Raw genomic sequence first — 57671 nt, 5'->3', positions numbered from 1 at the left:
GCATCTTGTTTCGTTAAATCTTTATTAAAGTCTAGTGGAAATAAAGCTTGTAACGCCATTTTCCGTATTTCATGCCGTGATAATTCTTTACTCATTTTCTTCCTCGTCGTTTCCAAATAATTCTTCGATGTCTGGTAAATCTACTTTTTCTGGCACGACTGCCACAACATGAACATTTACTTCAGCCAGTTGTACATCTGTCATAAATAAGACTTGCTGTTTGACCCGTTCTTGGATCTCCATTGCCACTTTAGGCACTGACATCCCATAAGTGATATAGCAGTAGATGTCCACTTTGATCCCTGTTTCATCGATCGTTAAGTAGACCCCTTTGCCATGAGCTGCGCGACCTAATAATTCAGTGACACTGTTTGCCAGTGTTCCTCGCATCCCATAGACACCTTCCACTTTAGAAGCAGCGATCCCAATAATGATCTCGATCACTTCTGGTGCGATGACGATCTCGCCTAATTCAGGACTTGCATTTAATACAAGGTTTTTATCTTCATTCATACGTTTTTGCCTCCATTCTAAACAGCTGTACCGTATTGTTTGTAAAAAAACCGCTCGTTTTTTCCGTTTGAAGCAAACCAACGCTTGATTCAATCAATAACATCCATGGCACAGTGTTTCTTCTCGCTCTAAGTTTATCATTTTCTGCACTGAGAATCTATAATAACCCACTATTCTCAATGAATTTTCTGAAAAACAAGGTCGATGAATCAGAGAATGATCAATTCTTTCGGTGAATGTGTCAACACTTTATTACCAGTTTCGGTGATCAAAAGATCATCTTCGATACGAACGCCGCCAATTCCTGGAAAATAGATCCCTGGTTCATCTGTAATGACGTTTCCGACAACAAATGCTTTATCAGCGCGGAAGGATACATTTGGTCCTTCGTGGATCTCCAAACCAATCCCATGACCTGTTGAATGACCAAAGGCATCTCCGTAGCCAAAGGAAGCAATGTGATCCCGAGCGATCGCATCTAGTTCAATTCCGGTCATTCCAGGTTTTGCTGCGGCCAAGACTTTTTCTTGCGCTTCAAGTACGATTTGATAGATTTCCTTCAATTTATCGCCAGGATCTCCTACTGCAAAGGTTCTAGTCATATCAGACACATAGCCTTGATAGTAACAGCCAAAGTCTAACGTGATCAGATCGCCTTGTTCGATCACTTTTTCACTGGCAACCCCATGGGGCATTGCTGAACGCAACCCACTAGCAACGATCGTTTCAAAAGATACGCTTGTGGCACCTAATGAACGCATAAAGAAATCTAACTGATTCGCCACTTCGATTTCTGTCATTCCTGGGCGGACCATTTTCAAAATATGTTCGAATCCTTGATCGGCGATATGGCAAGCTTGTTGGATCAATGCGATCTCTTCCTCATCTTTGACTTCCCGCAAAGCCTCGATCATCCCCGATACAGGGGCAAGGGATGATTCCTCGATCAAGTCTTCTAAGACGGAGTATTCAGCAAAGCTGACGAAACTTTCTTCAAATGCTAAGACATTGATTTCTTCCTTTTGGCAGATGGTTGCAACTTCTTCAAAAATCGGTCCGCTATTTTTTACGATCTCAAAACCTTGAGCTTGGGCAGCTGCTTGCTCTGTATATCGGAAATCTGTTACAAAAAAAGCTTTGTCCAACGTAATGACTGCTAAACCAGTTGTCCCAGTAAAGTTTGTCAAGTAACGCAAATTGTATGGGCTGGTGATCAAGAACCCATCAATCGAATCTTTTCTCATTGCTTCACGTAATTTTTCAACTCTTAACATGTATCGTTCCCTACTTTCTTGTTCTATACGATAGTATTATAACAAACTTCCAGAAAAAGCGGAAAGCAAGCGAAAAGTTTTCTAAAAAATCAAACAATATGAATAAACGATAGAGCACTTTAAAAAAACTGCCGTGTGATCTTTCGTTGTTCTCTTCTAAATGATGGCTTCCGTGCACAAAAAAAAGCAATTCAATAAATGAATTGCTTTTTTGATAATTATCTTTTACGTCCCAAAAAGAACGATACGACTGCCACGAAAATGACCGCACCGATAATCGCTGGCACGATGGCCATTCCTGCTACTTGCGGTCCCCAAGTGCCAAAAAGGCCTTGACCAATCGATGCGCCTACAAGTCCCGCAACGATATCAAAAATACAACCGCGTTTTTCGCCTGCAATGGCACCACCGATTGAACCGATGACCGCTCCTACGATCAATGTCCATAAAAAGTGCATACTAACCCCTCCTAAACTTTCTTATAAAAAGGGTACCATATTGAGAATCAATTGGAAAAATATATGCTCTTTTGTTATTTTCTGCGAGTGAAGGCTCGTTTCAATACATCAAAAAAGCCTAATGAATGCACCATATGGTCTGGATCGACGTATTCACGAATCGCTCGCAAGACTTTTTTTGGTTCTTTTGAGGAGAAGGTATACGTGCCATTCTTTTTGGTGCGGATCGCATAGCGTGGTATCCAACGGCCTTTGAACATGACCGAAGCGATCACATAGTCGACATCTTCCCATGGGATCTGAATAAACTTGCGTTTGTCACGGTCATTGTAAAACTCAAAGGCTTTATCGCCGATCATGATTTTGCCGTACTCATTGATCCCTAAAAAAGACGTAGCATCGATCGTCAAATCCACTTTTGTATTAAGAGATTGTACCATTTGCGCTTACTCCATTCTATATCGTCTTATTATCTTATTATACGTGTTTGCAGCAGGTTTGGCGAATAAATAAAAAGGTACTTGGGTTGCCCCAAGCACCTTTCATTGAAAAGATTATAACAATCCGATCAAGTGTCCACCGATACCGACTAAGAATAGACCGATAATAATGATGATTGGAGAAACTTTTTTCTTCAATAACCACATACATAATAAAGTAAGCAATAGTGCAGCTAGACCAGGAATCAATTGATCCAAGTTGTTTTGCAATGTTGTTACTTTTGTATCAGTCAACGCACGGCCTTCAGCAACTTGTTGGAAGGCTTGTTGCAAACCAGCAGAGCCAGAAGGCAAGTTCGCCCAATCGACATAAGCACCTTCATCAAGCGGTACGCTTGAGACAACTGGCGCAAATGAGATCGATACCCAACGCTGAACGAGTGAACCTAATACGAACATCCCTAAAATTGAAGCACCTTTTGTTACATCTTGCAACAATCCGCCTGAAAGGTCATCAGTGATTTTTGAACCAGCACGATAGCCGAATTCTTGTGTGTACCACATAAATGCCCAACGGATGATGTTCCATGCAACGAAGAAGATGATTGGACCTAAGATGTTTCCAGCTAAAGCAAGAGAAGCACCTAGAGCACCTAACATCGGACGTACAGTAAACCAGAACACAGGGTCACCGACACCGGCTAAAGGACCCATCATCCCAACTTTTACCCCTTGGATCGCTACGTCATCGACAGGCGCGCCATTGGCACGTTCTTCTTCTAAGGCTAATGTTACCCCTAAGATTGGCGATGCGATATATGGGTGAGTGTTAAAGAATTCTAAGTGACGCTTCAATGCAGCGGCACGGTCTTCTTTTGTTTTGTATAATTTTTTGATTGCTGGAATCATTGAGAATGCCCAACCACCATTTTGCATACGTTCATAGTTCCATGAACCTTGAATGAAGGTAGAGCGCCATGCTACGGCTAAACGATCTTTTTTATTTAATTGAATTTTTTCTGCCATTTTTTTCTCCTCCTTCGATTCTAATAGTCATTCAAGATATCGCCTAGAGGGTCGCCAGTGTTGCTGCCGCCGCCTCCATTTGATGATCCGCCCATTTTAGTTAGGTTCAAGTAGATCAATGCGATTGCTACTGCCAAAGCACCGATAGCGATCAATGTCAATTGAGAAATAGCTGCGATAACGAAACCGATAATGAAGAATGGCCATACTTCACGAGTTGCCATCATGTTGATAACCATTGCATAACCAACGGCAACAACCATACCACCACCGATAGCCATACCATCAGTTAACCATGCAGGCATTGATTCTAAGAAGTTTTGAACAGTTGCAGCAGGAATTGCCAACAATGCAGCTGCAGGAATCGCAATACGAACCCCTTGCATACATACAGCGATCACATGCCACATTTCGATTTTACGAATGTTGCCTTCTTCAGCAGCAGCATCCATAAAGTGAACGATTGGCACAGCCAATGTACGAACGATCATTGTCAAGAACAAACCAGCAACAGCTAGAGGGATCGCAACGGCAATCGCTGTATCAACACCAGCAGTTCCTTGTCCACCTAAAACTAAAATAATTGCAGATGCAACAGACGCCAATGCAGCATCAGGTGCAACAGCGGCACCGATATTTGCCCATCCAAGTGCGATCATTTGTAATGATCCGCCCAAAATGATACATGCTTCCAAATTACCGGTCACTAAACCGATCAAAGTACACGCGACTAGCGGTTGATGGAATTGGAATTCATCCAAGATTCCTTCCATACCAGCTAAAAAGGCAACGAGTACTACTAATACCATAGATATAATAGTCATGATAGACCTCCTATTTAGTTGAATACGTTTCTATTTATTCGCCAATTCATTTTTGGCTTTGCGTAAGATTTCGTCCATGTTGTCTCGAGAGTCATTTGGCACTTTACGTACATCAAATTTGATGCCGCGTCCTTTTAGATCTTCAAATGTCTTCACATCGTCCGTACCCATCGACAATACTTTACTTACAACAACTTTCCCAACAGAGTGAGCCATTGAACCAACGTTCACTTCAGTGATGTCAACGCCGCCTTCAACTGCACGCAACACATCTTGTGGGTTTTCAAATAATAGTAAAGCTTTCGTATTCCCGAAACGAGGGTCTTTAGAAACTTCGATCATTTTATCCACTGGAATGACGTTCGCTTTTACTCCTGGAGGAGCTGCTTGTTCGATCAGTTTTTTACGCAAATCATCTTTTGCCACTGCATCAGAAACAACGATGATCCGAGATGGATTAACTGATTTTGTCCAAGCTGTAGCGACTTGACCATGTAGCAAACGAGAATCCACACGCGCAAGCACGATTTTGATCTTGCCATCGCCTAGAACAGTTCCCGGAGGAAGTGATCCTTTAGGTTGATCGTCTTGCACAGCTTTTGGTGCTGTCGCTTCTTCTGGTTCAAGCTCTTCTGGTTTGACCTTAACCCCTTCTTTAGCTGTTTCAACGATGTGCGCAGCGATTTCATGCGCAGTGTTCATTGAAAAACGTGAAGCATAGGCTTCGATCACCATTGGTAAATTCATACCAGCAACGATTGCCCATTTGTCTTTGTGATCTTCAAACAAGCTGTTTGCTTGGTTGAAAGGAGTACCACCCCAAAGATCAACTAAGAATAATACTTCTTCTTGATCGTCAAATGTAGCAATTGCTTCTTGCATTTTTGCCTTGATGTCATCTGGACCTTCACTTGGCATCAATGTAACAGCTTTAACATTTTCTTGTTCGCCGAAGATCATTGAACCAGATTGCAAAATGCCGTTAGCAAATTCTCCATGACTTGCTAGGATAATTCCTACCATCTTTTTACCTCCTATATCAAAATTGAAAAATGTGACACGAATACGAAAGAAAAAACAACATCGAAAAAATTAAGGGTGACTACCTTCTTTTTCCAAAATATCCTTCAAAAAGATTTTACGATCAGCTGGAACTTTGCGTATCTCTACTTCTATGCCTTGATTTTGCAAATAAAGCAGCGAAGCAAGATCTTGATCATTGACTGACACGAAATTAGTGATCATCCGTTTTCCCATTGAAAAGCTCATGCCGCCGATATTGACGGAACGAATGTCAATGCCTCCTTTGACCAGAGTCACGACATCTTGAGGGTTGGTAAATAATAACATGACTTTTTGCGTATTAAATAATGTGTTATGCGCCACCTCAAGCATTTTTGCTACTGTCACCACATTGGATTTGATTCCTGGTGGAGCAGCTTCTTTCAAGAGAAACTTCCGTAATTGGTCATTTGCGACCTCATCACTGACCACGATGATTCGATTGATACCAGTCATTTTCGACCAAGCTGTGGCGACCTGACCATGAATCAACCGATCGTCGATTCGGGCAAGACGTATATCCATTCCCATTGTGCAAGCCTCCTACATCCATCGATCCGCTTTTCATATTGAGGATCTGTTCTTTTTTCAATCACCTCCTGTATCCACTTATATAGAAGCAAGAAGCGTGCCAAGTTTTTTCGATACACTATTCTTGAAAAAACCTTAAGAATCAGCATTCGGACAATACACTAAAAAAGATACACTAAAAAATACTGTATCTTTTTTAGTGTATCTGTATTATTTGCAGGATTTAAAAATACATTTCTTTTTCGTGATGGTTTTTGATCAACTCCAGCAGGTAATACTCTTCTGTCTTCGGCACTTCGATATTCATCAAGCGCGAAAATGATTGGACATGCACATGCAATTGGCCGTAAAGAGGATTCTCCTCCATCGCTGCTAAATCAATTTCAGAAACAGTCAATGGTTGACGCAATAAGATCCGCTCCAGCATACCTGCGCCATGCATCACAAAATTGATCTGAAAGCCTTGCTGCGCCCCTACCAAATCCAAATCGTGAATGATCTCTTCGCCAAATTTCCACAACGGCTCTACCACTTTTTTCGCATTGATATAGGTAAAGTTTTCCTCTAAATACCGAACACAGATTTCCTTTGCCTGCCGATCATCTAGCTGCACTTCATCTTCAAAACTCAAATCGTTTTCCAATAGGATATCATCCAACAAAAGATCAACATCTTGGTCGATAAAACGTTCTAATGAAATAAACGGTGCATCGATATGCGGATCAATGATCCCCGTTGCGGCAATCAGCCGGTAGCGCTGTTGAATCTGATCCAAGTCCGTTCTCAGATCCGCCACCGATAAGGTCACTACGTCAACATTTTGATTTTGGCGTTTCGACAATGAGCTTTGGATCAATTCTTTGATGCGCTGCGCTGTCCCTTTTCCCGAAGCGCAGACCGCTAGAATCGCTTTAGGGTGGTGGTTTTGTGTCACTGGTTCTTCCACAGTGACCGCTCCGTATCCGCGGAACTTCCGTAATGAATCATAGAGCTGATCGAGGTCCGTGCCGATCACTGATGCTTTACGGACCGTCTCAAGGACGATGGAGGTAGTCACCATATCGACTGTTCGAACAGCCACACCCGTTTCTCGCTGGATTTCATTATTAAAGGTCGCTAAGGACCCCATATCGACTAAGAGGATCACCCCACTGCCGTCATTGACTGCTCGTACACTATCCACGATTTTTTTCAACGCCACAGCCGGTGGCATATCTAATGGCATGTCCACCGCTGTCACTTGATCGACTTCCAACAGCTGCTTGACGACTTGTACCATACTACTAGCCGTACTGTTGCCGTGAGCTGCCACAACGACACCAATTTTCCCAGAGGAATGTGTCGTACGCAGTGAAACCAATAGAACTGCCAAGTAATAGGATTCACTTTCAGGAATCGCCACGTGAAAGCTGTCGCCGATGAAGTCGCGGACTTCTTTGGCAACTTCGAATTCTTGGGGGTAATCCGCCACCATTTGACGAATGTTGTCGTTGGTTTGCCGTTCTTCTCCCAGATGGATCTTTTTCAAAAAAGAACTGATGTGCAGACTCATCGCGTAAATAAAGTTTTGCTGGAAATCGTAATTTAAGCGTTTCCGAACCATCTCATAAATTTGATTTGTTACACTGATCACTTTCTGATCGACAAATTCACTTAGTTTATTGACAGAATTAAAAGAGAAGCCGTGATCTTTATAAAAAGATTTCAAATGAACATTGATATCGGTTGAGATAAAATGATTGATTGCTTCTTGATCCAAACCATCTGCTTTTAATAAGGCTGCTTTATCCCCGATGATATCGTAGAGATTGTAAGGCAATTCATAGGAATCTGATTGAATATTGTTTAAGTTTTGATTCGGTTGAATGCTGATCTTCGGTTCAAGGATTTTAGAAAGCTCCGCCAGCTCATTGCGGCGATTCCCCAAAACGATCAATCCTGAACGAATCCCTTCTGGCAAATCGATCAAATCGATCTCAATCTCATCTTGTTGCATATGATTCAAAAAGCCCCGTGCACAGACGAGTTGGACATTGGATTTCAATTGACCGATATTCCCAAAACTGACACTGCCGATCAACGCTTTGACTACATCTTCTGTCAAGGTGATCGTCCGCTGAATACGGGACGCCTCTTGCCCGACTAACACCCGAACGAGATCGACTTTTTCTGATGCGGGTCGTTTCTCAAAGAAGGGCAGTTGAATATTGATAGGAATGCGTCGGGTAAAGGTATCTAATAGCGTTGAGTTGGGGTCTTCGGTAGTCGCTCCAACGATTCGGACATTCGCTTGATGATTTTTGCCCGTTTCCCCTAAACGACTAAACGTTCCATGGTCCATAAAGTAAAAAATCATTTCTTGCCCTTCTGGCGGTAATCGATGGATCTCATCGAGAAACAACATACTCTCATCCGCTTGATCAATAATACCGATCTTCTCTTGATCGGCACCCGTAAAGGCCCCCCGTACATAACCAAACAAATGGCTCATCAAAAGCTCTGGGTTATTTGCATAGTCGGCACAGTTAAAGACGATCAATTCTTTGTCATCGGCAATTACTTGATTGCTTTTGGCAAACTGAAACATTGCATGGGCAAAGTAGGTTTTCCCAGAACCAGTAGGCCCTGTGATCAAGCAGTTTAGCCCTTTTGGCGGATACAAGATCGCTGCTTTCGCCTGCTCAACGGCATTTTTCATACTTCCGTTGGCACCGATGATCGTCGCAAAAATATCTCGGTCAGAGGGTTTTCCTTGTACCCGTTGAGGGAAGGCTTTTTCTCTTTGCGGGCGACTTTCTTTGTAGCTTGGCACATACTTTTCCCTACTGCTGGGATCGACCCCTGCCGCCCAGTAGCGAACAGGCCGCGAGTCGCTTTTTTCGACGCGCCCTTCTTTGACAAGCTTATTTAAATCCTTACTGGCATTACTGCGCTGAATGGCTAAATGATCGGCAACTTCTGAAGTAGACAACCCTTTCTTTTCCCCTAAGCCGCTCATCGTATTTTCGACGATATATTGATAAATCCGTTCGATTCGCTTGCCCAACAGCTTCGCCTCCTTGTTTTTTCCACTTGAATACTTTACTCATTTTTCTATAAAAAAGCAACTTTTTTTCCGCACAGAAAAAGCAAAATACTTTGTTCGAAAGAGCAATAGAACGTCCTATCACATGCTACTCTCAGCATAAAGCATTTTGCCAAAAAAAGATATTCAAAAGTCAGGATGCGTTAGGCTTTTTCATTGGGAATGAACGCTGGTACCTTCTCAGGAAACCATTGCAGTTTTTTTTGCATCCAAATCACATCGTGCCATTGTTTGAACTTATAGCCGACATGCGCAAAATCAGCAACTTTCCGATACCCAAGCTTCTCATGAAAAGCCTCGCTTTGTTGATTGCCTCCTGTAATGCATGCAGTCAGATTGACCACGTTTTGCGCTTTTAATTTTTCTTCAAGCGCTTGATAAAGAGCGGTGCCGAGCCCTTTTGCTTTGGCATCCGGTGCTAAATAAACGGTTACTTCAACGGTCCAATCGTACGCAGCCCGTTCTTTATAGGCTGACGCATAGGCATAACCGACGATTTCACCAGCCTCTTCTGCAACGAGATATGGGTAGCGTTTCAAGGTCTTGGCGATGCGTTCCGCGAATTCTTGAACCGATGGCACCTCCGTTTCAAAGGTAATCGGTGTATTTTCTACATAATAAGCATAGATTGCTGTCAAGGCTTGGGCATCTGCAATCGTGGCAGAACGTATCGTCATAGAATCCCTTCTTTCAGTAAATTTTTTCCCAGTATACTCTTTCTGAACAAAAAAAACAATCCGCTGTTGACGGATCGTTTCCTAGTTATAAATGATTTAGCGGGCTTTTTCAGCTCCGCAATACACGGTAAGATGTTGTGGCAGTACCGCTACTGTGATTGGCAATTCAGGTCCTGGATCACCATCGACATTTGTTTCGATCGTTGCCCCATCCGCCAAACGAATCGCAGCTTTATCAAAGGTTTGATAGCCAAGAACATCATTTGATTCTGTCACCCCTTTGAGAAGCTCTGGGACACTTTTGACGGTCTCCCAAAGATTCGTATCCTTCAAGTAGATCAGATGCAATTTGCCGTCATCGGTACTCGCTTTAGGCAAAAGAGATTCGAAACCGCCGATCGTATTGGATGACCCAACGATCATCGTACTGCTTTCCACAGCGATCGTCGTTTTTTCGCCATTATTTTCGGCGGTCACTTCAAACGGATGACTTTCATTTTTCCTCACTTCCCGTAGACCAGAAACAAAATAGGCCATTTTTCCCAGCTTGGTTTTTTCTTCGACCTCTACGTTGTTGATCGCTGCTGGAATCATACCGATCGCCACCACATTGGTAAAATAGTCTTGATTGACCTGACCAATATCGATTTTGCGGGTGTGATCCACTGCAAATGATTCGATGGCTTCCTTAGGATCTAGTGGAATCGCTAATGCTCTGGCTAAATCATTTACTGTTCCCAGCGGGAAGAAACCAAAATTTGGTCGTTTGTCATGAGGGGCTAAGCCATTGACCGCTTCATTGACGGTACCATCACCGCCCATTGCAAAGACACTGTCAAATTCTGCTACCGCTTCAGAGGCAAAACGTGTGGCATCTCCTTCTTTTTCGGTATGTTTGACCACGACTTCTGAAAAAGCTTCCCGCAGCTTTTCTTCTGCCAGCTGCTCATATTCTTGGGCCTGTTCCCCACCAGAGCTTGGATTGACGATCAATAATACTTTCATAAAACAGCCTCCTTGTTTGGGTTCATTTTCTATGAATCCAGTATAACAAGTTTCACGAAACCTGTCTTAAACGACCTCCGCCTATCCGCTACAAAAAAACACAGCCTAATCAGACTGTGTTTTTTCGAGTACTCACTTCATTTTATTAAACCAATCGTTTACGCAAACGCCCAGAAATAAAATCAATGATCGTGACCGTCACCACGATCCCTAATAAAATGATCCCTACACGGCTCCATGAACGCGCATTGATGGCAAAGATCATTGGTGTACCGATCCCACCTGCCCCTACGATCCCTAAGATCGAAGCTGAACGGACAGCCAGTTCAAATCGATACAAGGTAAAAGAAAGAAATTCTGGGATCAGTTGCGGCAATGTCGCAAAGCCTAATACATCCCAGCGGCTTCCTCCCGCACTAATGACGGATTCCGAGGGACCATGGTCCATGTTTTCGATCGCTTCGCTGTAAAGCTTTGCCAGCATCCCAATGGAATGGACACTGACCGCCAAGACACCAGCAAAGGAGCCCGGACCTACCGTTTTGATAAACATGATGGCTAAGACGATTTCTGGAAACGTTCGAATCGCCGTCAGCACGATTTTCCCAAATCCCGATAACCAGCGAGGGCTGTTTTTGCTGCGCGCCGCCCAAAAGGCAAAAGGAATACTTAAAATCGATGACAAAAAGGTCCCAACAAAGGCAATCGCGACGGTTTCGATCATCAGACTGATCAAATCTTCGCCATCACCGGTATAAACATAGCTCCAATCAGGATGGATCAGGCCATAAAAGATCGAGCCGACAATTTGACCGACATTTTCTTTAACGCCAGCAAAAGGCACGCCAGCAAAAGCCCAGATATAAAGGAGGATAACGACTACAGCGATCAGCCAATTCCGTATTTTTTTCTTTTTCGGTTCTGCTGGCAACATCATAATAATCGCTCCCTTAATCTATTACTAATGGTATCAATCACCAAAACAACTGCAAAAATCACTAAGACGATAATCGACGTCTGGTCATAGCGAAATTGGCTTAAAGATCGTTGTAAGAAAACACCGATTCCGCCTGCGCCGATATACCCAAGAATCGTCGATGCCCGCACATTGATCTCAAAGGCATAAAGCAAGTAACTAAGAAAATGACTCATGACTTGCGGTACGACTGCATAGCGGATGATATCAAACTTCGATCCTCCAGAAGCCGTGATCGCTTCGATCGGACCTTCATCAATCGTTTCAATCGATTCATAAAACAATTTGGTGATCATCCCAAAAGAAAACACAGAGATGGAGATCACCCCTGCAACCGGACCAATTCCGACAATGGCAACAAATAAAGCCGCCAGCATCAAATCAGGTACCGTCCGAATGATATTCAAAACAAAACGGAAACAACCACTGATCCAATGATTGGTCATGATATTTCGTGCTGCTAAAAGTGAAAACGGAAAGGCCGCCAGTGCACCAAAGGTTGTGCCGATGATCGCCATTTGGATCGTTTGCAAAATCGGCTCAACAATGATTTTGGCATATGCCCAATCAGGATGAGCCATCTTTTGTAAGATGACATTCATTTGACTGCTATTGCTAAAGAACCGTGCCAAATCAACACCTGAAATAGAGCCGCTAACGAACAATACCACTAAAAAAATGACGAGCCAAAGAACATTTTTCCATAGTCCGCTGCGTTTCGGCAACGTATTTGTCGTCATTGTCCCGCCCCTTCCTGCTCTTCCATGATCTCGCTGCCATAAATCTGTTTTAATCGTTGATCGGTCGCTTCACTGACAGGGCCATCAAAAACCAAGCCTCCGTCTCGCAACCCGATGATCCGCGTGCCATATTCTCTTGCCAATTGGACAGAATGTAAATTGACTACGATGGTGATCCCCAGATCTTGATTGATCCGTTTTAAGTCATTCATGACTTTTTCAGTGGTTAACGGATCCAATGAAGCAACTGGTTCATCCGCTAAAATAATCTTCGGCTCTTGCGTCAACGCACGGGCAATCGAAACCCGCTGCTGCTGACCGCCAGACAATTCATCGGCTCGGGTATAGACTTTTTCTGCTAAATTGACGCGCTGCAGTGATTGATACGCCAACTCTTTGTCCGCTTGCGGAAACAGACCCAGCAGCATTTTGAGCGTGGGATGATAAGCCACCCGCCCCGTTAAGACGTTTCGCAAGACACTCGAACGTTTCACCAAATTGAAGCTTTGGAAAATCATGCCAATGTCTCGACGAATCAAGCGCAGCTCTCTTCCTTTTGCTTTTGTGATCGACTTGTTATCGATTAAAATCTCCCCACTCGTGATCTCGTGCAGTCGATTGATGGAGCGCAGCATCGTCGATTTACCTGCACCGGATAAGCCCACTACGATGACAAATTCCCCTTTTTTGATATCGATGTTCAAGTCCTTCAACCCCAACACCCCATTTGGGTATTGCTTGGTCACATTCTGAAATGAAATAATCGTTTCGTTCTCTAGAGCCATGATTCTCCTACTTTCTTTCCATTAGGTAAAAATTGCTGTCCATTCGAAAAGGGTACCTCAACTACCGGTACCCTCCCGATCTATTCATCTATTAATTATTGTCCGACTTGTTCCGCATACTCTCTTACGATGTCGAAATTGCTGTCTTGTGAAACAACGTATCCTTCATGAGAGTAAATATCAGAGATGATTTGTTTTCCTTCTTCATCTTTTCCGATCGCGATAAAGGCATCTTGGATTTTTTTGTCCCACTCTTCACTCATATCGCTGCGAACACTGATCGTATCGTTCGGAATCGGTTCGGTAAAGTACATTGGTTCTACCTCATCCATGATTTCTGGGTAATCATTTTTGACCGTGTTACGGGCATCTTCAAAAACGAACGCCGCATCAACGTCGCCATTCAAGACAGATAAGACCGCTTGGTCATGGCCTTTGACTTGAACAGTCGTCACATCCGTATTGATATCGATGCCTGCTTTTTTCATTTCTGCTACTGGCCAAACATAACCGGCAGAAGAAGTAACATCTTGCGTGGCAATCGTTTTGCCTTTTAAATCTTCCAACTCTTTGATGTCGCTGCCGCTTTTTACGACGATCATTGAACGATAGCTATCAACCAATTCATCCGTTGATTCGCCACCAGGCTGCTTGATGCCATAACGCTGTGCTTGCAACAGTACTTTAACATTGCTTTGTTCATTTGCTAAAACATAGGCATTCGGCGGTAAAAAGCCGACATCTACTTGTTTCGAAGCCATTGCTTCGACGATTGTATTGTAGTCAGTGGAAACACTTACTGTGACTGGAATCCCCAATTCATCACTTAACAATTGCTCAAGTGGTTTTGCTTTTGCTTCTAATGTTTCTGCTGCTTGTGATGGAACAAATTGAACGGTCAACTTTTCTGGTACATATCCTGCGTCCTCAGCCGCCGAGTCAGTACTTGCTCCACCTGAGCCACATGCCGCCAGCGTAACTGCTGCCACCAAACCTAAACCAAACATTGCCGTTTTCTTCCAAACTTTCATCACTTTTTCTCCTTTTCATTAAAAAAATCGAACTCATGGAATTCCGAACTTTCCTTTTTGATTATAAAAAACCACCGAATTAAAAACAATCTTTTTCGAATTACGAACGTTTTCTTTTTTGAAAATGTTCGTGTTTTGACCGAAATCATTCGTGAGCACATTCTCAATAATCAACGTTTTTCGAAAGTTTCTTTCCATTTGTTCTACTTCCTCAGAGTATCAAATGAATATAAGGTTTGTGTTGTCAACGTGTAAAGATTCTGTTAACAGCAAAAGGAACTTTGTGAACAACAAAGCATGGACATACTCGTCATTCTTACCCCGAGTGCACAAATTTTCTTGAAACGTCTAACCAGAAGATGACCGCACACTTTTTTTTACGAAACAATACAAAAAAAGCAGAGGATTCCCTTAAGAACCTCTGCATTTGACCTCATTCTCTTACTGTAAAAAGAGTCATTTACCCTTGATCCGTTGGCAGCTGCAACAAGAGTACATGCTCGTTTTCAATCATTTCACCCGTCAAAACAAAGCCATTGCGTTCGTAAAGCTTCGTTGCGATCTCGTTGCCATCCACAGCGGAGATCCTTAATTCTTGCGCTTGGATATGGGTTTTGAACCAATCTAACCCAGCAAGAAACGCCTGAGTGCCTAACCCTTGATTTTGGAAATTTTCTGCGATCATAAACCGCTCGATCCACCACGAAGCTTTTGGATAATCCTCATCCGCCTCGTAAAAACTAAATAGGATAAAGCCGACCATTTCCTCACCATTGTATAGGGCAAATGCCTGACGAGGTTCCTCATAGATCGCCTCTAACATTGAGTACCAATTGGGCGCAACAAAGTCTTCTTGCTCCTTCGTTGTCTTCAAATTCATGCACGCACGATAGTTTTCCTTCGTGATTTCTTTTAATTGAATCATTGCTTATCTCCTTATCTAAGCCATTATAAATAACTATTTCGTTAAAACGGTTTCATCGGTGTAAAAAAAAAACACCCAGGTTACTTTTACGTAATCTGGATGTCATTTTCTTATGCTTCTTGCGCTACTGGATAAACAGATACTTGTTTTTTGTCGCGGCCTTTACGTTCGAAACGAACAACGCCATCAACTTTTGCAAACAATGTATCATCTCCACCGATACCTACGTTTACCCCTGGGTAAATTTTAGTACCGCGTTGGCGATAAAGGATTGATCCGCCTGAAACGGTTTGACCGTCAGCACGTTTCGCACCTAAACGTTTTGATTGAGAGTCACGTCCGTTAGAAGTAGAACCCCCACCTTTTTTGTGAGCGAAGAATTGCAAATTCATTTTCATCAACATGAGATGCACCTCCTAGTTTTCTTTAGTAGTTTTGATTTGGATATAATCGTTGTACTCTTCTTGAACTGATTGCAAGCCGATCAACAAATTTTCTAAAAGAATTTGTGCGATATTCGACTGCTCTTGGGTCAAACGAGAAGGCAGTGTGACTAATAAGTACCCACCATTTTCGTTATCTGCTTCAACTTTTGGCGCAACGCCAGCCAAAGCATCGATCCCATTGACTGCACTGATCGCTAAAGCGGATGCTGCAGCACAGACGATGTCTTTGCCGTATTCTCCTGCTTGTGCGTGTCCAGCTAGTTCAAAAGAAACAATCCGACCAGAGTCATTTCGTTTGAATGTCCCTTTGATCATATTCGTTACCCTGCTTTTCGTAAGAATTAAGCGTTGATCGCGTCAATAACAACTTTTGTGTAAGGTTGACGGTGACCTTGTTTACGGTGTGAATGTTTTTTAGGTTTGTATTTGAAAGTTACGACTTTCTTTTGTTTGCCGTGTTTTTCAACAGTCCCTTCAACAGTTGCTCCTGCAACGATTGGGGCACCCACTTTTGTTGATTCGCCACCTACTAAGATAACTTCATCAAAAGTAACCTTTTGTCCAGCTTCAACGTCTAATTTTTCAACGTAGATTGCTTGACCCACTTCAACTTTTACTTGTTTCCCACCAGTTTTGATAATTGCGTACATGCTCTACAGCACCTCCTTATAATATACTTAGACTCGCCATCCCAAGTGACTTTCGTACTTACTACTTGTTCTGTGCGGTTGTAGCTGTGGAGTCCACAATTACAACAGATTAACTTTATCAAAATGTTTTCCTAAAGTCAATCACTAATTAAGGAAAAGACAGAATTCTTTTGCTACTAGTCATTTCCTTTTGTGCATTTTTTGTTTTCTATTACTATAGAAGAAAGAGAACAAGTGAAACAGAATTGGAGGAGTTTTCATGCAATACCCCAAAGAATTAGCCACTGCCGTTCAACAGGCGTCCCGCAGTTATCCGTTGGAAGGATTTGTTCCCGGTCAAGGACCGCTGCAGCCCAAATTGATGATCGTTGGGGAAGCCCCTGGTCGAACCGAAATCGAGAATTTTATTCCTTTTAGCGGACAAGCAGGAAAAGAATTGATGAAATCGTTGGCTTTAGCCGGTTTGACCCGTGAGGATGTCTACATCACCAGCGCTGTCCGCAGCCGCCCATACTCCGTCAAAGAACGAATCAACAAACGCAGCGGTGCCCATGAGATCGTCCATCCCAATCGGACACCTACCAAAAAAGAAGTCTTGCTACACGCACCGCTGCTTGACTACGAGTTGTCCGTTGTAGATCCGCCCGTCATTGCAACTGTTGGCAATATCGGACTGCAGCGATTATTAGGCAACGCCTATTATATCAAAGATCACCATGGCGAAGTGATCCGTTCCAAAATACAAGAAAGCAATCCAACAAAAGATGGCTATCAATGGTCGGAAAAAGAATATTTGATCGTGCCGATGTATCATCCCGCTGCGATCTTTTACAATCGAACGTTGACTCCGCAAATCGAAGCTGATTGGCGAGGGTTAAGAAACATTCTCTCACAAATACCAGCCGACGAATAACGACCAGTCCCCTAGCCCTACTGCCAATACGCTGGAATCGTCTGCTCATAGGCGGTGATTTTCGCCTCTTCCTGCAACGTGATACTGATCTCATCGAGACCGTGGATCAATTTATGTTTCCAGGTAGCATCGATTGCAAAGAAATGCTCCTCCCCAGCAACGATCACACATTGCCTCGGCAAGTCGATGCTGATGTTTTCAGAAGCAGGCAGCGAGGCGATCCTTTGGCGAACATCCAATGGCAGCTCGATGGGCAGCAGCCCGTTTTTGGTGGCATTCATATAGAAAATATCACCGAAGCTGCCAGCAATCACGGCTTTAAAGTCGTAATCCAACAGCGCCCATGCCGCGTGCTCTCGAGAAGAGCCAGAACCAAAATTATCACCAGTGACGAGGACTTGAGCGGTCTGATATGCTGGATCATTCAAGATAAATGCTGGATTAGGCTTGCGTTGCGGCAAATAGCGCCAATCGTCAAATAAAAATTCGCCAAAACCCGTTTTTTCAACGCGCTTCAAATAATTTTTCGGTAGGATTTGATCGGTATCGATATTGTCATTCATCAAAGGTAAAGTCGTACCTTCAAATTGCGTAAAAGCTTCCATTAACCCACACCTCCAACCACTTCTCGTACATCGACAAAGCGCCCATGAATCGCAGCTGCAGCCGCCATCGCTGGACTACAGAGGTGCGTCCGCGCGTTTTTCCCTTGCCGTCCAACAAAATTGCGGTTTGATGTGGAGGCACAATGGACGCCTTCTGGTACTTTATCAGGATTCATTCCTAAGCACATGGAACAGCCAGGCTCCCGCCATTCAAAACCAGCGTCAATAAAGACTTTGTCTAAACCGATCGCTTCCGCTGCTTTACGAACAGGGCGTGAACCAGGAACGATAATACCAGTGACCCCTTCTTTGATAGTTTGCCCTTTCAAAATCGCCGCTGCCTCTTGCAGATCAGACAACCGACCATTGGTACACGATCCAATAAAAATGTATTCAATGGGGATATCAGCAGCTGTCTGTCCAGGTTGCAGCGCCATATATTCATAGGCTTGCTGATCATTGTGATCCCGCACTTCAGGAAACGCTTCGCTGACTGGTACCCCCATTTCTGGATTGGTTCCCCAAGTGATATAGGGTTCTAAGGTTGTTGCGTCTAGGGTGATCAGGGCATCATAGTTGGCATCTTCATCGGTATAAAGGCTTTGCCAATCAGCCACCGCACTGGCAAACGCTTGTGGCGCAAAGCGTCGATCCTTCACATAAGCAAAGGTCGTTTCATCAGGTGCGATCAAGCCCATTTTCGCCCCACCTTCGATCGACATATTGCAAATGGTCATGCGTTCTTCCATCGTCAGGCTACGGATCGTTTCGCCAAAGAATTCTACGGCATAGCCACCACCAAAATCAGTGCCATGCGTCGCGATCAATGCCAAAATAATATCTTTGGCGTACACTCCCGGCTGCAGGTGACCGGTAATCTCAACTCCCATGCGTTTCGGTTTTGTCTGCCAAATCGTCTGTGTCGCAAAGACATGCTCCACTTCACTCGTACCGATCCCAAACGCGATCGCACCGAAAGCACCATGGGTGGCAGTGTGGGAATCCCCGCAAACGATCGTTTTCCCTGGTTGGGTCAAGCCAACTTCTGGGCCAACCATGTGGACGATTCCTTGGTTGGCAGAGCCATTGTCACACAATTCGATCCCAAAATCACGACAGTTTTTACGTAACGTGTCCATTTGCTTTTTTGCAACCAGATCAGTGATGGTAAAAATATCTTTGGTAGGCACGTTGTGATCCATCGTTGCTAAGGTTTTTTCGGGACAACGGACGGTCCGTCCCGCTTGCCGTAATCCTTCGAAGGCTTGCGGTGTCGTCACTTCATGGATCATATGCAGATCGACATAAAGCAACTGCGCTTGTCCTTCTTCTCCTGTGATCACATGCCGATCCCATAGTTTATCAAACAACGTTTTCCCCATAATTGCTCACTCCTAACTGTGCAATAACCGCTTCTGTAAAGGCAGTTGTCGTTGCTGTACCACCTAGATCACGGGTCAAGATCCCCGCATTCATTACCTCGTAACAAGCACTTTCGATGGTATCCGCCAGCTCTTCCTCTTGAAAGGACTCTCTTAGCATCATGACGACAGATAAAATCATGGAAACCGGATTGGCGCAATTTTGCCCAGCGATATCAGGTGCAGAGCCATGAATCGGTTCATATAAAGAAACCCCTTCTGCGCCATGACTTGCGCTGGGCAGCACCCCTAATGACCCTGGCAAAACCGAGGCTTCATCACTTAAAATGTCGCCAAAGAGATTTTCTGTCACGATTACATCAAAGTCTTTGGGATTTTGGATGATTTTCATAGCAGCGGAATCAACATATTGATGAGTCAACTGACAATCTGGGAATTCCTGTGCCGTTTTTTCCGCTAATCGGCGCCAAAGTCGGCTAGTCGCCAACACATTTGCTTTATCGACAGAGAGAACCCGCTTCTTCCGCGTGCGTGCGATCTCAAAGGCTTTACGCAAAATCCGTCGAATCTCTGCTTGATGATAATGATTGATGTCGTAGGCTTCTTCAGTTTTTTCTCCTTTTTCGCCAAAATAAATACCGCCAGTCAACTCACGAACGATGACAAAATCTGTCCCCCGAAGGATCGCTTCTTTAATGGGAGACAAAGCAATCACCGCATCAACTACTTTGATAGGTCGAATATTGACGTATAGCCCTAACGCTTGACGCAAATTCAAAAGTCCTTTCTCGGGTGTTATCGGTGCGTTTTCCCAAACTGGATCACCAATGGCTCCTAAAAGGATCGCATCCGCCTGCTGGCAAGCTTGTAGTGTTTCTTGCGGCAATGGCTCTCCAGTAAGTGCCAGCGCCGCACCACCAAATGGCCGCTTGTCAAAATGAAAGCGTTGGAGATGGTCTGGACAAGCCGCTTTCAATACCGCAAGCGCACTGGCCATAATTTCTGGTCCGATGCCATCTCCTGCTAAAACCACGATCTTTTTCAAACAAGGACACCTCGATTCTTTAGAGCAGCGCTAGCCTGTACATAGGCTTTGGCTGACGCCTGCAAGACATCAAAGTCTAAGCCGATCCCGCTGATTTTTTCATTGGTTTCCTGACATTCAATAACCACGTGCACTTCCGCTTGCGCATCTTCCCCACTGGTCAAGGCAGTGATCTCATAGTTCAACAACTTCGGCTGTTGCTGGAAAATCTGATCGATCGAGTTGTAGATAGCTTGGATACTGCCTGCGCCAATGGCTGATGCCACTTGTTTTTCTTCGTCTTTGATGATAGAAACCACCGCTCCTTGATGGCCATTGGACACGTATTGCAGCTGAACTGACTCCAACTCGCAGCCATCTTCTTGGCTGCGGCCTTGGTCAGCCACCAACGCTAACAAATCTTGTTCGGTCACTTGCTTTTTCTTATCTGCCAACTCTTTGAAGCGTTTAAACAATTCATTGGTTTCTTCTTGGTCAAACTGGTAGCCCAGCTGCTGCATTTTATCGACAAACGCATGGCGGCCAGAAAGTTTGCCAAGAGGCAGTGAGTTGGTTTGTACGCCTACCAATTGCGGGGTAATGATTTCGTAAGTTTCAGGATTTTTCAAGACGCCATCTTGATGAATCCCAGATTCATGAGCATAGGCATTGCCGCCGACGATCGCTTTGTTTTTCGGTACCGTGATCCCAGACAAACGTGCCACCAGATCGCTGGTGCGTTTTGTTTCGTTTAACTTGATGTTGGAGGTAGCCTGATAGAAATCATTGCGAATATGCAACGCCAGCGCCACTTCTTCTAGTGCGGTATTGCCCGCTCGTTCGCCGATCCCGTTGATCGTTCCTTCCACCCGATCAGCACCATTTTCGATAGCTGCCAGCGCATTGGCTGTCGCCATTCCCAAGTCATCATGACAATGGGAAGAAAAAATGATCGGCTGCTCACTCTTGATATTGGCGATCAAATAGGCAAAAAGCGCACCATATTCCGTAGGATTGGTAAACCCTACTGTATCGGGCACATTGATGATCGTCGCGCCGGCATCAATCGCTGTTTGAACCGCCTCAAGCAAGAAGGCCTTATCGGTGCGGGTGGCATCTTCTGGCGAAAATTGAACTTTTTCAAAGCGTTCACGGGCATAAGCCACATGTTCTTTGATGGAAGCGAGTACTTCTGCTTTCGTCATATTCAACTTGTACTGGCGATGCACCTCACTCGTTGCTAAAAAGACATGGATCTGGGGATCGATGGCTTGATGAAGAGCTTCATAGGCACGATCAATGTCTTTTTTCTGACAACGGGCAAGTCCTGCAACGGTCATTTTCGTCACCGCCCCAGCAATCGCTTGGACTGCTTGAAAATCTCCTTCTGATGCAATCGGAAAGCCTGCTTCGATCGTATCGATCCCCCATTTTTCTAATTGCAGCGCCAGTTGAACCTTCTCTTTCGTATTGAAGTTGACTCCCGGCGTCTGTTCACCGTCTCTCAATGTGGTGTCAAAGAACTGGATTTTTCTCATCACTATTTCCTCCTTGGCAGTGGTAGGGGCACGCTTGGCGCGACCTCATTCAAACAAATTGAAAAAATGGTATAAAAAAAGCACTCCATAAAGGGTTTCCTTCATGCAATGCGAATAGGACTCTTCAAATGATACCTTAAAAAGGCGGGTCATAGAAAAAGAGTCCTTACGATAATAATAATAAAAATGCAGCTGTTTGTTTCAATCGTTTATCCATCGTCGTCACCTATCACTTTTTTTATCTTGTTATGAAGATACCAAACAGCGGGTTCCTCTGTCAACACTTTTCCCTGAATTTTCTGAATATTTCGATAAAAAGTTCGTTTTCGCCCTGATGATGGGTTGCTTTTCTTCCTTGATGAAAATTTAAGCAGAACCTGACGAGATCTTCACAGGATTTTAACCAAACCTCCACATAACACCGTTATGATAGAAATATCCCAAAAATATTTTTCACCCCTTTATCCTGCCAGTCGTATGACTGGTTTTTTTGTTGTTCCAAAGACTCGAAAAGATTGAACTTAAGGTGAGTTATTCGTATAATAAGGGGCAGCGATAAATGAGGAGGATGAAGATGCGCAACGAAATGATGCATCGTCCAGTAGTCAAACCAGAACTAGTGGCGTTTATGCGTGAAAAACAAAAACAATTACCCGGCGAACTTGGTGAAATCGAGCAAGCCGCTCATGAAAAAGAAGTGCCAATCATCCCACATGAAACTGTGGTCTTTTTGCAGTTTTTATTGGGACAGCTTCAGCCAAAAGAAATCCTTGAGATCGGCACAGCGATCGGTTTTTCTTCAAGCTTGATGGCACAATGTGTGAAAGAGGGGCATGTCACAACAATCGATCGCTTTGACGTCATGATCCGCAAAGCCAAAGAAACCTATGCTCGCTTAGGAAATGAAGACAAAATCACGCTATTAGAAGGACAAGCGGCAGATGTCCTGCCTACATTGAGTGGTCCTTATGATTTTATCTTCATGGACAGCGCCAAATCGAAATACATTGAATTTTTACCAGAATGTCTGCGTCTATTACGCAAAGGCGGCGTGTTGATGGTGGATGACGTGTTTCAAGCTGGAACGATTCTACAACCCATCGAAGACATCCCTCGCAACCAGCGAGCGATCCATCGCAAATTGAATCTTTTCTTGGATACCGTGATGAACCATCCTCAGCTGACCTCCACCCTCGTCCCTTTAGGAGATGGCGTGATTCTCATTACGAAAGAAGCAGATAGCGTAATCCTTGAGGAACCTGAGAAAGGTTGAGGGCAGCTGCGCTTCCTTTTTTCAAAGAAAAAATAAGAAAAGGGCGAAAAGAGATTGACATTGCTGCGCCCTTTTTCTATAATGTTATTTGTTGCTGATTGATTTCAACAGCTTAGGCGAAGTGAGCATTCGCTGAAATTTATTTGTTCCAGTAGCTCAGCCGGATAGAGCATTCGCCTTCTAAGCGAACGGTCGGGGGTTCGAATCCCTCCTGGAACGTTATATTATCGTGCATAGCGCTAGCAAGTCGTTAGGAATCTTGATTCCTAGCGATTTTTTTTGACAAATTTTTTAAAAGCCACTTTTTTCAAACGTCACTTTTACCACAAATCAGCAGCACGGTGCTTTTCTTTTGCAAACAACCTATTAACTAATTATCTAAAACATCATTAATTATCACGTATAGTTTTAACTGCTAAATAAATATGATATTATCCTCTCAAAGAGCGGCTTAATTGTAAAGCTCGTTTATGGGTTCCCATAATCCAGTAGCTTCACGTTTTTAGATATTATACTTCTCGAACACAACTAACAAAATTTATTCCATAGGAGGAATTTTGATGGAAGAATGTCCTTTTTGCCGTATCGTCTCTGGAAAAATAAAAAGCCATGTAATCTATGAAGATGACAGTGTTTGCGCCTTCCTTGATCATGCCAAAGACGTGGATTATCATATGCTGGTTATTCCTAAAAAACATTACACCAGTATTTTAGACTGCGACCCCGTTCTTCTTGCTCACCTCATTCAAACGGTTCAAAAAATAGCAGATCATTGTGTCACTCGCTTAGGATTTGATGGGATTAATTTGCTAAGCGCAGCAAATCAAGCAGCGGGTCAATCAGTCCCTCACTTTCATCTTCACTTGATTCCGAGAAAAAAATGTGACGGTATCAATGCGTGGCCCACATTCCATGGAGCAGCGCTCTCTTTAGAGGAAGCAGCGGCATTTTTGACCTTTGAAACAGATAGTAAGGGAGTTTAAACAAAACTCAGTAGACTAAATCTTGCTTAAAAGCGCTTCTTAAAATACTTGATAATACTTTACTTGTTCTGCTAGCTGATCAGCTGGTCGAGCACCATCCAGTACATAGTCGGCTGTTTCAGCAATGATCTGTTCGTGTAAAACAAATAGCTCCCTTGCATAGGAAAGATAAGTATCTGCCCAAATCAAAATCGCTTCTTTTGATTCGTTCGTATAATCCCGGTTAATCTGACGAGCAAAAGCAATATCTAGTGGTGTTTTCAAATAAATCACCGTATCGATCAACTGACGCAAATCTTGGTGCTCATATCCGAAGGGAAAGTCTACAAAAATGATTGGTTGAATGCTCATCGCTCTCTTCAGATCTTTTAGTAGCAGACTGATGTCATATTGATTGATCGCTGCGCGGGGATCTTGTAAAAAATAATCAAAAGATGGTGCTGAGGGCAATGCATCGATACTATAATCATCAAAGGAGATCACTATTCCATCTGCCAATCTACTCAATTCACGAACCAATGTCGTTTTGCCCGACGCTGTAACACCACTGACTACAATTACCTTCCCTTTCTTCATAAAGTCCCTCCTCTGTCGTACCTTCAGTATAACACGCTCAACCAATCCGTTTTCTTATCCTCCCCCTGCAAAAATTATGCTATGCTTGACAAGAATAAAGAAAGCAGGTGTCCTATGGAGATAACGGCATATATCGCAAGCGGGTTTAGTAAAAATCAAACAGGTGGCAACAAGGCTGGAGTCGTTTTGCTGGAACAGCCCCTTACACCACAACAAAAGTTAGCCATCGCAAAAGAGTTAGGCTTTTCAGAAACAGCTTTTTTATCGAAATCCCCGCAGGCCGATTTCAGATTTGACTATTTTACGCCAAAAGAAGAAGTTGACTTATGCGGACATGCAACAATTGCCTCCTTTGCTCTATTGTCATATTTGAACAAACTTTCCAAGCCACAGTATCGCATCGACACCAACGCCGGACGTTTGTCGATCACCATCAAAGACGGTGTCATTTTCATGGAACAGAACAAACCGCTGTTTTCAGATGTCCTTTCACTAGAACAATTAGCTGACTGTTTCGATACCAATGCTATCAACGATCAAATTCCTATTCAAATCGTTTCTACTGGATTAAAGGATATCCTTGTTCCAATCAAAACAACGGCCCAGTTGCAGCATATTGTACCTGATTTTGAGGAAATAAAAAAAGTAAGTGCGCTGCAACAAGTAGTTGGCATGCACTTATATGCAATGGAAAAAGAACGAATCGTTTGCCGTAACTTTGCCCCGTTGTTTGACATCAATGAAGAATCTGCCACAGGAACTTCCAATGCCGCTTTGGCTTGCTTCTTGTATCAAAAGTGTGCTCTCGAAAAAGAAGTGTATCGCTTTGAGCAAGGCAGCAACTTAGGTGAACCTTCTGAAATCTTTGTTAAACTCGCTACGAACTCACAAAAGGAAATCCAACGTGTTTACGTTGGGGGCAGAGGGCATTTTTGCGAGACAGTCACCATCGACACCGATACACTGGCATAATCACAACAATTTAGGCTGATCTTCCATCAGCCTTTTTTTTCTCTTCACACAGCGTGTTCTTTTTCCATAGCAGCCCATCAGTATCTCGAATACTAGTTTTCTCATAAAAAAAAGAACCCAACTCGGGTTCTTTCCTTCACATTGATTTTCTATGAAATACCAACAAGTTCTGCTAACAGCTCACTGACTTTAGGCAGTGGCTCGTTCTGTAAGGCTGCTACGATTTTTGAACCGATCACTACCCCATCGCACACTCGGGCAAAGCGCTGCACGTCTGCGTGGGTCGAGACCCCGAAACCAGCTAGTACAGGAATCGGACTTTTTTCCGAAATGGCTTGCAAATGCTGATCCAGCTGTTCGTTGTATTGGCGATCTTCTCCAGTGACACCGTTCACTGTCACAGCATAAACGAATCCTTCCGCTTCTTCGATCAGCGTCTGAATTCTGTCTGGAGGACTGGTCAAAGAGACCAGTGTGAGCAGCGCGAGATCCGCCGCATCAAACGTAGGCGTTACTAGCGATCGATGTTCAAAAGGCAAATCTGGAATAATCAACCCTTTCACATTTGTCGTTTTTAACTCATTTGCTAACTGTTCAATCCCATAATGAAAGAATGAATTGGCATACCCCATCAATACCAGTGGAACTTCAGAATGGATCGTTTGCAGCGCAGCAATGATCTTTTTTAAAGTGGTGCCATTGGCTAATGCCTGCATTCCAGCTGCTTGGATGACCGCTCCATCTGCGACTGGGTCTGAAAAGGGCACGCCGATTTCAATGGCGGCTGCGCCATGTGTCGTCAACAGTTCGATTTCTGCTGGCAGGCGTTCCAGTCCGTTGGCACCCGCCATGATATAAGGTACAAACAAAGGCTTGCCTTGTTTTTGGCGCTCTTTTAGTTTCATCGTCAATGTTTTGCTGGTCATTTCGCTTCCCCTTTCCGATCTTTGATTTGTTGAACATCTTTGTCCCCTCGTCCAGACAAACAGATCACTAAGCGCTCTTCTGCTGTCATCGTTGGCGCTAACTTTAAAGCATAGGCAACGGCATGAGCACTTTCCAAAGCGGGAATAATGCCTTCGATTTGAGACAAGAGATAAAAGGCGTCAACAGCTTCTTCATCAGTGACCGCGAAATACTCCGCACGCGCAATTTCCTTCAAGTAAGAATGCTCGGGACCGACCCCTGGGTAATCCAAACCAGCTGAAATCGAATAGGGTTCAATCACTTGCCCATCATCGTCTTGCAGCAAATGCATTTTGGTACCATGTAAAATACCGATACTGCCTTTCGTTAAAGTCGCCGCATGCTCGGTAGTATCCACGCCTTTTCCAGCTGCTTCAACGCCAATCAAACGAACGGTTTGATCGTTGATGAAAGGGTAAAACATTCCCATCGCATTGCTGCCGCCGCCAACACACGCAACGACTGTCGTTGGCAGTTGTCCTTCTTTTTCTAATAGTTGCCGCCGTGTCTCACTGCCAATCACACTTTGAAAATCTCGAACGATCTCTGGAAAAGGATGCGGACCGAGTACCGAACCCATCACGTAATGAGTGTCCTCGACGGTTGCGACCCAGTAGCGCAGCGCTTCATTGACAGCATCTTTCAATGTCTGATTGCCTGATGTGACTGAAACCACTTTTGATCCCAACAATTCCATTCGAAAGACGTTTAGTGCTTGCCGCTGAACATCTACCGCGCCCATAAAAATCGTGCATTCCATACCGAACAACGCGGCCGCAGTTGCTGTGGCGACGCCATGCTGCCCAGCACCGGTCTCTGCTACCACTTTCTTTTTCCCCATCCGTTTTGCTAATAAGACTTGGCCAAGTGCATTATTGATTTTATGGGCACCCGTATGATTCAAATCTTCTCGCTTCAGATAAATTTTGGCACCGCCTAAGTGTTGCGACAAGCGCTGTGCATGATAAAGGGGGGTCTCTCTTCCTACATACTCTTGTAAATATTCCTGTAATTCAGCTTGAAAACTTGCGTCCGTTTGTGCTTCACGATAGACAGTTTCCAATTGCTTGACTGCATACATCAATGTCTCTGGCACAAACTGTCCGCCAAAAGAACCATAAAATCCTGTTTTTGTGGGATACTGAGTCATCTTTTTTTCTCCTTTACTAAATGAATAAATTGTTCGATTTTCCGACTGTCTTTCTTGCCCTGGGTTTCAACGCCTGAAGAAACATCGACAGCATAAGGCCTAAAAAGCTGGATCGCCTCTTCTACATTTTCCGCGTGCAACCCGCCAGCAATAAAAAATCGCTCAGACAACGGCAACGGTTCTCTCGCCGCTTTTTGCCAATCAAAGGACTGGCCGTTGCCGCCAGCATAAGGGTGATCTCTTACTGGAGCGTCCAATAAACCAAAATCTGCATCGCAGCTCAGGAAATCTTGCTTTAAAGTTTCTGCTTCTCCATCAAAGGCTTGGAGCACTGCGATCTTTTGATGAGCAAAAACGCCCTTCTGAATGGCTGTTTGCAAAGATGGCAGAACCTTTCCATGGAGCTGAATCGCTGTCAATTGGGCGGTTTGAATTGCCGCTTGCACTTCTTCAACACTTGGAGAAACGAAAACCCCGACTTTTCCTACATTTTCGGGAACTTGCTCCGTTATCTTGCGGACTTGGGTCGGATCGATTCTCCGACGGCTTTCGGCAAAAACAAAGCCAAGGTAATCTGCTCCTGCATTGATGGCAGTTTCGACATGCAGGCGTTCGGTGAGTCCACAAATTTTCACTTTGGTCATCGACGGCTCACCTGCAAATCTGCCGCTGTTTCAACAATTCGATTGCTCCTCATCAACGTTTCTCCAACGAGGACTCCATGATAAAACGGTGCAAGCTGCAGCACATCTGCGGCCGTTCGAATACCAGATTCACTGATGTAAACCGCCTCTGACGGCTGAGGTGCTAAAGCAACACTGACATCCAAGGAAACGTCAAAAGTTTTTAGGTCACGATTGTTGACGCCGATGATTTTGGCACCTAATGCTTGGGCTTGTTGAAATTCAGCCGCATTATGAGTCTCAACGAGTACTTCCAACCCTAGTGCTTCGGCTTCTTGATACAGCGCGACGAAACGGGCTGGCTCTAACGCAGCCACGATCAATAAAACGATACTGGCACCCGCATTCTTGGCGCGAATCAATTGTTTTTTGTCGATAATGAAGTCTTTGCATAGTATAGGCACCGAAACAGCCTTACTGACTGCTTCAAGATCTGCCAGCGAGCCTTTGAAAAATTGCTGGTCGGTCAAAACGGAAATCCCGCTGACACCCGCGGCTTCATAAGCTTGCGCTTGCGTGACTGGGTCGATCGCTTGATTAATGTCTCCTTTTGAAGGTGAAGCTCGCTTGATTTCAGCAATGAGGTGCATCTTTTGTGGTCGGTCCTTGACTTGCTGATAAAATGATGGGCGTTTCGCTACGACCTTTTCGGTTTCTTGTGGCATCGCGGCAACTTCTTCAACTTTTTTCTGGATGATCGTTTCTAAAAAATCCATGATTCTCCTCCTTACAGCTTTCGTAATTATTGACTATTTGACTGGCGGATCAACTCCTGCAGTTTGTCATAGGCGGCGCCCGAAGCGATACACGCCCGTGCCATCGCAAACCCTTCCGCTATCGTGGCGGCTTTGCCGTTAGCGTAAAAACCTAACCCTGCATTTAAGACCACCGTTTCTAGATAAACGGAGGGTTGATTTTTCAACACCGCAGTTAAGATCGCCGCATTTTGAGCGGCATCCCCGCCGACGATCGCCTCGATCGGCGCTGGCGTAAAGCCGTACGCTTGTGGATCCAAAGAAAAATTGGCTACCTCTCCTCCTTGATAAAAGCTGATCGCAGTTTCACCTGCCAAATTGGCTTCATCCATTCCGTTGCATCCATGGATCACCATTGCTCTTTGCCGACCAAGACTGCCTAACGCCTGAGCGGTGTCGGCCAAGCTCTCGCCTGCGTAAGTCCCAATCAGTTGCGTAGTCAACGGAACAGGATTGATCAAGGGGCCTAATAGATTAAAAATCGTTGGCGTTGCTAATTCTTGCCGTATCTTCATCACTGCTTTCATGCCGGGATGCAACGAGGGAGCGAAGAGAAACGCGATGCCGACAGTCGTTAATAGCTCAGCGATTTTTTCTGGTGATGCTTGGATCGATACCCCCAAGCAGGCTAAGACATCGGCACTGCCTGAACGACTAGAGATACTGCGATTGCCGTGTTTTGCCATCGTGATTCCCCCAGCTGCTAACACGAAGGCCGCCGTAGTGGAGACATTAAAACTATTGGAGTGGTCGCCGCCAGTACCGCAATTGTCCATGGCGTCTCCTCCTTCATAAGGGATCGCAACGGCATGCTCTAACATGATTTCCGCTAAAGCGGTCAATTCGACGGCTGTGATGCCGTTGATCTTCATCGCAACTAACGCTGCCCCCAATTGACTTTCTGAAAACATCCCGCTTAAAATTCCTTGAGCAAAGTGGCGCATCTCCTGATAACTTAAATGACTGCCATTAAAAAGCTGCTGGGTGATTTGCTGCGGCTGCTGTATTTTGACTGCTTCCATAAATATAATCATTCCTTTCGCGATTCCGCTCAAGGCACAACACCGAATGAAAAAGTGTTGTGTTCCTAGCGGAACCTATTTCTCTTGTAGTAAACTTTTCTTGAAGAAGCCTGTATACACTACAAATCACGGGGAGGTGAGTAAGTGCGAAGACACACTTTTCGACCTTGTATAAATATATGTGTAGCTTGGCTTTTCAAGCACAACTAACTGTGACAAAGAGCACGTAAACTTATTTTTGGATAAGCGACTCGTTTGTGTAGAGCCTCGCAGTCCCTATACAGTTCTTCTTCTAAAATCTATGAAGGGAGTTTCTCACGATGTTAAAAATCGTGTACCCAAATTGTTGTGGCATCGATGTCCACAAACAGTTCGTTATCGCTGTGATCGCAATCACTGACAGCGAAGGGATTACTCAATACAAGCGCCGTCGCTTTTCAACGTTTACGAACGGGTTGAAAGAGCTGAAAAAATGGCTTGAGTTCCACTCTTGTTTTCATGTTTGTTTAGAGTCAACTGGGAAATATTGGATTCCTATCTATAACGTCCTTGAGGACGAAATGGACATCTGTTTAGCTCACCCAAAGTACGTCAAGGCAATTCGAGGGAAAAAAACAGACAAGAAAGACGCCCAATGGATTGCGGACTTATACAAACATGACTTAATTGCAGGAAGCTTTATTCCTCCTGCGAAAATTCGTCAGCTGCGGGACTTGTTTCGCTATCGAATGAAATTAACATACCTTCAAACCAGTGAAAAAAATAGATATCAGAACAGTCTCACTTGGTCAAATCTCCAAATTGCGAGTGTGGTTTCCGACGTATTTGGAAAATCAGCTCAAAAGATCATTCAAAGTGTACTGGATAATCCAGAGGAGAAACCGGATATTGCTTCGCTTATCCATCGTCGTATGAAAGCCTCTGTTGATGAGTTAGAACTCTCGATGGATGGCGAGCTATCTGAGGAACAAGCAGAAAAACTGCGTGTGATCAAAGCTCACTATGACGCGATTACCCTATGCAAAAATGATCTCGAAGAGATGATTACTGAATTAGGTAAAGAATACTCTCACCAACAAGAGTTGATTCAATCCGTTCCTGGATTTAAAAACCCGTTAACAGCGCTACGTGTCATTTCAGAAATCGGTATCGATATGAACCAATTCCCTACTGCTGGTCATCTTTGTTCTTGGGCGGGAGTCGTTCCTGCCAATAACGAAAGTGCTGGTAAAAAGTATTCGACTCGGATATCTAAAGGTGGTCGCTATCTCAAACCTTTGCTTGTTGAAGTAGCGAATGCCGTGGTGAAATCTGAAAAAAATCCCGAACATCGAAACAAATATCTACAACTTAAAAAGCGTAGAGGGCACAAGAAAGCAATAATTGCGATTGCTCGTCGGTTACTTGTGGCAATCTATCATATTCTCAAAAAAGATGAGGTATACAACCCCGCTCTTTATCACTATCAAGAATATGTCGCTCCAAATAAAAAACTGTCAATTCAAGAAGCAGTTCAATTTGCAAAAAGCCACGGGTTTCAAGTTGTTTAATTTGGTATAGACCGATAAATAACCGTTGAACCTCTTATTTTTGTGCGGTCTTTTTTCTGTAACTTAGTAAACGAATTAATCCGTATTTTTTTCAAACTTGTTCCTCCTTTTTCATTTGCTGCTTTTTGCTGATTTCTCTGAAATGAGTTCAAGAAACCGTTGGATAAAAAACGCCCCTTCGTTTGTCCCCATTGATTCAGGGTGGAATTGAAGGCCTACGATCGGCTTTTGTCGATGCTGGATCGCCATGATGATCCCTTTTGTTTCAGCCAATACCTCAAATTGTGCAGGAAGGGTCGCTGGCTCAATAACCAGCGAGTGATAGCGCATGACAGTCATGTCTCCTAGGTAGGTTTCGAATACACCTTTTTTCTGATACGTAAGGCTCGATTGCTTGCCGTGCATAATGGCTGGTGCTTGGACCACTTTGGCACCAAACGCTTCTCCAATGGCTTGATGACCTAAGCAGATCCCTAGAAGCGGCTTGCTATTGTGATATGTTTTGATCAAAGGAATCATGAATCCTGCCTCTGCGGGACGTCCTGGTCCGGGGGAAAAAATGATGCCATCTGCTTCTTCAGCAACAAGGAAAAGGTCTGGATCATCATTTCGCAAGACGACTGTTTCTTCTGGACAGAGCTGGAGAAGATTGTAAGTAAACGAATCATAGTTATCGACGAGTAAGATCATTGGCTGACACCTCCAATAGTGCTTTGGCTTTGTGTAAGGTTTCGTGGTATTCAGATGAGGGATCAGAATCATAAACGACACCCGCCCCTGCCTGGACATAAGCGATCGCGTCTTTCAAAACCATTGTCCGAATCCCGATGGCAAAATCCGCTTGATCGTTTCGAGAAAAATACCCAACGGCTCCCGCATAGACCCCTCTTCGAACAGCTTCCCATTGATAGATGCGAGTCATGGCACGAATCTTTGGTGCCCCGCTGACCGTGCCTGCTGGCAGGGTTGCTTTCAAGGCATCCATTGCCGTCACACCTGCTCTGCGCTTGGCAGCCACCACCGAAACGATATGCATGACATAGCGGTATTTCTCGATCACCATGTATAAAGGAACATGAACCGTGCCATGTTCAGCGATTCGTCCCAAATCATTGCGCCCCAGATCGATCAGCATTTGGTGCTCTGCACGTTCTTTTTCATCTGCTAATAGTTCCGCCGCCAAAGCTTCGTCTTCTGCTTTGGTTGCCCCTCGTTTGCGGGTACCAGCGATTGGATTTGTGGTGATCGTTGTTCCTTGAACCCGAATCAAGCTTTCAGGTGAACTGCCGATCACTTTGAATCCGTGATCGAAATCAAGATAATAGAGGTAGGCAGACGGATTCGTCACTCGCAGTTTTCGGTAATAGTCAAAAGGATCTTGTGTAAATGCTGCTTGCAGACGTTGGGAAGGAACCACTTGAAACATATCCCCTGCCGTAATTCGGGCTTTTGCCTCACGAACGATCGTTTCATAGGCATGTTGGGTAACATTACTTGTAAAATGCAGCTTTTCATTCGATAACCCACGGGTCTCAGCTGCGACCGGTGTCCTTAATTGCTGCTGCACCGCTTGGAGTACCTGCTTCATCTCGGCGGTCCCCCTTTGGCTGTAGCAATTTTCAAGGATGATCGTCAAGGTTTCCCTTTGATGGTCCAGAACGAGAAAGGTTTCAAAAAGCCAAAAGGCCATATCAGGCACCTGCAATTCATCTGCGGGCAGTTGTCCAATATCTTCATAGCAAGCTGCGATATCATAGCCCGCATACCCGATCGCCCCACTTTGCAACGGCAGATTCGGTAAAGCGGTGGTTTCTTTTTTGACTACATACCGTTCCATTTCTTTTAAAGGGTCCTGACAGGGATACTTGTTGACCGTTTTTTCCAAAAGATCCTCCACTTGAAAAACACCATCCTTAAAGGTCAGTTTCTGAACAGGATCAAAGGTGAGGATCGAATAGCGTCCCGTATCTTCTTCTCTGGGAATACTTTCCAGTAAACATTTATGCGCCCCTTGAATCCGTAAAAACACTGAGACAGGTGTCAAACAATCGCTGTTGATTCGTTCCATTCGATACATAAGCTGCTCCTTTCTTTGTAAACAAAAAGCCCTCAAGCAAACATCATAAAAACGTCTGCTTGAGGGCGAATGACCGCGGTACCACCTCAATTGAAAGTTGCCTAAAAAAACAACTTCTTCTCTATCAACCGTCTAACAACGGTCTTCCTCTATAACGGGAGTTCCCGCATTTTCCTACTGCCAAAAAAAGGGTTCAAAAAATGATCGGCTAAGGCCATTTCCTTGATTTCTTGGTATCGGACTCTCATCACCGCCGACTTTCTGTAACCAAAAAAGACTCAAGTACTTCTCTTAGTTTGATTTTACGTTTATTTTTCTATTGGTTGAAGGGCAAGAAAAACAAAAAAGCCCTCATGCAAACAAACTCGTCTGCATGAGGGCGATTACTCACGGTGCCACCTCAATTGGTTCTCTAGATCGTCTATCAACGATCGTTCTCTGTAACGGGAGATCCCGAAAAAAGCCTACTGATTTCAGCCTTTCGACACAAAAGTCCATTTCTGAAGCGTCAATCTGCTGATTTACACCACCATCAGCTCTCTGCAAGACGAACGTCCTCATACTTCTCTTTTGTTTGGTCTTTACTAGTTATTGGTAGCTATATTACGTGGCTTTTGCTGATCTGTCAACAGAAAAAAGCGAATTTTCTTTTTTTGTCTCCTTTTGACAATACAAGAAAACAACCTACAATGGGTTGCCTTAACCAAAATAAAAAGACATTCTTTAGGACAAAAATCTCCTTCACTTCTTTCAGCGTACTTAATTATAGCTGCTACTCTATTTAAATAATATTCGTTTTTTTATAACCCTTACGTGAAGATCAAAGAGTGAAAACTTTGCTATAATTTTGCCAAAAAATCGACATTTTTCCAAAATTTTCATAACATCATGAAAAAACAGAATTGTTATTTGAAATATTCTTCTATATGATTGAACCGAATGTAAGAAAGGGTGATTAAATGCACATAGACAAATTATATTTTTCCACCTTTATTTATAAAATGAGCTGCTTAGAATTTACTTACTCTCTCATTCAATCCAATGAGAAAAAAGTCGAATTATCCGAGGAAGAACAAGCAGAAATTGAATGGATCATCAATTCTGCGCTCCATCGAAAACTCTACGCCTCTCGCAAAAAGAGTCTTTTTTCCTCAAAAATAAAATTGTCGAAAGAAAGTTATTCTATGTATTTGCGAATGAAGAAATACGAACACATGATAGACCTCTAACCGTTAAAACACATAAAACAAACGCATTCCTTTAGACAGTTACTCAGAAGGTTGCCGATCCCATCTTTTTTAATAAAAAAAACATCATCCAGTGAATTGGAAATAGCAAAACTTGTCTTTTTCGTATAAAATCAAAAAGAACACGAAAGAGTTGTCTTTCATCAAAACAGTCAATGTGACTCTTTTGACCTTCAAGACTCGGAAAGGAAGTTTTTGTCATGGATGGGATGATGAAAAAAATCATTACGGAGAAGGATTTATTACGTCAGATCCTTCTCTTGGAACAACTGGCGAATCACAAAATGATCACTGCCAAGCAACTAGCAAAATTGATCGATACGACGGAGCGAACCGTTTTTTCCGATCTAACCTATATTCGCCAACAATTGCCTGATGGTTGGCAGATCGATGCTGCCAGTAGTGGCTTTGCTCTGACCCATGATGGGCCATTGTTGATGAGTCAGCTCTGGGAAACGTTTTTCCCTCAATCGATCGGTGTTTCTTTGATGAAAGCATTGCTTTTTTCCAGCGAACTCCGTACGCAAGATATTCTTAGCCAAACAGGGACATCCTATGAGACCTTGCGACGACATGTGACAAAATTAAACAAAAGTCTCACTGATTTTTCGTTGCGGATTCGGATCACCAATCGCATGATCCGCTTTGAAGGAAGTGAGATCAACATCCGTGTTTTTTTTCATCGCCTGTTACTGCCATACACCCATAACAATTACTTTTTTGAGGAATATACGATTCATGAGTCTCACTATTATCATTTCTTGGATCGCTTAGCAAAAGCCAAGCTGCAGATCGAAGTGGAACAAATCTACGGTACCTGCTGGTTTTTTATCAATACGATTCGCATCAAAGCCAATTGCCGTATTGATTCCTTTGAATTTCAGGGGGACGATCCCCTTTATAGCCTTTTCCAACAGCCATTAAGCCAGCTGTATCAAAAAGAAGGCGTTTATTTAGAACGCAGCGAACACTTCTTTAGCTTCTACTGCTTCTTAGAAAGTTGGAACTACAATAACGACTGGTCCGCAACGATCCAAGCAACCCTTGAATCCTACCAAACCATTTATCAGAAAACGACCCATTTTGTTGGAAAACTAGACCGCTTGTTGCAGTTGTCTTTAGCTAGTGATACACAACTGATTGAGAATCTACTGTTGCTTTTGATCAAATCGCAAGAGTCAGCCAAGCTCTCAGAATTGTTCGGGCTCGAATTTCACGAGATCCAACGGTTAAATCAACCCTATTCGCTATCGATCGAAGCGACGATCCATGACTTTTTAGAAGAGCAAACAGCCAGTCAATCGGAAATGAGTTTTCCATTATGGTCAACCACCACCTTACTGATCCAACAAGCGATTTTACAGATCAATCCCATTCGCGCAAAAGGGTATTTTGTTTTCCAAGGTGAGCCTGCCTGGAAAGCTTATCTCCTGCAAGAATTGAATGACTTCCTCGGTGCCCGCATCCTTTTATCGGCGATCGAGCCTGGTCAACTAGAAGCGTTGGCGGAAATCGAGGTTGATTTTATTCTCTCAAATTTCCCTTTAGAGGAAGTATCTGTTCCAGTTTTTTACTTATCGATGGTACCAACGAAAAATGAGCTCAATCAAGTGACTGAGCTCATCCAAACCTATTATTTAAGCTATCGCTAGAATCATCAAGCTGCCGCTACTGCTTCACTGGAGCGGCTTTTTGCCGTCCTTGCAGCTTATTCGTAATAAATTTCTCACCCTCAACGACTGCGAAAAGGAGTGCGCCGTTAGCAGCGATACTCAACTGCTGCATCAAGGTCAAAGAACCGATCCCTAAAAGCTGGTGTCCTAGAGGGGTTAGGAAAATCGCTGCCTGTAATACGATCAGCAGTGAAAGAGAAACGAATAGCGCTCGGTTGGCAAACAGTTGGCGATTCAAGGCTGGCTTGACCAGCTCACGACAGTTCAACAAGTAGACCGCTTGGGCAAAGACGATACTTTGCAGTAGCATACTTTGCTGAAGGACCGTTCCCTCAAATTGAACCGCTAAGACGTAAGAAGGAATCATGATCAACAGCGAGACGTAGAAGATGCGGAACAAGCTGTACCAAGACAAGATGCCTTCTTTGATTGGCCGTGGTGGTCGATTCATGACATCCGCACTTGCCTTTTCAAAACCGAGTGCGTAAGAAAGCGTGATCGTTGTCACCATATTTACCCATAAAATTTGGACAGGTGTCAGTGGCAGTGGTCGGTTCAACAAGAGTGCCGCAATAACGATCAATCCTTGGGCAACCGCAGTTGGTAAGAAGAAGTTGATGGTTTTCTTCAAATTATCGTAGATTCGACGACCCACTCGGACGGCATTGGCGATCGTATGAAAATTATCGTCTGCCAAAACCATATCGGCTGCTTGCTTGGTTACTTCACTGCCTTTGATCCCCATAGCGATCCCAATATCGGCTTTTTTCAGCGCTGGTGCATCGTTTACGCCATCACCGGTCATTCCGACGATCTCTTCATTCGCCTGCAAAGCACTAACGATCCGTAATTTATGCTCAGGGGTCGTTCGAGCAAAGATGTCTGTCTTTTGAACTGCTTGCTGCAATTCTTCCTCCGACAACAGATCGATTTCTAGCCCTTCCAACACGTGATTCGTGTGCTTCAAGCCAATTTGCTTGCCGATGGCTTGAGCGGTCTTGCCATGGTCTCCTGTGATCATTTTGACTTGGATGCCCGCTTGCAAGCACTCTTTTACCGCTTTGATGGCACTGTCTTTCGGAGGATCAATGATACCAGCGATCCCGACAAAGGTTAAATTGGTTAGCCCTTCGTGGGACAAGGACTCCTGTGCCGACAGCGTCAGATGCGCAAAGCCGATCAGCCGCTGCCCTTTCGCTGCTAATTTTGCACTTTCATCTAACCACCATTGCTTTTGATCTGAAGTCAGTTGGCTTTTCTCAAGCAACACTTCGGGCGCACCTTTGACAAAAACTACCGAGGCATTCGGCTCTTCTTGATTTTGATGGCGTGTTGCCATGTACTTGTAAGAGGAACTAAAAGGAATCTTATCGACTGTTTTACGCAATGGTTGCTGCGCTGATTCTGCGTATTGTAACAAGGCTTTTTCGGTTGGGTTCCCAACGAGATCCGCAGCCTTTTGTCCTTCGTCTTGCTTCAAGTCTTGACAATTTGCCATGATATCAAGCACCGTTGCTTTATCCACGTTTGACTCAACTAAAACATCGACGACCGTCATTTCATTTTTGGTCAAGGTTCCTGTTTTGTCTGAACAAATCACCGTCATGGCACCTAGTGTCTCCACTGATGGCATCGTTTTGATGATTGCTTGCTCCTCAGACATTTCCTTGACACCCATCGATAAAATCATGGTCAGCACGGCTGGCAAGCCCTCAGGAATCATCGCTACCACTAAGGCGATACCTGATGAGAACAAGAGATCAAGATCAAAGCCGTAGCGGAAGGTAGTAAAGAAGATCAAGAAAACCACTAATCCGATAATGCCTTTAAAGATTTGGTGATTCAATTGCTTCATTTTTTTGATCAACGGGGTTTCTTGCGCTTTCACAGACTGAATTGCTTGATTGATCTGGCCGATTTGTGTATCGTCGCCTGTTTCAACGACGATCCCGCTGGCAGTTCCGCTTTCTACATGGGTACCAGAAAACGCCATGTTCCGCTGGTCACCAATTGTACTTTCTTGAGTAATAGGCTCGGTCATTTTTTGAACAGGCTCAGATTCGCCAGTTAAAATCGACTCTTCAATCACAAGATCATGGGTTTCGATCAAGCGCATATCTGCTGGTACAACATCTCCTGGTCCTAAAACGACTAAATCTCCATTTACTAAGGAAGAAACAGCAATTTTCTTCTTGCGGCCGTGAACATAAATCGTTGCTTCTTGCCCCATGAACTGCTTCAATCCATCCAGTGATTCTTGGGCTTTACGCTCTTGCCAGTAGCCGACGAATCCATTGATGACGACGACCGCCATAATAATGCCGCTTTCGATATAATCACCAGAAATCCCTTTTAAGACGGCTGCGACGATCAAGACCAACATCAGTAAGTCGGTAAAGTGCTTGCCGACTTTCTTCCATGTGGGGATCTGCGCTGCCTCAGTAATTTTATTTTCACCTTGCTTTGCTAAACGCTGGTTGCGTTCTTCGGAGGAAAGGCCCTGCCGTGTTGTTTGCAACGTGTGTAAAAGTTCTTCTGTTGTGTTTTTGTACCAATTCATATTTTTTTCCTCCTTGTTTATTTATTTGATCTGAACATAGTATAAGACATTGAAACCATAAAATTCTGGCGATAATTTCAGCGGGGCCTGAAAAAAATGAGTGCTTTTCTTAAAGGGGAAGAGCGGCTTGGTCGCGTGGCTTCACACAACCAACTGAAAACGTCCGTTGATTGTTTTTGCAGGTGGAATCAAGTAAACTAGGACACACCCAATCAATTTCTATCTGTCCCATCATCCAAAGGCAAGATAGACGAAAGGAGCCAAAGAAATGGCAATCTATACCGATACAAAAATCGCTCAAGGACCTTTTCTTTTCATTTCTGGTCAAACGCCGTCGCAAGACGGAGCCACACCTGAGGACCCGCAAGAGCAAACAACCATCGTTTTGAAAAAGATCGAACAGCTTCTATCAGCCAATCAGTTGACTTGGTCATCAGTGGTCAAAATGACCGTCTTTTTAACAGATGCTGCATACTTAGCTGCTGTCCGTACGGCGTTTACAACTATTTTGGCAGAAAACAAACCAGCCATGAGTCTCGTCATCGTTGCCGGCTTGGTTGCCCCTGAATTTAAAGTAGAGATTGATGCACAAGCTACCTTGGCTTAAGCACAGAGAAAAACACCAAAAAAACTTCGTACAAAAGGCAGTAGCCAATACGAAGTTTTTTTGGTGTTATCTTCTTATTCAGTCCTATTTGAAGCGTCTGATTCAGTCTTTTTTTGCCACTGCTCCACAAAACCAGCGATGGCTTGAGCAGTCTGTTGAGCATTCACTAAGGTTCGCTTTTTCTCCATCGCTTCTGTCAACGAAATCGGACCTTGCTGGATACAAAAGACGGCAGATAGTAGTTGCGGCAGTTTTCCTAGATCGTCGCTTCGGGAGCCGCAGATGGCAACAACCGGGACCTGATGTTTGTGGGCGAGCAACGCGACGCCATAGGGTACTTTTCCCCCAGCGGTTTGCCCATCGATGCGTCCTTCACCCGTGATCAACAAATCTGCTTCTTTGATTTTTTCCTCAAATCCAATCAATGAAGCGATCGTCGCAAATCCTGGAACCAATTGACCACCTGCCAAACGAACAGCACCACCAAGCCCACCTGCAGCACCAGCGCCAGGGACTTCCAGATCGATCCCCGTGGTCCGCTTGATGTGCTCAGCCAAGCGCTTTGCCTGCTGATCCAACTGCTGGATCGTTTCTTGGGATGCCCCTTTTTGCGGACCAAAAACCTGCGCAAATCCCTGATTGCCAAAATAGGGATTCGTTACATCGGCCAATGCAAACAGGTCAATTTGTGCAAGCAGAGGGTTCAACTGGCTGAGCGCCAGAGATTCTGCTTGCAGCAAAGGATTGTTTTCCATCCGCTCGTTTCTTTGAATGGTTGCTCCTAGCGCAAGTAAAAAGCCTACGCCCCCATCAGAAGTGCCGCTACCGCCAAGGGTCAGGTAAATTTTTTTCACTCCTTGCCTGCAAGCTGCTAAGACCATTTGGCCTAAACCAAAAGAAGAGCTATTGCGGGTGGTCTCGTCACTAGGTTCCACGAGTTGCAACCCAATCACTTCTGCAGATTCAATCAGGGCAATTTTTTCTTCCTTGATTTTGGTGACCAACATACGGGCTTGCAACTTACCGCCTAATGGAGCGGTCACTGAAACCGTTTCGTAATTGCCTCCCAGCGCAGCAATGACTGCTGCCATTGACCCTTCTCCCCCATCAGCGATTGGGATACTGCGTGTTTCCCACTGGTCTGAAAACCCGCTTAAGACCGCTTGATTTAGTTCTGCGGAAGTGGCACTTCCTTTGAAGGAATCGATCGCTGCTACAACTTTCATTTTTCTACCTCTCATTTACGATCATCTCTTTCCCAAAAGTTGGAATACTTCGCCTTATAATCAACTTGTAGTTAATTAAATCAACCAAAAATTAACTAGCAATCCATTGTAAGTCATCTCTTATCCTCTTATGATAGAAGTATACCAAACAAACCTATCGGAGGTGCACTATGGACTTACCAATTGGCGAGGAAATCGCTCGGAGAAGAAAACAACGAGGTATTACCCAGCAAGAATTAGCAGTGTTTATGAATGTGTCCAAAGCATCCGTTTCGAAATGGGAAACGGGACAGTCTTATCCAGATATCACCTCGCTGCCCTTATTAGCAGCGTATTTTGATTGCAGCGTCGATGAATTATTGATTTTGGACTCGCAGCTATCTCCTAAAGAGATCCAGCGAATCTATCAATTACTAAAAGACGCCTTTCAAACAAAAACACCAAGCGAAGTCCTCGCGCTGGCACAAAGTTTTACCAAACGGTATTACTCTTGTTACCCGTTCTTGTTACAGATGGGCTCATTTTACTTAAATCATTGGGATCTTTTGCCAGATGTCCCTGTAGCAGATAGCACAGAAGGGCACCCCTCTGAAGAAGCCTTGATGGAAGCGAAGAAAACTACCTATTTGAAAGAAGCAGAAATCCTTTATCAACGGATCATTGCGCATGGTGACAATGCGTTGGCACAACAAGCGCAACAAATCGAAGCCTATTGTCTGCTGATGAGAAACAAGCCCGATGAGGTCTTGGCGATCCTTGGCACGAAAACGCTCTCTTTCTTACCTAGCGAACCGTTGATTGCCGCCGCATTTCAGCAAAAAAATCAGTTGCAGCAAGCTGAGATTGTGACGCAAAGTGCGATTTATCAATACTTGATTCTTTTTATGAGCTTACTGACAAATTATTTGGCAATGCTCACACAAGACGAGGAGCAACTGGAAAAAACCTTTGCACGTGGGCTGGCACTCAGCGAGAGCTTCCAACTGGCCCAGCTGCATCCCCTTTCTTTACTGAATTTTCTAGCCGCTGGGATGGTTTCTTTTGCCGCTTTGGGAAAAGAAAGCTTATTGCTGCAAGCATTAACGCTGTATGTGAAAACATTAGCAGACACGCCTGAGGAAATCGTTTTGAAAGGAGACGATTATTTCAACAGCATCGATGAGTGGATCAGCGAATTAGAATTAGGTAGTCAGATCCCGCGGAACTCAGACAATGTCAAAAAACAATTTCTCGAAATCGCGCAGTTCACACCATTATTTGAACCTTATCTGAAGCAACCACTATTTGAAGAATTATTTCAGCAGCTGCAAAAACTGTCCGAACAAGAAAATGAGCCACAAAGGAGGGCTTCACATGAATAGTGTTTCACTAAATATACCAGAAAATATGTCTGATTATTTGCCCGTACTGATCCCCTTGATTGTTTTGCAATTGGTCTTGATCGTCTTGGCGGTTCGCGATATTTTAAAACAAGAACAGTTTAAATTCGGCTCCCGCATTCTTTGGCTTATCATCGCCTGTTTTGTTAGCCTGATCGGTCCTATCCTTTATTTTGCTTTCGGAAAAGAGGACCAACAATGAAGATGATCGAGATCAACCATTTATCCAAGCGTTTTGGGCGCAAACAAGTGCTGCAAGACCTAACCTTTTCGGTTCCAAAGGGCAGCGTCGTGGGGTTTGTCGGGGAAAACGGCGCTGGCAAAACAACGACCATGAAGGCGATTTTAGGATTGCTCCCCATTGATGAAGGCGAAATCACCGTTTGCGGCGAAGTGGTGCAATTCGGCTCAGCCAAGACCAATCGCTGGATCGGCTATTTACCAGATGTACCGCAGTTTTACTAGTTTATGACAGCTGTAGAATATTTGACTTTTTGCGGAAAGATCCAGCCCAATCAAGAACCTTTTCAGCCTCAGCGGGTGATGGAGGTCTTAGAATTGGTAGGCCTGGAAGCTTCGAAACAAAAAATCGCTGGCTTTTCTCGCGGCATGAAGCAGCGTCTTGGATTAGCTCAAGCATTGATCAACCGACCAGCTATCTTGATTTGTGATGAGCCGACCTCTGCACTCGATCCTTTAGGTCGCAAGGCCTTTCTTGATGTATTGGCTAAAATCAAAGAAGAAACGACAGTTCTTTTTTCATCCCATATTCTCGCAGATGTCGAGCAACTGTCAGATTACATTGCGATTTTGCACAAAGGTCAGATCCAGGCGTTTGAAACGATGGATTCCTTAAAAAAACGTTATCGAAAAACCGCCTTTGGGATTGTCTTTACCAACGAAGGTGACCATTCGAAATTTGCCAATCTGTTAGCATCCCACGGCATTGCGGCAGAAAGAAAGAACAATCAATTACTGATCGACGAAACTGCCGACACGAATGTTGGAAAGCAGTTGCTGCGATTGCTCAATGAACAACAGATAGTACCTGAATCCTTTCAACGGATCGAACCGACTTTAGAGGCGATTTATTTGGAGGTGATCAAATGAAGGTGTTTCTTGTTTTCTTAAAGAAAGAATTTCTCGGCGGTCTTCGCAGCAAAAAATTGCTGATTTGTTTGATTATGTTTGCGCTGATTGGTATGCTCTCTCCCTTTAGCGCGAAAATCATGCCCGATTTGATGGCCAGTATGATGCCAGAATCGATTGAGATCACGATTGCTGATCCGACTGCGATCGATGCATGGCTGCAGTTTTACAGCAACATTGGAACGATTGGTCTGTTGGTATTTGTAGTTCTTTTTACGGATACGCTCTCTGCCGAAATAGCCCAAGGAACCTTTATTCAGCTGATTACGAAAGGATTACCGAAAACGACGATCGTCTGTGCCAAAGCTGGCTATTTAACGATTCTGTGGTCTTTGAGCTACCTCCTAAGTGCCAGTGTCAGTGCTTTTTATACCTTGATCTATTTCGATGACTCCAGCGCTGCCCAAGTCCCTAGCGCATTGTTCAGCTATTGGCTGTTTGGTTTATTAGCAATCAGCATCCTGCTGCTAGGTTCCAGCTTTGCTAAAAGTATCTATCAAGGTTTGTTGTTTATTGGCGTCTGTTATCTGATGGGCATGTTAGGCAACCTATGGAGTCAAGTAACAAACTGGAATCCTTATTCCCTTTCCAGCCAATTTCCTAACTACTTAACCGACCAAATCAAACTAGGGGAACTGCTGCCAGCGCTGCTGCTGAGTTGCTTATTGATCATCAGCTGCCTAGAGGGGGCTATTGCTGTTTTGAGAAAAAGAAACTATTAAAAAACCATCGGTGCAAATGTTGTACTGACCTCCTATAGGTAGACGTTTCGTCTAACTCTTGGGGGTCACTACCTGTTGCACCGATGGTTTGCTTCTGCTAGTTTATTCTAGTTCTGCTGTTTCTTGAACGTTCACTGCTTTTTTTGCCTGTGTTTTTTGCTCGATCCGCATAAAGAAGCGCATGAAAAAGGCAATCAAATAGATAGAGAAAGCGGAAATAAGTGCTTCTTGCCAAGAAAAAATCAGGAGATTCAACAAGATGATGATCAGATTGGTTAAGAAGACACCACTAGATTTTCGAATGCCATAGTATTTTTCCAAAATCAGCGGCGGAATCGTGACCCCACCATTGGAAGCACCGATTTTGTAAAGTGAAAAAATACCGAAGCTAAAGAAGAAACTACCTAAAATCAAGGAAACGGAATAAAAACGCAAGAGCATGATCTCTGGTAAAAGCGCCAGAAGAACGGGAAATGCCAAACTACCGATAACCGTATTGACAAAGACCTCTCGCTTTAAAAGCAAAAATGCCAACGCCAGCATCAATAAATTAATCCCCCAGACAACGATATGGCGATTGATCGACCAGCCAGTTTCGATGAGGTAGCCAATCGACCCGACACCGGCAGAAGCAATGCTGTGAGGTAAAAGGAAGAAGTTTAATGCGATGCAGATCCATAGCACCCCAAGCAATAAAGCAAGATTTTTTTTGATAAGTGTTTCCATCAACGTTCTCCTTTCGATCTGGCAACTATTTTTATGTATAAAAGCTTCTGTCTATTCTATCAAAAAAATCGTAAAAGAAAGAACCAATTTTTTCATGAAAACATGAAAAAATTGATTCTGACCTTCAAGAAAGTATTCTGCTATTTTTTCATTCCTTTAAGATTGCTGTTAAGCTGCACAGCAATCACAAGCGAAAAGGATTTCTTCTACAACAGATTCCCGCCATGCTCTTCTATTCGCCATACGTTTCTTCTCTGACGGCAAATGAACAAAGTAAACCGACAATTCTGATCCTTTAATCAATTGATAGGACATCAAGCGATTTTTTTGCTGCAAAAGCAGCTGATGCTTTTTCGGGGAAAGGGAAAGATCAGTTGCGGACACCAATTGCTTTAATGCCTCTGAATGACAAAGGTTTCTTTCTGGTGCGACACTGATCAATTGGCTGACCTCTGCTAATTTCATCGCCTCGATCACCCGCAGCGTTGCCCGCGGATCATGGATATCCGTCAAAAAAACCGACTGGCAACCTTGCAATGCCCGAACGAGTCGTCCTAAATCGAGAAAGTCACCATCAATGATCGTCTCACGCGCAGCATCAATCTGTTGCAAACGCTCCGTTGCCTGGCGGGCATAGAGTACTAGGGAGAAATTGGTTCTTTCTAAAAGTGTTTGGCGTGTCAGCTGCCCAATCGTTCCAGCAGCACCTAAAATCGCAAGTCGTTTCATAAGCTTCCTTTCTATTGGATTCCATTGAGCAGAACGTGTCAATTTCCATAGCAGCGAATTCAGTCATTAAGACTTAGTGACCAAATTGGCTTTTCGTTGACGTAACCGTTCTTCTGTCGGCAGAACATGCTCGTCGTAATGTTCCAATTTGTATTCTAAACGTTCAACAGCTTCCGTCATATCTGAGATTTTCTCCCGCAAAACTGCAATTTGTTCGGCTAACAGCTGCTTGCGCTCAGGAACCGTCCCTCGCCCTTCTTCAAATAAAGCCAGGTAATGACTCAGTCCATCAATCGATAGTCCAGCGTTGCGCATTTGCCTGGTAAAGGTGATCCATTTTAAGTCGTCATCATCAAATTCACGAACACCGTTTTTATTGCGTTTGACCGGCGGAATCAGCCCAATTTTTTCATAGTAACGGATGGTATCAGCTGAGACACCGCTCAGTTCACTGACTTTTTTGATATTCATGGCTTCACTCCCTTTGTTTCGCGTTTTTTCTTCCTCATTCGCGGTGTATTCCCTCTTTAATCAAGGAGCCGCTTTTGACTGTGTCTGATTATTCCGCTCCTACCACTGCATGAGGCAAGTAAGGCTCTTCCAAATAAGCAATCTCTTCGGCAGTCAGCTTTAGATCAAGGGCAGGTAAAGCATCCAATAAATGACTTTCTTTTGTTGCGCCAATAATTGGTGCGACCACTTGTTCTTTTTGCAATAACCAAGCCAAGGCGATTTGCGACCGTTTGCTTTGGTGATTGTCAGCGATCTTTGCGACTCGTGCCACGATCTCCCGGTCTTGTTCCATCGTTTTGTCGTACTTTTGATTGGCGGTTTTATCCGTTAAGTACCGTTTGGTCTCTGCACCCCAATCTCTTGTTAACCGTCCGGCAGCCAATGGGCTATATGGCGTCACGGCAATTTTTTGATCGGCACACAAGGGCATCATTTCTCGCTCTTCTTCTCGATAAAGCAAGTTCAAGTGATTTTGCATCGAAACAAATTTGGTCCAGCCATTTTTTTCAGCGACTGCTTGTGCTTTGGCAAATTGCCAAGCGTACATCGCAGATGCGCCGATATAGCGTACTTTTCCAGAAACTACCAAATCATGTAATGCCTTCATGGTTTCTTCAATTGGCGTGTGGTAATCCCAACGATGGATGATATACAGATCAATGTAGTCCATTTGCAGGCGTTTTAAGCTTTGTTCGACTTGATAAAAGATCGCTTTTCGAGACAGCCCTCCACTGTTTGGCCGTTGCTTCATTTTTGAATACAGTTTTGTGGCAACCACGATCTCATCTCGCGGCGCAAAATCATTCAATGCTCGACCGACGATTTCTTCGCTCGCTCCATAAGAATAGACATTTGCCGTGTCAAAAAAGTTGATACCTAGATCCAAGGCTTTTTTGATGACTTCCCGACTGTCGGCTTCTTCTAACACCCACTCATGAAAGCCACTATTGGGATCGCCAAATCCCATTGTCCCTAAACATAAAGGTGACACATCAAGTCCCGTATTGCCAAATTTTACATAGTTCATTTGCTCGTCCTCCTGTTTTTCAAGTTACACTAAGCATACAGGTTGAAGTGCACTCTAAGTCAAGCGAATCAGCAAACTTTTTTTTCATTTTACTCGCAAATGATCCCAAATGCCATTTCATTAGCATTGTGTATTCTTTTAAATCAGCTTTTGGTACACTAAAGATAAGTATTGATACGCTATCTAGCCGAGAAAAAGGAGCGAAAGATTTTGACTTGTATTTTTTGTACTGCCTCAAAACATGCGATCATTGAAAACGAACGCTTTTATGCGATCGCTGATAAGTACCCCGTCACCCCTGGACACTTGCTATTGATCCCCAAAGCGCATCGCAGAGATTACTTTGCTCTCACCCAAGAGGAATTACAAGACTTGCAGGCTTTGTTGCAGGAAGGCAAAGCTTATTTATTGGAAACCTATCGACCAGACGGCTTCAACATCGGCTTCAATTGCGGGGAGGCTGCTGGACAGACGGTCTTTCATTGCCATTGTCATTTGATCCCACGCTACCAAGGCGACGTAGAGCAGCCAAAAGGTGGCGTTCGAGGCGTGATTCCTAACAAGCAAGCCTACTAAACACAAACAAGCCGTTTCTCCAGCAAAGGGAAACGGCTTGTTTATGTTTGTTAAAATGAGGACGCTTAGGAATTGATCGCTGAATGATTCATCAATCGATTGATATGAACGCCTAGATAGACGATTTCATTGACAGGGATCTTCGTTTGGTATTCTTTATCGATATAGGCTTTGACTTTTGTCGCGATCTCCATAGCATTCGGATAAAGAGCCCACATTTGACGGTATAGTCCTTCATCATCTTCTTGCAGCAGACCATCCAAAAAGAATCGGTCAACGAAGAAACGCACGTGGGTGATAAAGCGATTGTAATGGATCGAATTGGTGTTGACGTCTTGCTGGATCGAGTAGCGCACCATATTGACGATCAACCCGATCAATTTGGCCTTTTTCAACCCATCTTGATTTTCCTCGGTGTTCGACTGGGCATTGATCAAATGAAACGCGATATTGGAGGCTTCTTCTTCTGGCAGCTCAATTTGATACTTCTCTTTCAACAAGCGTAGTGCCTGTTCGGCGGCTCGAAATTCCTCTGTATAGTAATTCTTGATTTCCCAATAGAGCCGATTCGTCACACTCAAGCCTTTTTGCTGACGTTCTACAGCAAAGTGCAAGTGATCCGATAAGGTGAGGTAAATCGTTGAATTTAGCGGATATGGCAGCATTTTTTGCGCCAGCTGGACGATTTCTTTGGTCATTTCAAAATAGTACAACGGAATCTCATCCACTAAATTGGCAAACTGACCTGATTTTTTTTCATCGATTGGCAGAAAAACTTGATCGATCTGGGTATCGGCTATGCTGTCGCCGACTTTCTTTCCATAGCCGATGCCTTTCCCAAGTGCAATCATTTCTTGGCCTTCCTTATCAACAAGTACGACACTTGAATTTAAGACTTTCTTGATGTAAATCATGCACTCTCGCTCCTCACTGTTTATTCTGCCAAACTCGCGCCATTGGTGGCGATCACTTCTTTGTACCAGTCGAAGGAATCTTTTTTCAAACGGTCATAACTGCCGTTTCCTTCATCATCGGCATCCACATAAATGAAGCCATAGCGTTTCGTCACTTGTGACGTACCAGCACTGACCAGATCGATCGGTGCCCAAGAAGTATAACCAATCAAATCGACCCCTTCATCGATGGCTTCCTTCATTTGTTTGAAGTGTGCCTTGAAATAATCGACCCGATACGGATCATGCACTTGGCCGTCTTCAAGGACATCGACGGCGCCCATACCATTTTCAACGATCATTAATGGCACTTGATACCGATCATACAATGAAAGCAAGGAGATTTTCAAGCCTTTAGGATCGATCTGCCAGCCCCATTCAGTTGACGGCAGCTTGGGATTTTTTACCCCTAAAACCGTATTGCCCGGTGTCCGTTCCGCATGTGGGTCGCCTGATTCAGCCATAGACATATAATAACTGAAAGAAAGAAAATCAACGGTGTGATCTTTTAAGATTTGGCGGTCTTCTGGTGCCATTTCAATCTTGATGCCCCGTTTTTCCAGATCTTTTTCAATCATTCGCGGATAAGCACCTTTGACTTGAACGTCCGCATAAAAATCATTTTCCAAGTTTTTCTTTAAAGTTAATTCAACATCCAATGGGTCACAAGTCAATGGATACGTCATCAACTTCGTGATCATACAGCCGACTTTGTTGTCGGGATTTATTTCATGGGCGATTTTTGTCACTAATGAGCTGGCCACAAATTGGTGATGGAGGGCTTGATACACGTCTTGCTCTTCCTTACCAGCTTCTGATTGCTCAGGAATGAGACCTGCTGTTGTAAAGGGATGACGATGGATACTGTCGATTTCGTTAAAGGTCAGCCAATACTCCACATACTCCCCAAATTCTTCAAAGCAAACGGTCGCAAAACGGACAAAGTCATCGATCACTTTACGTTCCACCCAGCCATTGTACTTCAAGCTAAGCGCTAACGGCATCTCATAGTGAGACAACGTTACGATCGGTTTGATTCCCAAACGCTGCATTTCTTGGAAGACATTGCGGTAAAAAGCGATCCCTTCTGGATTGGGTGTCGTTTCTTCCCCAGTTGGGAACAATCGGGTCCATGCAATCGATAAACGCAATACTTTAAAACCTATCTCCGCAAATAAAGCCAAATCTTCTGGATAGCGATGATAGAAGTCGATCCCTCGGCGTTTTGGATAGATGGTATCCGTTGAATCCGCCATTGCTTCTTTGACGGCTTCAACAGTCACGCTCATATGTGCTGCAAAGTTTTTCACGTCGACATGAGGTTTGTAAGTAGCCACATCCGCTACCGACAAGCCTTTGCCGCCAAGATTCCATCCCCCTTCTACTTGATTTGCGGCGATAGCGCCACCCCATAAGAAGTCCTTTGGAAAAGTTGTTTCAGTCATTTTTTCAATCCCCTTTTACATTGTTTTTGTTGCATTGCTCATTGGTTTAGACGATCGGTGCAATCGATAAAACACCTTGTTCGTTGCGCTCATCGGTTGATTCGATCGGTTTGACAGTAAAGTTCTCTTGATTGGTGACCACACAGATCACGATTGGATCAAACCCAGCTGCTTTGATGGCATCTAGATCAAATTGAATCAGGGGTTGCCCTTGTTTCACTTGATCCCCCGCTTTCACGTAAGGGGTAAAGTGTTTGCCTTCTAATTGAACGGTATCCAAGCCGATATGAAAGAGCAATTCTGCGCCATTACGAGTTTTTAACCCGATCGCATGGTTGGTTTCAAACAACATCGTGATTTCGCCATCTTCCGGTGCGATCAATTCGCCAGACGTCGGTATGATCCCGAACCCTTCTCCGATCATACCGCTTGAAAAGACTTCATCGTTGACTTCAGATAAAGCTACCACTTGCCCATCTACTGGTTTGCTCAATACTTCGGCTTTGGGATCGGCAACAGTCGTCTTATTTTCTACCACTTTGTCTTTGAATAAGAAAAGGACAAGGACAAAAGAAACAGCAAAGGATACCCCTAACGTGACCAATGCCCACACAAGATTCATCGGGTTGGCTTCATCCACGAACATAGTGATACTTGCTAGACCAGGGCCAACTAATGCGAAGGCCTTGATGGCAAACAAACCAGCCACCGCACCACCAACTAGGCTGGAAGCCATCACGCCGTAAAGCACTCGTTTATGCAGGATCGTCACCCCATACAAAGCAGGCTCGGTGATGCCAAAAAGGGCGGAGATGCCTGCAGAAACAGCGGTTGAACGAAGTTTTTGGTCTTTGGTCCGAACACTCACCGCAAAACAAGCACCAGCTTCTGCGATGTTATGTGCCAATGAGGCAGGCAAGTATAACAGCTCTGCCCCCATCTCACTCATGGACGAAACAGCATAGGGAATCATGGCTTTGTGCATACCAGTAACCACCATCAATGGTAAAACAGCGGCTAAAATCCCTGTTGCCACCCAACCTAAATGGGCATACAGCCAAATGATCGCTGCTGAAAAAATCGTTCCGACTTCAAAGCCTAATGGGCCTAAAATCAATAAAGCAACTGGAACCGTAATAACTAAGCTCATCATTGGAACAAAGAAGATACGGATCGGTTTTGGTGAGATTCGGGTAAACAGCTTTTCAATTTGAGCGTAAAATAAAACCGTTAAAATGGCTGGAAATACTTGTGACGCATAAGCGATATTTTGTAAACCGAAGCCCATGAACGCTGCGCCATCTGTCAATAGTGTCGTTAGTTCAGGCAAAATCAAGGCACCGACAGCGGAAACCGCCACCAATTGGTTGACCTTTAATTTATTTGCCGTGGTGATCGCCACTAAAATCGGTAAGAAATACAATGGTGCGCCACCGATCAGATTCAAAATTTGATACGTCTGGCTCGTATTGTCCATCAATCCAGTGACAGAAGCAAGTAACAGTAAGGATTTCAAGACGCCCCCTCCAGCGACTGCTGGAATCAACGGTTGAAAAATCGAGATAATAAAATCAAGCAGGACCGCACCCCACGATTGTTTTTGTTTGCCTTCACTTCCTCCATCCGCTGTTAGCTCATGACCTAACACGTTCATAACCTCATCATACACTTCGACGACATCATTGCCGATGATGACTTGGCATTGGACATTTTGTCGCACCCCAATCACGCCATCGACTTTTTCCAAGGCATCTTTTTGTACGAGGCCATTGTCTTTTAAGGTAAAGCGCAAGCGTGTGGAGCAATGTTCCAAATGTGCGATATTTTCTTTTCCGCCAATCAACTCAACGATGGCAGTTGCCGTTTCTTTTAGATTCATAATTTTCTTCTCCTTTAATTAGTTTTCCTTTGTTGGCCAAACAAAGAAAAAAGCAGGCAACACCTACAAAAACATTGAACGGAATCCAACGATCCCTTCCATGTTTTTTATAGGTCCTGCCTGCATTACCAGTCACATGCCTGTTTTATTACTTGCATAATACCATGCTTCATTTGAAAACGCAACCACTGTTTTTAAAAAATTTTCCTCAAGTCTTTTTCTGAATCTGGAAGTTTGCTACACTTAGTGGATAATCAGTTGTTTCGTCTTCCTTGGCTTGCACCAGAAGCAAGAAGAACATCGCTGAGTAAACGTATCACAAGAAAGGATGAATCGGATGACTCCATTGAATCACTCACTGCATATTGCCGTCCCCACAGCATTTGATCATGCAGAAAGACTTGACACGAAAAGGACGATCGCTCATATCTTGCAACTGCAAAAGCAAGGGATCAAATCGGTTTTGGTGTGCGGCTCCACCGGTGAACAGCACTCATTGACCTTAACAGAAAAAAAACAGCTTCTACATGACTTAGCGCAAGAAACCAGCTGGGCAGCCGATTTCGAAGTCCTCTTCGGTTTAGCTGGCATCGTATTTCATGAAACGCTCGCGTTGGCAGAAGCAATCAGCAAAAATCCCCGAATCGATGGTGTGGTTTTAGGCTTTCCCCCTTATCTTTGCCTGACGCAAAAGGAAGCCGTGCTCTATGCTCAGGGATTGATCCATACTTGCGAAAAACCAGTTATTTTATACAACAATCCCCACCGCACGGGCTTTGATTTATCTGCAGAAAGTATCTTGACCTTGATCGCTGACCCTCGGGTGATCGGCTTAAAAGAAGCTGGCAGGAAGGAGCGAGTGCCTCAACTAAAAACAAAGACGGCTGCCGATTTTCGCTTTTATGCTGGTGGTGAAGCGGACTTGGCGGAAAAGGTCGCACTAGGGTTTAACGGGCTGTCATCAATGGCAGGAAACCTTTGTCGCAAGGAGATCCAGGTGATTTGGCAGGGCTTATTGAAAGGTGATGCAACGATTTCTACGTCGAATGAATGGCAGAATATGGAACAAGCAGCTGCTGGCGATCCAACCAATACCATCAGTTACCTTCCGTGGCTCAAGCAGCAAATCACCATTGATGGACAGCCCTTTGGCTTTTGTCGTCAGCCGCTAGGTCTAGCAACAATTGATCGGTTTGGCACTGGCTCAATTCTTCCTCATCTAGCACATGAAAGGCAGGAGAACCAGACAAATGAAGATTGATGCACCGATTGATCCACAACTAAAGCACTATATTGAAAGCTCCATCATCCCGCAATACAACCAATTGGATAGCAGTCACTCCCCAGCGCACGTCCACCAAGTGATCCAAAATAGTTTTGAGATTGCTGAAACATTGCCCGTTGACCTGAATATCGTCTATACGGTAGCTGCCTACCATGATATCGGCTTGCTCTATGGCCGTAAAAACCACGAAAGCAATTCCCGCAAGATCGTTGAACAAGATGCTGTGTTGCCACGCTTTTTCTCTCCTCCAGTCATTTCAATGATCGGCGAAGCTGTAGAAGATCATCGCGCCTCGCTGCCCTATGAGCCTCGCTCGCTTTATGGCAAAATTATTTCCGAAGCCGATCGCGACTTAGATTTTGAGCGAATCCTCAAGCGAACCTTGCTTTTTGCTTATGAGAAAAAGCAGCTGACAGATTTAGAACAATTGCATCATGAAGCGTATCAGTACATTTCAAAGAAATACGGTCCTCAAAGTGAGCTGAAGGTTTGGTTGGATTATCGCAAAAACCAAGACGGTTTGGCGATCATCTATCAAAAATTAGCACAACCTGAAAGCTTCCGTCACTCCTTTGAAAAAATCGTGCCGTTAGTTATCGCTACAAGCAAAGAAACTGACGATTGACACTTTGATCCAGCACCAGACTTCAAATAGGAACCCTCTGATTCAGCGCCGCAGTTGTGTCTGCACTGAATCAGAGGGCTTTTACTGTTATTCTAAACGTTCTTTCTCCACTAAAATCCCCCGCCCCTTCGCTGCTCCTACCCTCCTATTCAAATCAAAGGGCAGCAAGTGGTTTTCTTCAATCAACAGACGCCCCTTCTAAATAACCTTCCTTTTTTCACTGAATTTACTCTTTGTAAGCAAGATAGTTTGCTGAAAATAAAAAAAATGGTATTTTTATTTTATCAAGTGATAAAATATTAGGAGGAATCGTTATGTTTTTGGCAATCAATGAAATACGCCATTCCAAATTGCGTTACGCCCTAGTCACAGGGGTCATGTTTTTAATCGCCTATTTGGTCTTTTTTTTAACTGGGTTAGCTTATGGGTTGGCTCAAGATAATCGGATGGCGGTCGACAAATGGGAGGCAGATCAAATTTTGTTGACCGAAGAAGCAAATGATAATTTAAACATGTCGATGCTTCCTCGCAGTCTTTATGATGAAGTCGATGCACCAGAAAAAGCAGTTTTGGCGCAAACCGCTGGAGTTGTGACCAAAGAAGACAACGGTGAAAAAGTCGATGTCACCTTTTTCGGCATTGATCCAGATCAATTTTTAGCACCCAATATTACCGATGGCGAGATGTTTGCTTCAGATGATGAAGCGGTCGCCGACAGCAGTATTGAGGAAGAATACGGGATTTCCATTGGTGACACCATCAAATTAGCAGGCAGTGACAAAAAATTGAAAATCGTCGGTTTTACAGATAACGCCCGCTTCAGTGTCGCTCCGGTCCTCTACACCTCGATCGGTGCCTATCAAGAAATTCGTTTTGAAAAAGAAGATGATTCTGAAAATGCCCGTATCAACGCGATCGTGACTCGTGGCAAAATCAAAGAAGTGCCAGATGATCTGGTCGCCACGGATATCAGCAAATTTATTAATGAATTGCCTGGTTACAACGCACAAGTGCTGACCTTTGGCTTTATGATCGGGTTCTTGATCGTGATCGCTGCCATCGTTATCGGTATTTTTATCTATGTGCTAACGATGCAAAAATCAGAAATTTTTGGTGTCATGAAAGCTCAAGGGATCTCTAGCCGCTACATTGCTTTTTCGGTGATCGCCCAAACGTTCTTATTGGCAACCTCGGGTGTTTTGATCGGTGGTTTGGCAACGATCGGTACCGCCCTCGTGTTACCTGCGGCAGTGCCATTCCAAATCAATCTATTATTCTTTGCTAGTATTAGTGTCATGATGATTCTGATCGCGATGCTAGGTGCTTTCTTCTCGGTGCGAACGATTGTAAAAATCGACCCATTGAAAGCAATCGGATAGGAGGAAAAAACATGAGTGCCATTGAATTCAAACAAGTCAAAAAATCATTTAAAGATGGGGACGCGACAATTGAAGCCTTGAAAGAAACCAACTTTTCGGTAGAAAAAGGCGAATTTGTCGCCATCATCGGTCCTTCTGGCTCTGGGAAAAGTACCTTTCTAACGATCGCCGGTGGTCTGCAAGCCCCCTCTGAAGGCGAAGTGTTTATCAATGACGAACCCTTCAGTAAACAAAAAGAAAAGCAACGGGCAAAAACTCGTTTCAAAAAGATCGGCTTTATTTTACAAGCTTCCAACCTTGTCCCTTTTTTGACGGTCAAAAAGCAACTCCAATTAGTGGATAAGGTCAGCAAAGAAACCCAAGAGCAATCAGCAACTGAATTGTTTGAACAACTTGGGATCGAAAAGCTGCAGAACAAATACCCCGATGAACTTTCTGGTGGTGAAAGACAGCGGGTGGCTATTGCCCGAGCGCTCTATCATGATCCCACCATCATATTGGCAGATGAACCAACGGCGAGTCTTGATTCAAAAAAAGCCGTCGAAGTCGTCAAAATCTTAGCAAAAGAAACCAAAGAAAAACAAAAAGCCACCATTATGGTGACCCATGATACCCGTTTAACAGATTATTGTGATCGGGTTCTCGTCATGAAAGATGGCGTTTTAGAAGAAAAAGAACACACGAAAAAAGAAGCCGAATCAGATGATTCGCAGAAGGAGCAAGCATGAAAAAAATTATTGTTGTCGGTGCGGGCGTGTCAGGATTAGCTGCTGCTGTCCGTTTGCAAAAACTTGGCTATGACGTCACCCTCTACGAAAAAGAAGGTCAACCTGGGGGCAAAATGAATCAGATCAAGGAAAACGGCTTTACCTTTGATGTGGGCCCCACCATCGTGATGATGCCTGAAATTTATCGTGAAGTGTTTGAATTTGCTGGCGTTGATCCGAATGACTATATTCCTATGGAGAAAGTCGATCCGATGCTGCAGCTGTATTTTGCCCAAGACGAACCGCTGACCTTCTCAAATGACTTAGTAGAATTGACCAAAACGCTAGAAGCGATCTCAGAAGAAGATGCTCAAGGCTATTTTGCCTTTTTAGCAGATATTTACAAACGCTATGTGATCGCCAAAGAGTCCTTCATCACCAAGTCGTTTCGGACATGGCGAGATTTTTACAATCCCAAATCATTATGGGCAGGGTTAAAGCTGCGAACGTTTAGTGACGCCTACTCTTCCATTTCTAAATTTGTCAAAGATGATCGCCTGCGTAAATCATTGGCGTTTCAAACCTTGTATATCGGTGTCTCCCCTTATCAAGGGCCGTCTCTTTATACGATCATTCCTATGATCGAATTGATGTATGGGGTCTATTTCATCAAAGGCGGCATGTATACGTTAGCCACTGGTATGGCACGTTTGTTCCAAGAATTAGGCGGTACGATCCATTACAATACCCCGATCGATGAATTATTGATCGAAAACAAGCAAACCAAAGGCGTTCGTGTCAATGGAGAAACGATCACCGCAGATGCCGTGATTTGTGCGGCTGATTTTCCTTATGCCATGGAAAGCTTGATTCCTGATGAATCAAAACGCGGCAAATACACCAATCAAAAAATCGCTTCGATGGATTATTCTTGTTCTTGTTTCTTGCTTTATTTAGGACTGGACAAAAAATATGAGGATAGCGCACTCCACAGCATTTATTTTGCCAATGATTTCAAACGCAATGTAGATGATCTTTTCGAGGCTGGCAAGCTGCCAGAAGATCCTTCCTTCTACTTGTATCGTCCAACCCTGAAAGATGCTTCCTTAGCACCTGATGGTCAAGAAGGTCTTTATGTTTTAGTCCCAGTACCTGAATTATCTAAATTTGATCAATGGACGGATGAAACGATCCAAAGCTACCGCCAGCAGATCATTGGATTATTAAAAGAAAAAACGATCTTTACGGATATCGATGAACACATCGTGTATGAAAAAATGTATACGCCAGATACGTTCAATGATCGGTTCAATGCCTACAACGGTGCGACATTTGGCTTGAAACCGA

Annotated in this window: 57 protein-coding genes, 1 tRNA gene, 1 pseudogene and 3 other annotated features (2 of these 62 only partly in view); of the genes and pseudogenes, 18 read left to right on the top strand and 41 right to left on the bottom strand. The window is 44.1% G+C overall.

What is annotated here, in order from left to right; translation table 11 throughout:
- The 20 genes from nusB to rplU form a co-directional block, all read right to left on the bottom strand.
- Window positions 1-95, bottom strand: the beginning of a protein-coding gene (nusB, locus tag IGI96_RS14080) for a transcription antitermination factor NusB (protein ID WP_081116530.1). It extends 370 nt beyond the left edge of the window; only the first 95 of its 465 coding nucleotides appear in the window; its start codon is at window positions 93-95; its stop codon lies beyond the left edge, outside the window.
- Window positions 88-513 carry an Asp23/Gls24 family envelope stress response protein gene (locus IGI96_RS14075; protein WP_005225770.1) on the bottom strand — a complete coding sequence of 142 codons (426 nt, stop codon included), beginning with the start codon at window positions 511-513 and terminating at the stop codon, window positions 88-90. The genes nusB and IGI96_RS14075 overlap by 8 nt, the downstream gene beginning before the upstream one ends.
- A 209-nt stretch (window positions 514-722) precedes the next feature.
- Window positions 723-1787, bottom strand: a complete 1065-nt coding sequence (locus tag IGI96_RS14070) for a M24 family metallopeptidase (protein ID WP_086338352.1) — start codon at window positions 1785-1787, stop codon at window positions 723-725.
- Between the two features lie 218 nt (window positions 1788-2005).
- Window positions 2006-2245: a GlsB/YeaQ/YmgE family stress response membrane protein gene (locus IGI96_RS14065; protein WP_005225767.1), complete on the bottom strand. Its 240-nt coding sequence runs from the start codon at window positions 2243-2245 to the stop codon at window positions 2006-2008.
- Window positions 2246-2319: 74 nt separating this feature from the next.
- Window positions 2320-2685, bottom strand: a complete 366-nt coding sequence (locus IGI96_RS14060; protein ID WP_005225766.1) for a DUF956 family protein — start codon at window positions 2683-2685, stop codon at window positions 2320-2322.
- Window positions 2686-2799: 114 nt separating this feature from the next.
- The gene (locus IGI96_RS14055; protein ID WP_005225765.1) at window positions 2800-3711 is read right to left on the bottom strand and encodes a PTS system mannose/fructose/sorbose family transporter subunit IID; all 912 of its coding nucleotides are present in this window, start codon (window positions 3709-3711) and stop codon (window positions 2800-2802) included.
- A gap of 20 nt (window positions 3712-3731) precedes the next feature.
- Complete coding sequence (locus IGI96_RS14050) at window positions 3732-4535, bottom strand: PTS mannose/fructose/sorbose transporter subunit IIC (RefSeq protein ID WP_005225764.1); 804 nt, start codon at window positions 4533-4535, stop codon at window positions 3732-3734.
- Between the two features lie 30 nt (window positions 4536-4565).
- Window positions 4566-5558: a mannose/fructose/sorbose PTS transporter subunit IIA gene (locus IGI96_RS14045; RefSeq protein WP_005225763.1), complete on the bottom strand. Its 993-nt coding sequence runs from the start codon at window positions 5556-5558 to the stop codon at window positions 4566-4568.
- Window positions 5559-5627: 69 nt separating this feature from the next.
- Complete coding sequence (locus IGI96_RS14040; RefSeq protein ID WP_026008065.1) at window positions 5628-6122, bottom strand: PTS system mannose/fructose/N-acetylgalactosamine-transporter subunit IIB; 495 nt, start codon at window positions 6120-6122, stop codon at window positions 5628-5630.
- Between the two features lie 229 nt (window positions 6123-6351).
- A complete protein-coding gene (locus IGI96_RS14035; protein ID WP_060792504.1) occupies window positions 6352-9126 on the bottom strand; it encodes a sigma-54-dependent transcriptional regulator in 2775 nt (924 codons plus the stop codon).
- Between the two features lie 230 nt (window positions 9127-9356).
- Window positions 9357-9890, bottom strand: a complete 534-nt coding sequence (locus IGI96_RS14030) for a GNAT family N-acetyltransferase (RefSeq protein ID WP_375838617.1) — start codon at window positions 9888-9890, stop codon at window positions 9357-9359.
- Window positions 9891-9986: 96 nt separating this feature from the next.
- Window positions 9987-10895, bottom strand: a complete 909-nt coding sequence (locus IGI96_RS14025) for a diacylglycerol/lipid kinase family protein (RefSeq protein ID WP_086338354.1) — start codon at window positions 10893-10895, stop codon at window positions 9987-9989.
- A gap of 145 nt (window positions 10896-11040) precedes the next feature.
- On the bottom strand, window positions 11041-11832 hold the full coding sequence (gene phnE, locus IGI96_RS14020; RefSeq protein WP_081357329.1) for a phosphonate ABC transporter, permease protein PhnE: 792 nt from the start codon (window positions 11830-11832) through the stop codon (window positions 11041-11043).
- Window positions 11829-12611 carry a phosphonate ABC transporter, permease protein PhnE gene (gene phnE / locus IGI96_RS14015; protein ID WP_005235330.1) on the bottom strand — a complete coding sequence of 261 codons (783 nt, stop codon included), beginning with the start codon at window positions 12609-12611 and terminating at the stop codon, window positions 11829-11831. The genes phnE (IGI96_RS14020) and phnE (IGI96_RS14015) overlap by 4 nt, the downstream gene beginning before the upstream one ends.
- Window positions 12608-13396: a phosphonate ABC transporter ATP-binding protein gene (phnC, locus tag IGI96_RS14010; protein ID WP_005225755.1), complete on the bottom strand. Its 789-nt coding sequence runs from the start codon at window positions 13394-13396 to the stop codon at window positions 12608-12610. The genes phnE (IGI96_RS14015) and phnC overlap by 4 nt, the downstream gene beginning before the upstream one ends.
- A gap of 95 nt (window positions 13397-13491) precedes the next feature.
- Complete coding sequence (phnD, locus tag IGI96_RS14005) at window positions 13492-14427, bottom strand: phosphate/phosphite/phosphonate ABC transporter substrate-binding protein (RefSeq protein ID WP_015509497.1); 936 nt, start codon at window positions 14425-14427, stop codon at window positions 13492-13494.
- Window positions 14428-14887: 460 nt separating this feature from the next.
- A complete protein-coding gene (locus tag IGI96_RS14000; protein WP_016610308.1) occupies window positions 14888-15352 on the bottom strand; it encodes a GNAT family N-acetyltransferase in 465 nt (154 codons plus the stop codon).
- Window positions 15353-15462: 110 nt separating this feature from the next.
- Window positions 15463-15756, bottom strand: a complete 294-nt coding sequence (gene rpmA, locus IGI96_RS13995; protein WP_003126181.1) for a 50S ribosomal protein L27 — start codon at window positions 15754-15756, stop codon at window positions 15463-15465.
- A gap of 12 nt (window positions 15757-15768) precedes the next feature.
- Window positions 15769-16113, bottom strand: coding sequence for a ribosomal-processing cysteine protease Prp (locus tag IGI96_RS13990; protein ID WP_005225752.1), 345 nt, complete (start codon window positions 16111-16113; stop codon window positions 15769-15771).
- Window positions 16114-16139: 26 nt separating this feature from the next.
- Window positions 16140-16448 (bottom strand): 50S ribosomal protein L21, encoded by a 309-nt coding sequence (gene rplU, locus IGI96_RS13985; RefSeq protein ID WP_005225751.1) that lies wholly within the window; start codon window positions 16446-16448, stop codon window positions 16140-16142.
- A gap of 19 nt (window positions 16449-16467) precedes the next feature.
- Window positions 16468-16538 (bottom strand) — a sequence feature (ribosomal protein L21 leader region).
- A 169-nt stretch (window positions 16539-16707) separates the two neighbouring features.
- On the opposite strand from rplU, the gene IGI96_RS13980 reads away from it, so the two are divergent.
- Window positions 16708-17361, top strand: a complete 654-nt coding sequence (locus tag IGI96_RS13980; RefSeq protein WP_010747984.1) for a uracil-DNA glycosylase — start codon at window positions 16708-16710, stop codon at window positions 17359-17361.
- 17 nt (window positions 17362-17378) lie between these two features.
- On the opposite strand, the gene leuD is transcribed toward IGI96_RS13980, so the two are convergent.
- From leuD to IGI96_RS13960, 4 genes are read right to left on the bottom strand one after another with little or no spacing between them, the layout of a single operon-like run.
- Entirely contained in the window at window positions 17379-17966 is a 588-nt protein-coding gene (gene leuD / locus IGI96_RS13975) for a 3-isopropylmalate dehydratase small subunit (RefSeq protein WP_438785229.1), read from the bottom strand.
- Window positions 17966-19348, bottom strand: coding sequence for a 3-isopropylmalate dehydratase large subunit (gene leuC / locus IGI96_RS13970; protein ID WP_086338356.1), 1383 nt, complete (start codon window positions 19346-19348; stop codon window positions 17966-17968). Before leuC ends, leuD begins: the two co-directional genes overlap by 1 nt.
- The gene (gene leuB, locus IGI96_RS13965) at window positions 19329-20393 is read right to left on the bottom strand and encodes a 3-isopropylmalate dehydrogenase (protein ID WP_438785228.1); all 1065 of its coding nucleotides are present in this window, start codon (window positions 20391-20393) and stop codon (window positions 19329-19331) included. The genes leuC and leuB overlap by 20 nt, the downstream gene beginning before the upstream one ends.
- Entirely contained in the window at window positions 20390-21910 is a 1521-nt protein-coding gene (locus IGI96_RS13960) for a 2-isopropylmalate synthase (RefSeq protein ID WP_086338358.1), read from the bottom strand. Before IGI96_RS13960 ends, leuB begins: the two co-directional genes overlap by 4 nt.
- A gap of 574 nt (window positions 21911-22484) precedes the next feature.
- Between IGI96_RS13960 and IGI96_RS13955 the strand changes: the two genes are divergently transcribed.
- From IGI96_RS13955 to IGI96_RS13945, 3 genes are all read left to right on the top strand, one after another.
- Window positions 22485-23183 (top strand): O-methyltransferase, encoded by a 699-nt coding sequence (locus IGI96_RS13955; protein ID WP_005225745.1) that lies wholly within the window; start codon window positions 22485-22487, stop codon window positions 23181-23183.
- 145 nt (window positions 23184-23328) lie between these two features.
- Window positions 23329-23402: transfer RNA gene (locus tag IGI96_RS13950), tRNA-Arg, on the top strand.
- Window positions 23403-23743: 341 nt separating this feature from the next.
- Window positions 23744-24166, top strand: coding sequence for an HIT family protein (locus IGI96_RS13945; protein WP_086338359.1), 423 nt, complete (start codon window positions 23744-23746; stop codon window positions 24164-24166).
- Between the two features lie 39 nt (window positions 24167-24205).
- Here IGI96_RS13945 and IGI96_RS13940 read toward each other — a convergent pair whose 3' ends face one another.
- Window positions 24206-24742 (bottom strand): AAA family ATPase, encoded by a 537-nt coding sequence (locus tag IGI96_RS13940; protein WP_086338360.1) that lies wholly within the window; start codon window positions 24740-24742, stop codon window positions 24206-24208.
- A gap of 114 nt (window positions 24743-24856) precedes the next feature.
- Between IGI96_RS13940 and IGI96_RS13935 the strand changes: the two genes are divergently transcribed.
- Entirely contained in the window at window positions 24857-25714 is an 858-nt protein-coding gene (locus tag IGI96_RS13935; RefSeq protein WP_375838620.1) for a PhzF family phenazine biosynthesis protein, read from the top strand.
- A 149-nt stretch (window positions 25715-25863) separates the two neighbouring features.
- On the opposite strand, the gene trpA is transcribed toward IGI96_RS13935, so the two are convergent.
- The 5 genes from trpA to trpD are packed head-to-tail and all read right to left on the bottom strand — an operon-like array spanning window position 25864 to window position 30290.
- On the bottom strand, window positions 25864-26640 hold the full coding sequence (gene trpA / locus IGI96_RS13930) for a tryptophan synthase subunit alpha (protein WP_005225741.1): 777 nt from the start codon (window positions 26638-26640) through the stop codon (window positions 25864-25866).
- Window positions 26637-27830 carry a tryptophan synthase subunit beta gene (gene trpB, locus IGI96_RS13925; RefSeq protein ID WP_438785227.1) on the bottom strand — a complete coding sequence of 398 codons (1194 nt, stop codon included), beginning with the start codon at window positions 27828-27830 and terminating at the stop codon, window positions 26637-26639. The genes trpA and trpB overlap by 4 nt, the downstream gene beginning before the upstream one ends.
- Complete coding sequence (locus tag IGI96_RS13920; RefSeq protein ID WP_375838621.1) at window positions 27827-28474, bottom strand: phosphoribosylanthranilate isomerase; 648 nt, start codon at window positions 28472-28474, stop codon at window positions 27827-27829. Before IGI96_RS13920 ends, trpB begins: the two co-directional genes overlap by 4 nt.
- A complete protein-coding gene (gene trpC, locus IGI96_RS13915; protein WP_375826327.1) occupies window positions 28471-29229 on the bottom strand; it encodes an indole-3-glycerol phosphate synthase TrpC in 759 nt (252 codons plus the stop codon). Before trpC ends, IGI96_RS13920 begins: the two co-directional genes overlap by 4 nt.
- A 26-nt stretch (window positions 29230-29255) precedes the next feature.
- Window positions 29256-30290 (bottom strand): anthranilate phosphoribosyltransferase, encoded by a 1035-nt coding sequence (trpD, locus tag IGI96_RS13910; protein ID WP_375838622.1) that lies wholly within the window; start codon window positions 30288-30290, stop codon window positions 29256-29258.
- A 320-nt stretch (window positions 30291-30610) separates the two neighbouring features.
- On the opposite strand from trpD, the gene IGI96_RS13905 reads away from it, so the two are divergent.
- Complete coding sequence (locus tag IGI96_RS13905) at window positions 30611-31840, top strand: IS110 family transposase (RefSeq protein ID WP_438785009.1); 1230 nt, start codon at window positions 30611-30613, stop codon at window positions 31838-31840.
- A gap of 111 nt (window positions 31841-31951) precedes the next feature.
- Here IGI96_RS13905 and IGI96_RS13900 read toward each other — a convergent pair whose 3' ends face one another.
- On the bottom strand, window positions 31952-32530 hold the full coding sequence (locus tag IGI96_RS13900) for an anthranilate synthase component II (RefSeq protein ID WP_016610323.1): 579 nt from the start codon (window positions 32528-32530) through the stop codon (window positions 31952-31954).
- Window positions 32511-33917: an anthranilate synthase component I gene (gene trpE, locus IGI96_RS13895; RefSeq protein ID WP_034858051.1), complete on the bottom strand. Its 1407-nt coding sequence runs from the start codon at window positions 33915-33917 to the stop codon at window positions 32511-32513. The genes IGI96_RS13900 and trpE overlap by 20 nt, the downstream gene beginning before the upstream one ends.
- Before the next feature lie 58 nt (window positions 33918-33975).
- Window positions 33976-34223: a binding site (T-box leader), on the bottom strand.
- 66 nt (window positions 34224-34289) lie between these two features.
- Window positions 34290-34502, bottom strand: a binding site (T-box leader).
- Between the two features lie 862 nt (window positions 34503-35364).
- Here trpE and IGI96_RS13890 point away from each other — a divergent pair.
- Complete coding sequence (locus IGI96_RS13890) at window positions 35365-36816, top strand: helix-turn-helix domain-containing protein (protein ID WP_375818875.1); 1452 nt, start codon at window positions 35365-35367, stop codon at window positions 36814-36816.
- Window positions 36817-36832: 16 nt separating this feature from the next.
- Here the strand turns inward: IGI96_RS13890 and IGI96_RS13885 are convergent, their stop codons facing one another.
- On the bottom strand, window positions 36833-39397 hold the full coding sequence (locus IGI96_RS13885) for an HAD-IC family P-type ATPase (RefSeq protein ID WP_123833876.1): 2565 nt from the start codon (window positions 39395-39397) through the stop codon (window positions 36833-36835).
- 268 nt (window positions 39398-39665) lie between these two features.
- Between IGI96_RS13885 and IGI96_RS13880 the strand changes: the two genes are divergently transcribed.
- Window positions 39666-40004, top strand: a complete 339-nt coding sequence (locus IGI96_RS13880) for a RidA family protein (protein ID WP_005225730.1) — start codon at window positions 39666-39668, stop codon at window positions 40002-40004.
- A 74-nt stretch (window positions 40005-40078) separates the two neighbouring features.
- Here the strand turns inward: IGI96_RS13880 and IGI96_RS13875 are convergent, their stop codons facing one another.
- On the bottom strand, window positions 40079-41230 hold the full coding sequence (locus tag IGI96_RS13875; RefSeq protein ID WP_005225729.1) for a glycerate kinase family protein: 1152 nt from the start codon (window positions 41228-41230) through the stop codon (window positions 40079-40081).
- Window positions 41231-41400: 170 nt separating this feature from the next.
- On the opposite strand from IGI96_RS13875, the gene IGI96_RS13870 reads away from it, so the two are divergent.
- From IGI96_RS13870 to IGI96_RS13855, 4 genes and pseudogenes are all read left to right on the top strand, one after another.
- Window positions 41401-42591, top strand: a complete 1191-nt coding sequence (locus IGI96_RS13870) for a helix-turn-helix domain-containing protein (RefSeq protein WP_087627298.1) — start codon at window positions 41401-41403, stop codon at window positions 42589-42591.
- Window positions 42584-42811, top strand: a complete 228-nt coding sequence (locus IGI96_RS13865) for a PLD nuclease N-terminal domain-containing protein (RefSeq protein ID WP_115232206.1) — start codon at window positions 42584-42586, stop codon at window positions 42809-42811. Before IGI96_RS13870 ends, IGI96_RS13865 begins: the two co-directional genes overlap by 8 nt.
- Window positions 42808-43719 (top strand): annotated as a pseudogene (locus IGI96_RS13860) (ATP-binding cassette domain-containing protein). The gene IGI96_RS13865 and the pseudogene IGI96_RS13860 overlap by 4 nt, the downstream one beginning before the upstream one ends.
- Window positions 43716-44480, top strand: a complete 765-nt coding sequence (locus IGI96_RS13855; protein WP_375838623.1) for an ABC transporter permease subunit — start codon at window positions 43716-43718, stop codon at window positions 44478-44480. Before IGI96_RS13860 ends, IGI96_RS13855 begins: the two are co-directional and overlap by 4 nt.
- 102 nt (window positions 44481-44582) lie before the next feature.
- Here IGI96_RS13855 and IGI96_RS13850 read toward each other — a convergent pair whose 3' ends face one another.
- The 4 genes from IGI96_RS13850 to IGI96_RS13835 form a co-directional block, all read right to left on the bottom strand.
- On the bottom strand, window positions 44583-45206 hold the full coding sequence (locus tag IGI96_RS13850) for a YitT family protein (protein ID WP_144808501.1): 624 nt from the start codon (window positions 45204-45206) through the stop codon (window positions 44583-44585).
- Window positions 45207-45374: 168 nt separating this feature from the next.
- Window positions 45375-45935 carry an NAD(P)H-binding protein gene (locus IGI96_RS13845; protein ID WP_144808498.1) on the bottom strand — a complete coding sequence of 187 codons (561 nt, stop codon included), beginning with the start codon at window positions 45933-45935 and terminating at the stop codon, window positions 45375-45377.
- A gap of 66 nt (window positions 45936-46001) precedes the next feature.
- The gene (locus tag IGI96_RS13840; RefSeq protein ID WP_005235261.1) at window positions 46002-46406 is read right to left on the bottom strand and encodes a MerR family transcriptional regulator; all 405 of its coding nucleotides are present in this window, start codon (window positions 46404-46406) and stop codon (window positions 46002-46004) included.
- Window positions 46407-46494: 88 nt separating this feature from the next.
- Entirely contained in the window at window positions 46495-47475 is a 981-nt protein-coding gene (locus IGI96_RS13835; protein ID WP_005235260.1) for an aldo/keto reductase, read from the bottom strand.
- 210 nt (window positions 47476-47685) lie between these two features.
- Here IGI96_RS13835 and IGI96_RS13830 point away from each other — a divergent pair, with 210 nt between their 5' ends.
- Entirely contained in the window at window positions 47686-48051 is a 366-nt protein-coding gene (locus IGI96_RS13830) for an HIT family protein (protein ID WP_005225720.1), read from the top strand.
- Between the two features lie 65 nt (window positions 48052-48116).
- On the opposite strand, the gene IGI96_RS13825 is transcribed toward IGI96_RS13830, so the two are convergent.
- From IGI96_RS13825 to IGI96_RS13815, 3 genes are read right to left on the bottom strand one after another with little or no spacing between them, the layout of a single operon-like run.
- Window positions 48117-48965: a PRD domain-containing protein gene (locus IGI96_RS13825; RefSeq protein ID WP_375838624.1), complete on the bottom strand. Its 849-nt coding sequence runs from the start codon at window positions 48963-48965 to the stop codon at window positions 48117-48119.
- Window positions 48966-48985: 20 nt separating this feature from the next.
- Window positions 48986-50449 (bottom strand): glycoside hydrolase family 1 protein, encoded by a 1464-nt coding sequence (locus IGI96_RS13820; RefSeq protein WP_005235257.1) that lies wholly within the window; start codon window positions 50447-50449, stop codon window positions 48986-48988.
- Between the two features lie 46 nt (window positions 50450-50495).
- Window positions 50496-52328 carry a beta-glucoside-specific PTS transporter subunit IIABC gene (locus IGI96_RS13815; RefSeq protein WP_375838625.1) on the bottom strand — a complete coding sequence of 611 codons (1833 nt, stop codon included), beginning with the start codon at window positions 52326-52328 and terminating at the stop codon, window positions 50496-50498.
- Window positions 52329-52665: 337 nt separating this feature from the next.
- Between IGI96_RS13815 and IGI96_RS13810 the strand changes: the two genes are divergently transcribed.
- From IGI96_RS13810 to IGI96_RS13790, 5 genes are all read left to right on the top strand, one after another.
- Window positions 52666-53589, top strand: a complete 924-nt coding sequence (locus IGI96_RS13810) for a dihydrodipicolinate synthase family protein (protein WP_438785226.1) — start codon at window positions 52666-52668, stop codon at window positions 53587-53589.
- Window positions 53579-54238, top strand: coding sequence for an HD domain-containing protein (locus IGI96_RS13805; protein ID WP_005225715.1), 660 nt, complete (start codon window positions 53579-53581; stop codon window positions 54236-54238). The genes IGI96_RS13810 and IGI96_RS13805 overlap by 11 nt, the downstream gene beginning before the upstream one ends.
- 314 nt (window positions 54239-54552) lie before the next feature.
- Window positions 54553-55617 carry an ABC transporter permease gene (locus IGI96_RS13800; protein ID WP_005235249.1) on the top strand — a complete coding sequence of 355 codons (1065 nt, stop codon included), beginning with the start codon at window positions 54553-54555 and terminating at the stop codon, window positions 55615-55617.
- Between the two features lie 11 nt (window positions 55618-55628).
- Window positions 55629-56345 (top strand): ABC transporter ATP-binding protein, encoded by a 717-nt coding sequence (locus IGI96_RS13795; protein WP_005225713.1) that lies wholly within the window; start codon window positions 55629-55631, stop codon window positions 56343-56345.
- Window positions 56342-57671: the 5' portion of a phytoene desaturase family protein gene (locus IGI96_RS13790; RefSeq protein ID WP_005235239.1), read on the top strand. Its footprint extends 158 nt past the window's final position; 1330 of the gene's 1488 nt are visible here — the first part of the coding sequence; its start codon is at window positions 56342-56344; the stop codon falls past the right edge of the window. Before IGI96_RS13795 ends, IGI96_RS13790 begins: the two co-directional genes overlap by 4 nt.

The sequence above is a fragment of the Enterococcus sp. DIV0421 genome, assembly GCF_051713745.1.
GTDB classification, from domain to species: domain Bacteria; phylum Bacillota; class Bacilli; order Lactobacillales; family Enterococcaceae; genus Enterococcus_D; species Enterococcus_D casseliflavus.
Note: the sequence above shows the minus strand (reverse complement) of the source record. Positions and strands in the feature narration are given on the sequence as shown.

Bases quoted from the DNA above. Each gene is read 5' to 3' on its own strand.
- IGI96_RS14025 (WP_086338354.1), bottom strand. From the start codon at position 10,895: ATGAAAGTATTATTGATCGTCAATCCAAGCTCTGGTGGGGAACAGGCC.
- IGI96_RS13800 (WP_005235249.1), top strand. From the start codon at position 54,553: ATGTTTTTGGCAATCAATGAAATACGCCATTCCAAATTGCGTTACGCC.
- trpE (WP_034858051.1), bottom strand. From the start codon at position 33,917: ATGTATCGAATGGAACGAATCAACAGCGATTGTTTGACACCTGTCTCA.
- IGI96_RS13990 (WP_005225752.1), bottom strand. From the start codon at position 16,113: ATGATCAAAGGGACATTCAAACGAAATGACTCTGGTCGGATTGTTTCT.
- IGI96_RS14060 (WP_005225766.1), bottom strand. From the start codon at position 2,685: ATGGTACAATCTCTTAATACAAAAGTGGATTTGACGATCGATGCTACG.
- IGI96_RS13855 (WP_375838623.1), top strand. From the start codon at position 43,716: ATGAAGGTGTTTCTTGTTTTCTTAAAGAAAGAATTTCTCGGCGGTCTT.
- IGI96_RS13980 (WP_010747984.1), top strand. From the start codon at position 16,708: ATGCAATACCCCAAAGAATTAGCCACTGCCGTTCAACAGGCGTCCCGC.
- IGI96_RS13900 (WP_016610323.1), bottom strand. From the start codon at position 32,530: ATGATCTTACTCGTCGATAACTATGATTCGTTTACTTACAATCTTCTC.
- IGI96_RS13885 (WP_123833876.1), bottom strand. From the start codon at position 39,397: ATGAATTGGTACAAAAACACAACAGAAGAACTTTTACACACGTTGCAA.
- IGI96_RS13955 (WP_005225745.1), top strand. From the start codon at position 22,485: ATGCGCAACGAAATGATGCATCGTCCAGTAGTCAAACCAGAACTAGTG.
- IGI96_RS13850 (WP_144808501.1), bottom strand. From the start codon at position 45,206: ATGGAAACACTTATCAAAAAAAATCTTGCTTTATTGCTTGGGGTGCTA.
- IGI96_RS13890 (WP_375818875.1), top strand. From the start codon at position 35,365: ATGGATGGGATGATGAAAAAAATCATTACGGAGAAGGATTTATTACGT.
- IGI96_RS13935 (WP_375838620.1), top strand. From the start codon at position 24,857: ATGGAGATAACGGCATATATCGCAAGCGGGTTTAGTAAAAATCAAACA.
- IGI96_RS13820 (WP_005235257.1), bottom strand. From the start codon at position 50,449: ATGACTGAAACAACTTTTCCAAAGGACTTCTTATGGGGTGGCGCTATC.
- trpD (WP_375838622.1), bottom strand. From the start codon at position 30,290: ATGGAAGCAGTCAAAATACAGCAGCCGCAGCAAATCACCCAGCAGCTT.
- IGI96_RS14070 (WP_086338352.1), bottom strand. From the start codon at position 1,787: ATGTTAAGAGTTGAAAAATTACGTGAAGCAATGAGAAAAGATTCGATT.
- IGI96_RS14075 (WP_005225770.1), bottom strand. From the start codon at position 513: ATGAATGAAGATAAAAACCTTGTATTAAATGCAAGTCCTGAATTAGGC.
- phnD (WP_015509497.1), bottom strand. From the start codon at position 14,427: ATGAAAGTTTGGAAGAAAACGGCAATGTTTGGTTTAGGTTTGGTGGCA.
- phnC (WP_005225755.1), bottom strand. From the start codon at position 13,396: ATGGCTCTAGAGAACGAAACGATTATTTCATTTCAGAATGTGACCAAG.
- IGI96_RS13945 (WP_086338359.1), top strand. From the start codon at position 23,744: ATGGAAGAATGTCCTTTTTGCCGTATCGTCTCTGGAAAAATAAAAAGC.
- rpmA (WP_003126181.1), bottom strand. From the start codon at position 15,756: ATGTTGATGAAAATGAATTTGCAATTCTTCGCTCACAAAAAAGGTGGG.
- trpA (WP_005225741.1), bottom strand. From the start codon at position 26,640: ATGACCAGCAAAACATTGACGATGAAACTAAAAGAGCGCCAAAAACAA.
- IGI96_RS14000 (WP_016610308.1), bottom strand. From the start codon at position 15,352: ATGATTCAATTAAAAGAAATCACGAAGGAAAACTATCGTGCGTGCATG.
- trpB (WP_438785227.1), bottom strand. From the start codon at position 27,830: ATGACTCAGTATCCCACAAAAACAGGATTTTATGGTTCTTTTGGCGGA.
- IGI96_RS14040 (WP_026008065.1), bottom strand. From the start codon at position 6,122: ATGGATATACGTCTTGCCCGAATCGACGATCGGTTGATTCATGGTCAG.
- IGI96_RS14045 (WP_005225763.1), bottom strand. From the start codon at position 5,558: ATGGTAGGAATTATCCTAGCAAGTCATGGAGAATTTGCTAACGGCATT.
- IGI96_RS13805 (WP_005225715.1), top strand. From the start codon at position 53,579: ATGAAGATTGATGCACCGATTGATCCACAACTAAAGCACTATATTGAA.
- IGI96_RS13880 (WP_005225730.1), top strand. From the start codon at position 39,666: ATGGCAATCTATACCGATACAAAAATCGCTCAAGGACCTTTTCTTTTC.
- IGI96_RS13810 (WP_438785226.1), top strand. From the start codon at position 52,666: ATGACTCCATTGAATCACTCACTGCATATTGCCGTCCCCACAGCATTT.
- IGI96_RS13815 (WP_375838625.1), bottom strand. From the start codon at position 52,328: ATGAATCTAAAAGAAACGGCAACTGCCATCGTTGAGTTGATTGGCGGA.
- IGI96_RS13875 (WP_005225729.1), bottom strand. From the start codon at position 41,230: ATGAAAGTTGTAGCAGCGATCGATTCCTTCAAAGGAAGTGCCACTTCC.
- IGI96_RS14050 (WP_005225764.1), bottom strand. From the start codon at position 4,535: ATGACTATTATATCTATGGTATTAGTAGTACTCGTTGCCTTTTTAGCT.
- IGI96_RS14035 (WP_060792504.1), bottom strand. From the start codon at position 9,126: ATGAGCGGCTTAGGGGAAAAGAAAGGGTTGTCTACTTCAGAAGTTGCC.
- IGI96_RS13960 (WP_086338358.1), bottom strand. From the start codon at position 21,910: ATGAGAAAAATCCAGTTCTTTGACACCACATTGAGAGACGGTGAACAG.
- IGI96_RS13835 (WP_005235260.1), bottom strand. From the start codon at position 47,475: ATGAACTATGTAAAATTTGGCAATACGGGACTTGATGTGTCACCTTTA.
- IGI96_RS13920 (WP_375838621.1), bottom strand. From the start codon at position 28,474: ATGACCAAAGTGAAAATTTGTGGACTCACCGAACGCCTGCATGTCGAA.
- IGI96_RS13825 (WP_375838624.1), bottom strand. From the start codon at position 48,965: ATGATTTACATCAAGAAAGTCTTAAATTCAAGTGTCGTACTTGTTGAT.
- leuC (WP_086338356.1), bottom strand. From the start codon at position 19,348: ATGGGGAAAACGTTGTTTGATAAACTATGGGATCGGCATGTGATCACA.
- IGI96_RS13905 (WP_438785009.1), top strand. From the start codon at position 30,611: ATGTTAAAAATCGTGTACCCAAATTGTTGTGGCATCGATGTCCACAAA.
- IGI96_RS14065 (WP_005225767.1), bottom strand. From the start codon at position 2,245: ATGCACTTTTTATGGACATTGATCGTAGGAGCGGTCATCGGTTCAATC.
- phnE (WP_005235330.1), bottom strand. From the start codon at position 12,611: ATGACGACAAATACGTTGCCGAAACGCAGCGGACTATGGAAAAATGTT.
- IGI96_RS13840 (WP_005235261.1), bottom strand. From the start codon at position 46,406: ATGAATATCAAAAAAGTCAGTGAACTGAGCGGTGTCTCAGCTGATACC.
- IGI96_RS13845 (WP_144808498.1), bottom strand. From the start codon at position 45,935: ATGAAACGACTTGCGATTTTAGGTGCTGCTGGAACGATTGGGCAGCTG.
- IGI96_RS13870 (WP_087627298.1), top strand. From the start codon at position 41,401: ATGGACTTACCAATTGGCGAGGAAATCGCTCGGAGAAGAAAACAACGA.
- IGI96_RS13940 (WP_086338360.1), bottom strand. From the start codon at position 24,742: ATGAAGAAAGGGAAGGTAATTGTAGTCAGTGGTGTTACAGCGTCGGGC.
- IGI96_RS13865 (WP_115232206.1), top strand. From the start codon at position 42,584: ATGAATAGTGTTTCACTAAATATACCAGAAAATATGTCTGATTATTTG.
- IGI96_RS14030 (WP_375838617.1), bottom strand. From the start codon at position 9,890: ATGACGATACGTTCTGCCACGATTGCAGATGCCCAAGCCTTGACAGCA.
- rplU (WP_005225751.1), bottom strand. From the start codon at position 16,448: ATGTACGCAATTATCAAAACTGGTGGGAAACAAGTAAAAGTTGAAGTG.
- IGI96_RS13795 (WP_005225713.1), top strand. From the start codon at position 55,629: ATGAGTGCCATTGAATTCAAACAAGTCAAAAAATCATTTAAAGATGGG.
- trpC (WP_375826327.1), bottom strand. From the start codon at position 29,229: ATGGATTTTTTAGAAACGATCATCCAGAAAAAAGTTGAAGAAGTTGCC.
- leuD (WP_438785229.1), bottom strand. From the start codon at position 17,966: ATGGAAGCTTTTACGCAATTTGAAGGTACGACTTTACCTTTGATGAAT.
- IGI96_RS14055 (WP_005225765.1), bottom strand. From the start codon at position 3,711: ATGGCAGAAAAAATTCAATTAAATAAAAAAGATCGTTTAGCCGTAGCA.
- phnE (WP_081357329.1), bottom strand. From the start codon at position 11,832: ATGATGTTGCCAGCAGAACCGAAAAAGAAAAAAATACGGAATTGGCTG.